We start from the raw sequence: 55,111 nt of genomic DNA, 5'->3' as shown, positions 1-55,111 counted from the left end.
CACAGCGGACTGCGCTCGGAGAAGCCCTCCTTCTGCTCCGTTGGACGCGGGTTCGATTCCCGCCATCTCCACGAAGGCACTCGTCAGCGGGTGCCCCTTCGACCCCGTTCCGGACCTCCGGGACGGGGTTGTCGTTTTTCGGGGCCTTTGAGGGGCAGCGCTCTGTCAGAGGCCGCGGGTAGGGTGCGGCCCATGAGCAAGAGGGTGGGACGTACAACGATCTTGGCGGGGGTCGCCGTCGTGGCGGCGCTGGCCGTCGTGGCCGTGCTGCTGCTGCGCGGGGGCGGCGCGGGGGACGACGGGGCGGCGCGGGCGCGGGAGGGCGCCGATCGGTTCCTCGACGCGTGGGCCGCGGGCGATGCCCCGGCCGCCGCCGCGCTGACGGACGACGCCGAGGCCGCGCGGTCGCTGCTGGAGTCCGTCGCGACGAACATGCGGCCGCAGAGCCTGGCGTTCGAGGTCACGGAGGAGGTGACCGAGGGGGAGGACGGCGCCTACACCGTGCCCTTCACGGCCACGTTCGTCCTCGAAGGGCTCGGGGAGTGGTCGTACGACTCCTCGGCGGTGCTGCTGCCGGACGGGGAGGGCGGCGAGGAGCTGACCGTGCGGTGGGAGCCGGCCCTGGTCCACCCCGCGCTCGCGGACGGGCAGACGCTGGTCCTCACCACCGGGGAGCCCGAGCGCGCCCCGATCCTGGCGGCGGGCGGCGAGGAGCTGGCCGGGCCGTCCGTGGTCTGGGACGTGAGCATATGGCCGGCCCGGCTCACCGACCCGGACGCGGCGTACGAGGTGCTCGACGGCCTCGGCGCGGATATCGACACCGAGGCGCTGGCCGACCGGGTGGAGGCGGCCGAGCCGGACCGGGCCGTGCCGGTGGTGACGCTCAGGGAGGCCGTGTTCGAGGAGCACGAGACGGCCCTGCGGGGGGTGGCGGGGCTCCAGTTCCAGGAGGACACCAGGCCGCTGGCGCACGCCGCGCGCTCGGTGGTCGGCGCGCTCGACCCGGACACCGGCGCGGGCGCGTCCGGGCTGCAGAGCCGCTACGACGACCAGCTCACCGGCACGGCGGCCGGGGCGGTGGTGACAGCCGACCGCGAGTCCGGGGAGGCCGTGGAGACGCTGTACGAGCGGGAGGGCGGCGAGCCGGGCACGCCGGTCCGGACGACGATCGACCTGGACGTGCAGCGGGCGGCCGAGGCGGCGCTCGCGGATCTCGGCCGGGAGGGGTCCATCGTCGCGGTGCAGCCCTCCACGGGGAACGTGCTGGCGGCGGCGGACTGGCCGGCAGACGGCTTCGCGCGGTCGCTGGAGGGGCAGTTGGCCCCGGGCTCCACGTTCAAGGTGGTCACGGCCGCCGCGCTGCTGGAGGCGGGCACCGGGCCGGACGACGTGCTGGGCTGTCCCCGGTACGCGACGGTGGAGGGCCAGCGCTTCGAGAACCAGGACGAGTTCGAGCTGGGTCCCGGCACCACGCTGCACGACGCGTTCACCGCGTCCTGCAACACCGCGTTCATCGACAACCTCGACCGCTTCGACGGCGACACGATCAACCGGACGGCACAGGCGTTCGGCATCGGTGCCGTGTGGGACGTCGGCGCCGTGACCTTCGACGGGAGCGTGCCCGCCGCCGACTCGCCCAACGCGCTCGCCGCCTCGCTCATAGGCCAGGGCCAGGTGCAGGCCAGCCCGCTGGTGATGGCGTCGGTCGCGGCCACCGTCGCGGACGGGACGTTCCGCCAGCCGTGGCTCGTGCCCGACGCCGTCGAGCAGCGGCACGAGGCCACCACCGCGCTGAGCCCGGAGACGGTCGAGGCGCTGCGGACGATGATGCGCGACACCGTGACCGAGGGCTCGGCCTCGGCGCTGCGCGACGTGCCGGGCGAGCCGCACGGCAAGACGGGGACCGCCGAGTTCCGCACCGAGGACGGGGACCTGTCCACCAACGCCTGGATCATCGGCTACCTGGGGGAGCGTGACCTCGCCTTCGCCGTGATGCTGGAGGACGGCGGCTCGGGCGGCCGGGACGCCGGTCCCGTGGCGGCCGACTTCCTGAACGGTCTGTAGCGCCTGGACGGTCCGCGGCGCCCGGACGGCCGGCGGTGACCGGCGGCGGCGAGGGCGGCGGTCAGGAGGGCGGCCAGGGCGGGCGCCCCGTAAGCGGCCGTGGCGCCGCCGGACAGGTGCTCCACGGCCCAGCCGCCGCCCGCCGAGCCCAGCGCGATGCCGCCGAGCAGGGCCGTCACGGCAAGGGTCATCCCCTCGTTGAGGCGGCCCGGGGGCACCACGCGCTGGACCAGGGACATGCCGGTGACCATGGTCGGTGCCGTGGCCATGCCCGCCAGCAGCAGCGCGGGGGCCAGCAGGAGCAGCGAGCCGGTCCGGGCGGCCAGCGCCGGCAGCGTCGTCAGCGCGGCCATCGCCGCCGCGCAGGCGGCGAACCGCCCGCGCGGCGAGCCCCCGAGCCGCAGCGCGCCGAACAGCAGCCCGGCCGCGGCGGAGCCGGCGGCCTGCCCGGCCAGCACCGGCCCCGCCCAGCCCTGCTGTCCGCGCGCGTCGGCGAAGGCGAGGGTGACGACCTCCAGCGAGCCGAAGATCGCCCCGGCGCAGAGGAACGCCGCCAGCAGCGGCGGCATCCCCGGTGCCCGCAGCGGCCCCGGGCCGTCGCCCGCGCGCGCCGGCGCGGGCGGGGGCTCGGTGTCGCGCCGCGCGGCGAACGCCAGCGTGCCGCCCAGCAGCAGGGCGGCGGCGGTGACCGTGCCCGCCTCGGGGAACAGCGCGGTGCACAGGAACGCGGCCAGCACCGGGCCGCACATGAAGCACAGCTCGTCCAGGGCCTGTTCGAAGGCGTTCGCGGTGTGCCGGGCGGCGGCGTGCTCCGGCGTCGGCTCCCGGAAGATGTGCGCCCACCGGGCCCGGGACATGCCGCCCGTGTTCGGGGTGGTGGCGGTCAGCAGCACGCAGCAGAACCAGCTCCACACCGGCGCCCCAAGCAGCACGCACAGCAGCAGCGCGACGTGCCCCGTCACGCAGACGGCGACGGCGGGCACCAGCACCCGGGCCTGGCCGCGCCGGTCCACCTGCCGGGCGAGCAGCGGCCCGGCGACCACCGAGGAGAGCAGCCCGGTGGCCTGCACCGCGCCGGCCAGCGCGTAGGAGCCGTGGTGCGCGGTGATCATGATGACCGCGGCCACGCTGAACATGCCCATCGGCAGCCGAGCGACCAGGTTCGGCAGGGTGAACGCCAGGGCGCCCGGCTGGGCGAGGAGCGTCCGGTAGCGGACGCGGGGAGCGGGGGAGTGCGGCATGCCCGTCACCCTTCCGGGGGCCGGTGCCCGCGTCCAACACCTGCTCGGTGGGCATTCACGCGTTCCTGTTGTCAATCGCCGCCGAGGGCGCAGAATGGGTCCGTGCCCCGCGACACCGATCCCCGCCTGCTGCGCGCCTTCGCCGCGGTCGCGGAGGAGCTGCACTTCACCCGGGCCGCCGCCCGGCTCCTCGTCGCCCAGCAGGCGCTCAGCCGCGACATCCGGCGGCTGGAGCGCGAGTGGGGCGCGCCCCTGTTCACGCGCAGCACCCGGCAGGTCGCGCTCACCGCCGAGGGCGAGCGGCTGCTGCCGTACGCCCGCCGGGCGCTGGCCGCCCACGACGAGCTGGCCGGGGCGCTCGGCGCGGGCCGCGACCGGCCGCTCGTGGTGGACGTCGCCGCGCCCGTCGCCACCGGGCACCGGGTACTGACCGAGGCCCGCCGGGCGGCTCCGGAGCTGGAGTTCGTCGCCCGCTTCCACAGCGGCCTGGCGCGGGGCGCGGCCGAGATCGCGGGCGGCCGGGTGGACGTCTCGTTCGGCCGGGTGGCCGGGCTGTCCCCCGCGGTCCGCGCGGGCCTCCGGCACCGGCTCGTGCGGTACGAGCGGGTGGCGGTCGTGCTGCCGGACGGCCATCCGCTGGCGGCGCTGCCCGAGGTGCCGCTGGCCGCCCTGGCGGGGGAGACGCTCTACGCGGCGGCGGGCAACGACGAGACGACCGAGTGGACGGACTACGCCCGCGCGCTGTTCGCCGGGCGCGGCATCGGCCTGGCCGCGCCGTTCCCGAAGATCGAGGGCGACGACGAGTTCGCCCGGGTGGTGCGCAAGCAGGGCTGGTCGGTGCTGGCCAGCGAGGAGTTCGTGCGGCTGCCCGGCATGGTGCTCCGCCCGCTGACCGACCCCGTGCCGCTGGCCCCCGTCTCCGTCGTGTGGCGGCGCGGCCTGCGGCATCCGGGGCTGGACGCCCTGCTCGCCGCGGCGGACACCCTGGCGGCGGCGGGCGGCTGGCTGCGCCGGCCCGCCGGGTCCTGGCTGCCCGACGCGGATTTCCGGCTGCTCGCCCCCGGCGCCGCCCGCCGTGCCGTGTAGCATTCGATACATGCGTATGTATCGAACGGCCACGCGCCGGTGAGCGCTTCCCACCCGCAGGGCGAGGCGCTGGCGGCCCAGTTGCTGTGGGTGCACGACATGGTGCGCCGCGACCTGGACACCGTCACGAAGCTGGCCGACGAGGTGGCGAAGGGCCTCTCCGCCGACGCGGTGACGGCCGCCCTCCGCGCGCTCCAGGTCAACGGGCCGCTGTGGCAGCTCAAGGTGAACTGCCTCCAGTACTGCAACGTCGTCCACGGCCACCACCGGATCGAGTCCGCCGCGATCTTCCCGGCGCTGCGCGCGACCAACCCGGACCTCGGCCCGGTCGTGGACCGGCTGGAGGCCGAACACGTCCGCGTGACCAGGCTGCTGGAGGAGACCGAGGCCGCCGCCCGCGGGCTCGGCGGGGGCGACGACTCCGCCGCCCGGGACCGCCTGGTCGCCGCCCTCCGCGCGCTCGCGGCCGACCTCCTGCCGCACCTGGACTACGAGGAGGAGCACATCCTCGACACCATCCGCACCTGGTCCGGGGTGCCACGCTAGCCGCCGTGGAACACGACGAGTACACCTGCGCCCGCGCCTTCGCCGCGCTGGCCGCCGCGCACGCCCGGGTCACCGAGGACCTCGGCGCCGCGCTCGCCACCTGCGGCCTGACCATCAACGACTACGAGGTCCTGGTCCGTCTCGACGGCGCCCCGCCGCCCGGTCTGCGCGTGCGGGACCTCGCCCCGGCCGTCCGGCTGACCCAGCCGTCGCTGAGCAGGCTGCTCGTGCGGTTGGCGCAGCAGGACCTGGTCACCCGCACGGGTGACCCGGACGACCGGCGCGGGGTGCTCGTCGCCCTCACACCGGCCGGCAAGGCCGCCCTCGACCGGGCCGTGCCACTGCAGGCGCGGATCGTCCGCGAGCTGCTGCTCGACCGGCTCACCGCCGAGGAGCAGGACCTGCTCGCCAGGGCACTGTCCCGCATCGGCGAGAAATGAAACCCGGGTGGCCGCACCCACCCCCAACCGAAGGAAACGACACATGGCGCTGCCCGTCAGGTTCGGTCTCAACGTCGATCCGCACGGTGCCGGTCTGCCGGCCGCGGCCCGGATCGCGGAGATCGCCGACACCGCCGGCCTGGAGTACGTCGGCGTCCAGGACCACCCGTACAACGCCGACTTCGTCGACACCCTCACGCTCATCACCTGGCTGGCGGCCGGGACCCGCTCGGTGCGCTTCTTCCCCAACGTGGCCAACCTGCCGCTGCGGCCCCCCGCGATGCTCGCCAAGCAGGCCGCCTCGATCGACGTGCTCAGCGGCGGCCGGTTCGAGCTGGGCCTGGGCGCGGGCGCGTTCCCCGACGGCGTGACCGGCATGGGCGGCCCCCGGCGGACCCGCGGCGAGGCGCGTGCCGCGCTGGGCGAGGCCATCGACATCATCAGGGCCTCGTGGGCGGGCCGGCCGTTCGCGGCCGGCGGCACCCACTACACGGTGCCGGGGGTGCGCCCCGGTCCCGTGCCCGCGCACGACATCGGCATCTGGCTCGGCGTGATCGGCCCGAAGGCGGTGCGGCTGGTGGGCGCCAAGGCGGACGGCTGGTCGGTGTCCAGCTCCTACGTGCCCCCGCGGCAGCTGCCCGGGCTGAACGCGATCATCACAGAATCCGCACAGGAGGCGGGCCGGGACCCCGGGGAGCTGACCCGGCTCTACAACGTTGCGGGAGCAATCGCGCAACAGGACGGAGACGCCCTCAACGGACCCGTGGCCCGCTGGGTGGAAACCCTCACCGTCCTGCACACGGACTACGGAATGAACACCTTCGTCTTCTGGCCCGTGCGGGACCGCGAACGCCAGTGCCGGGTGTTCGCGGAGGAGGTCGTGCCCGCCGTCCGGGAGCAGCTCAAGAACGGCTGATTCGCGCCGCTGACGCGGGCGGCGGCATGTGCGGGCCCGGGACGTGCCCTACGTCAGCCAGCCGTTCAGCGCCGCCCGCGTCCCGGCCTGGAAGCGGTTCGTGGCGCCCAGCCGCGTCATGAGCTGGGCCACGATCCGGCTCACCGAGCGCTGCGAGACGCCGAGCCGCCGGGCGATCTCCTCGTTCGTCCGGCCGCCCGCCATCAGCAGCAGCACCTCGCGGTCCAGACCGGACGGCGCCCCGTCCCGCCCGGCGGTCTCCGGCTGGGCGAACTCCTCGCCCTCCGACCAGCAGTGCTCGAACAGGCGGCTCAGGAAGCTGAGCACGGCCGGGTCGCGCACCAGCGCGGCCCCCGCCGACGTGTGCCGGGCATCCAGCGGCAGCAGCGCGCACGCCCCGTCGTAGATCAGGACCCGCGACGGCAGCACGCTCAGGCTCCTGACCTCGGCGCCCGCCGAGGTGATCGTCTCCACGTACTGCGCGATGACCCGGTGCCTCAGGGCCGCGTGCTGGAACAGCGACCTGATCCGCACCCCGCGCGAGAGCAGCTCCAGATCCAGCGGCCGGGCCGCGCCGACGGCCGCCTCGTTCTCCCCGCCGCCCGGTATCAGGGCGTCCAGCGACTCGGCGCAGGTGCGGGCGAGGTCGTCGATGACCGACCGCACGTTGTCCAGCCCCTCGACGATCTCGATGCTGCTCTTGGCCGAGCGCATCGAGCGCGCCTCCAGGTAGTCCCCGGACAGCGCCAGAAGCTGCTCCCTGGTGGCCGCCATGGCGATCCGCCGCTGGAGGATGTCCTGCTCCAGGGGCGCCAGAAGGCTCTCCGCGGCGCTCTCCGGGCTGACGGCGACCCAGCCGCCCCCGGGGGACGGCTGGAGCAGCCCGAGCCGCGAGAGCAGCCGTTCCGCCCCGGCGACGTCCTCGGCGGTGCAGCCGGCGCGGGCCGCGAGCTGGCTCACCAGAGCCGTCGGGTGCGTCACGCGGAGCTGGTAGACACGGACCGCCACCGCGTCCAGCTCGTCCTCCAGCAGCTCGAAAACGGCGGTCGAGCCGTCCGCCGCGCCGCCGCCGAACCCCTCCCGGTCCCGGTCGCGCGCCGTCAGGACAGCCACCCGTTCAACGCGGCCCGGGCACCCGCCTGGAACCGGCTGTCGGCGCCCAGGCGCTCCATCAGCCGCGCCACGATCCGGCTGACGGACCGGGGCGACATGCCGAGCTGGTGGGCGATGGCCTCGTCCTTCTTGCCCGCCGCCATCAGCAGCAGCACGTCCCGCTCCACGCCGGTCGGCTCGGGACCGGACTTCTGGTCCTCCTCGGAGAAGTCCAGCGCGCGGTCCCAGTAGTGCTCGAAGAGCTGCTGGAGGAAGCTGAGCACGGACGGGTCGCGCACCAGGGCGACGCCGGCGGCCGTGTGCATGGGGTCCAGCGGCAGCACCGCGCAACTGCGGTCGTAGATGAGCATCCGGGACGGCAGCACGCTGGTGGTGCGCACCTGCGCGCCCGCCGCGATCAGCGTCTCGGCGTACTGCACCGTCGCCCAGTACTTGCGCGTGGACTGCTGCCACAACTGCCGCGTCTTCACCCCGCGTTCAAGGGTCTCCAGATCCAGCGGCGTGGCCGCGCGGATGGCCTCCTCCGGGAACCGGCCCGGGACCAGGGCCTCCAGGGTCTTCACACAGGTACGGGCCAGGTCGTCCAGCACGGCGCGGATGTTGTCGATGCCCTCCACGACCTCGATGCTGCTCTTGGCCGAGCGCAGGCTGCGGGCCTCCAGGTAGTCGCCGGACAGCGAGTGCAGGCGCGCGCGCGTCGTCGCCATCGCGATGCGGCGCTGGAGGATGTCCTGCTCAAGGGGGGCCAGCAGGGCATCGGCGGCGCTCTCGGGGCTGATCGCCACCCGGCCGCCGCCCGGCGAGGGACGCAGCAGGCCGAGTGTGAAGAGCCGGGACTCGGCGTCCGTCACCTCTTCATGGGTGAGGCCAGATCTTGCCGCAATCTGCTCCACGGAGTCCGTGGGATGGATAACGCGGAGGCGGTAAACTCGGGTGACCGCTGCGTCTATTTCGCCGGATTCGTGCACGCTCTTCTTCCTTGAACGACATCAGCCAGCCCCTTGGCGTCAACCTGACAGGCGAGATGATGCCACAGCGACTCTATCGACTTCCTCGTGAATGCTCGTGAGCATGATTGGGCCAACATGCCACTCATGTTCGTCTATGTGGACACGGAAGAGGGAACCCGTGAAGAAGTTTGCTGTCAGCGTTCTCGCAGCTCTGCTGATCACGGCGGCGTCCGCCGGTGTCGCCTCCGCCCAGGGCGAGAGCGCGGCCAAGGACACGGGGGCGCAGGCCTCGGGCACGAGCAACATCTGGTTCTGAGCCGGAGCGTCCGCGAGACAGGGAGGCGGCACGATGACGCCCCACAAGCCTCTGGCGGTGCTGCTCAGTCCGCGTCCCACCGTCGTCGACGCGGCTCGCCGGGTCGGTGCGCGCAGTCTCGTGCTCGCCCCCGACCTGTCGGCACCGGGGATCAGTGAGGCCGCCGCGGCGGCCGACGACGCCCTCACCGTCGACTGGGCGGACCACCCCCGGTTGATGATGGTCATCGGGCATCTCGCCAACCTCCCGGCCCGCACCTCCGTCTTCGGCTTCGCCGAGGCCAGCGCGCTCGTCGCCGCCCGTGCGAACGAAGCCCTGCGCTTCCCCGGCAACCCCCATGCGGCCGTCGCGTACCTGACGGACAAGGCCGCCCTGCGCGGCAAGGTCAATCAGCTCACCGGTTCTCCCGTCCGGTTCGAGCGCTGCGACCGCCCCGCGCTGCTGGCCGCCGTGGCCGAGCGGGTCGGCTTCCCCTGCGTGGTCAAGCCGCGCACGGGGTACGGCGGCCAGGACGTCCGTCTGCTGCGTGACACGGCCGGGGCGACGGCGCTGGCCGCCGAGTTGGCCTTCGAGCCGGCCCTGATCGTCGAGGAGTACCTGGAGGGGCCCGAGCTCAGCGTCGAGGCCCACTCGCACGCCGGGGCGCACACGATCCTGGCCGTGACCAGGAAGTACACCTCGGGCGCCCCCGGCTGCCTGGAGACCGGCTACGACCTCCCGGCGGACCTCGACGCGGACACCGCCGACCGCGTCCACCAGCTGGTCACCGCCACGCTCAACGCCGCCGGCCAGCGCAGCGGCCCCTCGCAGACCGAGGTCATCCTCACCGCGCGCGGCCCCCGGCTGGTCGAATCCCACGCCCACCCGGGCGCGGACCACATCAGCGACCTGCTGCTGATGGCGGGCGGGACCGATCTCGCCGCCCTGACGATCGCCAGCGTGCTCGGGCTTCCCGTGCCGCAGGCCGCCCCGCCCGTCGCCCGGTACGCCGGGGTCCGCTTCCTGCGGCTGCCGCCCGGCCTGCTCACGGCCGTGGAGGGCGTCGAGGAGGCGCGGGCGCTGGCGGGCGTCACGGGGCTGGAGATCGCCGTTCCGCTCGGCAGCCATGTCCCGGAGACCACCAGCCGGGTCGCCGGGCATGGCTTCGTCACCGCGGTGGCCGACGGGCCGCAGGAGCTCGAAGCCCTGCTGCGCAAGGCCCAGGACACCCTCCGTCCGGTGGTGGTTCCCGTGCCGGCGAAGGAGGAGGAGCACACTGCCGCCTGACCTGTTCCCCGCGCTGGTCCCGCCGGGGACCCCGGCCCCACGGACAGATCTCTTCCTCCCCTTCCACGGCGTCCTCGCCCGGCCCCTGGGACGCGCCAGCTACTACGTGCTCGAACGCCGCGACGCCGACGGCGTGGTCGCCCAACGCGGCGTCATCGGGGCGCTCAGCCTGAACGGCGTCGAGACCGGCCACGTGCTGCGCCACCAGCGGGTCGGGGAGTCCGACGTGCGGTTCCAGGCCCGGCTGCTGAAGGAGCGCGGCGGCAGCATCGAGCCGCTGCTGCTGACCGCGCCCGACCTCAGCACGTTCCAGCGATGTATCGACCGCACCATCGAGGGCCCGGCCGACCAGGAGCTGCCCACCTCCGAGGGCGGCGTGCAGCGGCTGTGGGCGTGCGACGCGTCCTGGACCGCCGACCCGCCCGCGCTGCCGCCGGTGCTGCTCGCCGACGGCCACCACCGGCTCGAAGCCGCCCGGCGGCTGCACCGGGCCCATCCGGGCGCGGTCGCCGACCGGCTGCCGGCGCTGGTGGTCGACCACCGGCACTATCCGCTGACGCTGTCGGCCACCCACCGCGTGGTGCCCGGCCTCGACATCGAGGCGGCCGTGCGCACCGCCGCCCGCATCGCGCGGGTCAGCGAGCACCCGGCGGGGGACGGCCGCCCGCCGCTGCCGCGGCCCGGCACGTTCCTCCTCACCGGCGGCGGGCAGACGTGGGGACTGTCGGAGATCTCGCCGGCCGCGATGGCCGGGCGGCTGCGGTTCCTGCCGTCCGACTGGGTGGAGCTGCCGGCCGCGATCAGCGACCACGTGCTCATCCCCGCCCTGTGCGAGGAGCAGGGCATCGCCGCCGCGCCCCGCTTCACCAGCCAGTACCCTGGGCCGGGCGAGACCGGCCTGATCCTGCCGCCCCCGACCTGGGACCAGATCTGGGCGGGCGCCGCCAGCGGCGCGGGGATGCCGCCGAAGAGCACATGTCTGGGGCCGGTGCCCGTTCCCGGACAGATCGGCCGCCTCCCGGCCTGAGGACCGCGGCGGGCCGCTCACGGCGGGTGTGCGGGCCCGGTGAGAGCAAGGTTTCGTCGGTGTCACCTCCTGCCACAGCGGCGAAACGCGTCCTCCCTACCTTTCAGGAACCAGGAACCCCTGAACGAGCCTGATTGATGGAGGCGCCATGTCAGCCCCCAAGCCCGCAGCCGCCCGACGAGGGGGCCGCTGGATAGAAGAGTGGGACCCCGAGGACGAGACGTTCTGGCAGGAGAAGGGCGAGCGGATCGCCCGGCGCAACCTGTTCTTCTCCATCCTTTCCGAGCACATCGGCTTCTCGATCTGGACCCTGTGGGCGGTGCTCGTCCTGTTCATGGGGCCCGAGTACGGCATCGACCCGGCCGGGAAGTTCTTCCTCGTCTCGGTGGCCACGCTCGTCGGCGCCTGTGTCCGGGTGCCGTACACCTTCGCGGTGGCCCGCTTCGGCGGGCGCAACTGGACGGTGGTGTCGGCCTCGATGCTGCTCCTGCCGACCGCGGCGGCCTGGATCGTGATGGAGCCGGGCACCTCGTACACCACGTTCATGGTGGTGGCGATGCTCACCGGCGTCGGCGGCGGCAACTTCGCCTCGTCGATGACGAACATCAACGCCTTCTTCCCGCTCCGCAAGAAGGGCTGGGCGCTGGGCCTGAACGCGGGCGGCGGCAACATCGGCGTCCCCGTCGTCCAGCTGGTCGGTCTGCTGGTCATCGCCACCGCGGGCGACGGGCAGCCGCGCGTGCTGCTGGCCGTCTACACGCCGCTGATCGTGGTCGCCGCCTTCCTGGCCTGGCGCTACATGGACAACCTGGCCCCGATGAAGAACGACACCGGTGCCGCCAAGGAGTCCGTGCGGGAGGCCCACACCTGGATCATGTCGTTCCTGTACATCGGCACCTTCGGCTCGTTCATCGGCTACAGCTTCGCCTTCGGCCTGGTGCTCCAGAACCAGTTCGACCGCACCCCGCTCCAGGCGGCCTCGATCACCTTCATCGGCCCGCTGCTGGGCTCGCTGATCCGCCCGATCGGCGGGTACTGGGCGGACAAGTACGGCGGCGCGAAGATCACGCTCTTCACCTTCGCGGGCATGGCCGCGGCCACCGGCGTGGTCGTGGCGGCCTCCGTGCAGGAGTCGCTGCCGGTCTTCCTCGTCGGGTTCATCGGCCTCTTCGTGCTGAGCGGCCTGGGCAACGGCTCGACGTACAAGATGATCCCCGGCATCTACCAGGCCAAGGCGCGGGCGCTCGGTCTCACCGGTGAGGAGGCCGCCGCGTACGGGCGCCGCCTGTCCGGTGCCGCGATCGGCCTGATCGGCGCGGTCGGCGCGCTCGGCGGGCTCGGGATCAACCTGGCCTTCCGGCAGTCCTTCATGTCCACCGGGACCGGCACCAGCGCCTTCGCCTCGTTCCTCGGCCTGTACGCGGTGTGTTTCACGGTCACCTGGGCCGTATACCTGCGCCGGTCGACCCCGGCCGGCATCCCGGCGCCGGACGAAAAGGCCACCGATGGCAGCAGCGAGCAGCAGCCCGCCTACGCGGGAGTGTGACACCGCCCACGACGGGCCGTACGTAACTTGCGAGTAACAAACGGATACCGAGCCTGTCATGCTCCGTTGGCAGGCTCGGTACCCGTATCGGAACACTCTGGGCGGAGCGGATACGCCATGCGTCAGGAACAGCGCGACATCAGGCCACTCGACGGATTCACCGTGGGCGTCACCGCGGCCCGCCGCGCGGACGAGCTCGGGGCCCTGCTGCGGCGGCGCGGCGCCGAGGTGCAGCACGCGCCGGCGCTGCGCATCGTGCCCCTGTCCGACGACGACCAGCTCCTCGCGGCCACCAGGAACCTGATCGCCGCGGCCCCCGACATCGTCGTCGCCACCACCGCGATCGGCTTCCGCGGCTGGGTGGAGGCGGCCGACGGCTGGGGCCTGGGCGAGTCCCTGCTCGACACCCTGACCGGTGCCGAACTGCTGGCCCGCGGCCCCAAGGTGCGCGGCGCGGTGCGGGCGGCCGGGCTCACCGAGAAGTGGTCGCCGGCCTCGGAATCGATGGCCGAGGTGCTGCAGCGCCTGCTCGACCAGGGCGTCGACGGCCGGCGCGTCGCCCTCCAGCTGCACGGCGAGCCGCTGCCCGGCTTCATCGAGGCGCTGCGCGAGGCCGGCGCCGAGGTGGTCGAGGTGCCCGTCTACCGGTGGATGCCGCCGCAGGACATCGCGCCGGTCGACCGGCTCATCGACGCGGTCCTCGGCCGCGGTGTCGACGCCATCACGTTCACCAGCGCGCCCGCCGCCGCCTCCCTGCTGCGGCGCGCCGACGAGCGCGGCGTCTCCGACCAGCTGGTGACCGCCCTGCAGAAGCACGTGCTGCCCGCCTGCGTCGGCCCGGTCACCGCGCTGCCGCTCCAGGCCCGTGACGTGCCCACCTGCCAGCCCGAACGGTTCCGGCTCGGCCCGCTGGTGCAGTTGCTGTGTCACGCGCTCCCCGGCCGGTCCCGGCCGCTGCCCGTCGCCGGGCGGCGGCTGGAGATCCGCGGCCACGCGGTGATCGTGGACGGCGAGCTGCGGCCCGTGCCGCCGGCCGGCATGGCGCTGCTGCGGCTGCTGGCCCGGCGCCCCGGCTGGGTCGTGCCCCGCGCGGAGCTGCTGCGCGCCCTGCCGGGCGCCGGGCGCGACGAACACGCCGTGGAGACCGCCATGGCCCGGCTGCGCGGCGCCCTCGGCGCGCCCACGCTGATCCAGACCGTCGTCAAACGCGGCTACCGGCTGGCCCTCGACGCCGCCCTGGACAGTCACAAGTACAGCGATTGACGTCCTGACCCGCGCGAATCGTTCCGATCTCGCGTACGGTGGACCGCTGCCACGCCGAGCGCGGGCGGCTCACGCGACGACGGCCGCCCGCCCAGAAGAACGAGGGGGGCCGGAGCGGTGGACGCGCGGGAACGGGAGATCCAGGGCGAGCAGCGGCACCTGGACACCGTCTACGACCGCCTCGCGGAGAAGATCCACGAGGCGGAGTACCTCATGGCGGACGCGGCCCGCCGCGTCCAGGTGGGCACACCGGGCGCGCTGGCCGAGCGCGACGCCCAGGTCTTCCGCGCCGGCCTCCACCTGAATCGCCTGAACAGCGAGTTCGAGGACTTCCTCTTCGGCCGCATCGACCTGCTCGCCGGCAAGGACGGCGTCCGGGGCGCCGACGGCGCGTACACCTCGGTCGAGCCGGCCGACGACGCGGTGCGCGACGGCGTGGCCGACATCGCGGAGACCCTGCACATCGGCCGCATGGGCGTGCTCGACGCCGACTACGTTCCGCTGGTCATCGACTGGCGGGCGCCCGCCGCCGCGCCGTTCTACCGCGCCACCCCCGTCGCGCCCGGCCGCGTGGTGCGCCGGCGCGTGATCCGCAGCCGGGGGCGCCGGGTGCTGGGCGTCGAGGACGACCTGCTCCGCCCCGAGCTGCGGGCCCGGCTCGGCGGCGCCGAGCTGCCGGTCGTCGGCGACGGCGCGCTGATGGCCGCTCTCGGCCGGGCGCGCGGTCACCGGATGACCGACATCGTCGCCTCCATCCAGGCCGAGCAGGACGAGGTGATCCGCGCCCCCGCCGTCTCGGTCACCGAGGTCACCGGCGGACCCGGCACCGGCAAGACCGCCGTGGCGCTGCACCGGGCCGCCTACCTGCTCTACCAGGACCGGCGGCGGTACGCGGGCGGGATCCTCGTGGTCAGCCCGACCCCGCTGCTCGTCTCCTACACCGAGGGCGTGCTCCCGTCCCTGGGCGAGGAGGGACAGGTCGCCATCCGCGCGCTGGGCTCGCTGGTGGACGGCGTCACCGCCGACGCGTACGACGACCAGGCGGTCGCGCGGATCAAGGGCTCCGCCGTGATGGCCCGGGTGCTGCACCGGGCGGCGCGCGGCGCGGTGGACGCGCCGGGCGCGCCCGAGCGGCTGCGGGTGGTGGCGTTCGGCCGCCGCGTCGAGCTGGAGGGCGAGGCGCTGGCCCGGGTCAGGCAGCAGACCCTGGGCGGCACCGCGCCGGTCAACCTGCTGCGGCCTCGCGCGCGGCGGCTGCTTCTGGACGCGCTGTGGGAGGCGTCGGACGCGCGCGGCCGGTACCCGGACGCGGCGATCGCGGCCGAGGCGAGGGAGGCGTTCAACGAGGACATCGGCTCCGAGGACGTCTTCCGGGACTTCCTCGACGCCTGGTGGCCGGAGGTCAGCCCGCTCCAGGTGCTGGCCGCGATGGCCGACGAACAGCGCCTCGGCCGCTGGGCGCGGCGCCTGCTGCGCCCCCGCGAGGTGCGCCAACTCGCCCGCTCGCTGCGGCGGATCACCCCGGAGGGCCGGGGCCTGTCCGGCCACGACGTGGCGCTCCTGGACGAGTTGAGGGTGCTGCTCGGCACCCCGCCCCGGCCCGCGAAGCCGCGCGAGACGGACGTGCTGGACCAGCTCACCGGTCTCGACGAGGTGACCACCTACGCCGAACGTTTCTCCGCCCGGCGGGAGTCGAGGAACCTGGAGGAGGACCGCGCCGACTACGCGCACGTCATCGTGGACGAGGCGCAGGACCTGACACCCATGCAGTGGCGGATGGTGGGCCGGCGCGGGCGGCAGGCCACGTGGACCATCGTCGGTGACCCGGCGCAGAGTTCGTGGCCCGCGCCCGAGGAGGCGGCGGCCGAGAAGGACGCGGCGCTGGGCAGGCGTCCGCGCCGCCGGTTCGAGCTGACGGTCAACTACCGCAATCCGGCCGAGATCGCCCGCGTCGCGGACGGCGTGCTGGCGCGCGCGATGCCCGGGGCGCGTCCGCCGCGCGCCGTGCGCGAGACCGGCGTGGCCCCCCGTTTCGCCACCGCGCCCACGGCGCGCGCGCTGGCGGACGCGGTGCGCGCCGAGGCGGCGTGGCTGCTCCGGGAGGTCGAGGGCACGGTCGGCGTGGTGGTGGCGATGGCCCGCCGGGAGGAGGCCGCCGGGTGGCTGGCCGGGCTCGGGGACCGGCTGGTGGTGCTGGGCAGCCTGGAGGCCAAGGGGCTGGAATACGACGCCACGCTCGTGGCGGCGCCCGGCGAGATCGCGGACGAGTCACCGGCCGGGCTGCGCGTGCTGTACGTGGCCCTCACCCGGGCCACCCAGCGGCTCACCGTGCTGTCCTCGCCCGCCGACCAGCCCGACGGCGCGGGGGTGCCGGCCCTGCTCCGCTGAGCCCGCCGGGTCCGGGCGCCGGGCGGTGCGCCGTTCCGGCACCGTCCTGACCTGCGTCTTGGCGGCCGGCGATGCCCGGTTGACCCCGGGGCCTGGTGCTGTAGCCTGGAAAAGGCGCCGGCCCGTTTCATGCCCCCGGGCCCAACCATTGTCGCTTCGAGCGACCACTTGCCGCGAGGCGGCTGGCGGGTCGGTGCCCTTCTCTCCCCTTCGTTCACTCTTTCCGGGACTGCTGGTCCTGGCCTCTTCCTTCCCCTGTTACGGTCATATCGGTCGTCCGTCCCGCCTTTGGCCGTGTCCGGTTCCTCTCGTAGGGTGACAGACACTCGGGGGCGGAAGAGGAACAGCGAAGGAAGTCGCCCATGGCAACGGCACCCAGCGTCTCGTATTCGATGACTGTCCGGCTGGAGGTCCCGGCCAGCGGCACGGCGGTCAGCCAGCTCACCACCGTGGTGGAGTCCTCCGGCGGCTCGGTCACCGGCCTCGACGTCACCGCCTCCGGACACGAGAAGCTGCGTATCGACGTGACCATCGCGGCGAGTTCCACCGCGCACGCCGATGAAATCGTCCAGAAGCTCCGCGCGATCGAGGGCGTTGCGGTCGGCAAGGTTTCCGATCGCACCTTCCTGATGCACCTGGGCGGCAAGATCGAGATGACGTCCAAGCATCCGATTCGCAATCGCGATGACTTGTCCATGATCTACACGCCGGGTGTGGCCCGCGTGTGCACCCAGATCGCCGCCCACCCGGAGGACGCCCGGCGGCTGACGATCAAGCGCAACAGCGTCGCCGTCGTCACCGACGGCTCCGCCGTGCTGGGCCTGGGCAACATCGGCCCGCGGGCCGCGCTGCCGGTGATGGAGGGCAAGGCCGCGCTGTTCAAGCGCTTCGCCGGGATCGACGCCTGGCCGCTGTGCCTGGACACCCAGGACACCGACGCGATCGTGGAGATCGTCAAGGCCATCGCGCCCGGCTTCGCCGGGATCAACCTGGAGGACATCTCCGCCCCCCGCTGCTTCGAGATCGAGGCGCGGCTGCGCGAGGCGCTGGACATCCCCGTCTTCCACGACGACCAGCACGGCACGGCCATCGTGGTGCTCGCCGCCCTGCACAACGCGCTGCGCGTGGTGGGCAAGGAACTCGGCGCGGTCCGGGTCGTCATGTCGGGCGCGGGCGCGGCCGGCACGGCCATCCTCAAGCTGCTGATCGAGGCCGGCGTCAAGCACGCCGTCGTGGCCGACATCCACGGCGTGGTGCACGCCGGGCGGCACGATCTGGTGGACGCGGACGGCGATTCGCCGCTGCGCTGGATCGCCGACAACACCAACCCGGAGGGCATCACCGGGACTCTGCGCGAGGCCGTGGCCGGCGCGGACGTCTTCATCGGCGTCTCCGCCCCCGACGTGCTGGACGCGGCGGACGTGGCCGCGATGGCGGACGGCGCCATCGTCTTCGCGCTCGCGAATCCGGACCCCGAGATCGACCCGGCCGTGGCCCGGCAGACCGCCGCCGTGGTGGCCACCGGCCGCTCCGACTTCCCCAATCAGATCAACAACGTGCTGGTGTTCCCAGGGGTGTTCCGCGGTCTGCTGGACGCGCAGTCCGCCACCGTCAGCTCCGCGATGATGCTCGCCGCCGCCCGCGCGCTCGCGGACGTCGTCGGCGAAGGGGAGCTGAACGCCAACTACATCGTCCCCAGCGTCTTCAACGAGAAGGTCGCCGGGGCGGTCGCGGGCGCCGTCCGCGAAGCCGCGCAGGGCTTGTAGGGGCGGCGAGTCGGTTGCCGGGGCCGCGCGACTGCCCCTTAGGGTGACCGGGAGGCAAAGCCTCGGGAACGTCACCGGCGAGACGAAAAGGCGCTCTTCGTGTGACCCCGCTGGTGCCGGATTGGCCTTCCCGCCACTGGTGGGGGCAGGATGCGTACCCGGGCGAGGGGTTCGCGGAACGCAGACCCGGGTCCGGGGACTGTCAGTGGGCCCTGGCAGCATCGGCTTCGATCTCACGCCTCATTGGCAAGATGAACACGGGAGTACGAAATATGAACCGCAGTGAGCTGGTGGCCGCTCTGTCCGAGCGCGCCGAGGTGACTCGGAAGGACGCCGATGCTGTGCTGGCGGCCCTGGCCGAGACCATCGGGGAGGTCGTTGCCAAGGGGGACGAAAAGGTCACCATTCCCGGCTTCCTGACCTTCGAGCGGACCCACCGCGCCGCTCGCACCGCCCGCAACCCGCAGACCGGGGAGCCCATCCAGATCCCCGCCGGATACAGCGTCAAGGTGTCCGCGGGTTCCAAGCTGAAGGACGCCGCCAGGGGCAAGTGACGCCCGCGGAAGGCGACAAGGGGTGGCCCGCCGGGCCACCCCTTTCTCTGTGCCGCCGTTCGCGTCCGTCCCCGCCGCCGTTCTCTTCCGTGAACGTCACGCGGCGGGCCGGCGCCGTCAAGCTCCCTACGGGCGCTCGACCTTGGCGCCCAGGTCCTCCAGCTTCCGCACGAAGTTCTCGTAGCCGCGGTTGATCAGCCCGATGCCGTGCACCCGCGAGGTGCCCTCGGCCGCCAGCGCCGCGATCAGGTACGAGAAGCCGCCGCGCAGGTCCGGGATGACCAGGTCGGCGCCGTGCAGCCGGGTCGGGCCCGAGACCACCGCCGAGTGCAGGAAGTTGCGCTGGCCGAAGCGGCAGGGCGTGCCGCCCAGGCACTCGCGGTAGAGCTGGATGTGCGCCCCCATCTGGTTGAGCGCGCTGGTGAATCCGAGCCGCGACTCGTACACCGTCTCGTGCACGATCGACAGGCCCGACGCCTGCGTCAGCGCGACCACCAGCGGCTGCTGCCAGTCGGTCTGGAAGCCCGGGTGCACGTCGGTCTCCAGCGCGATCGCGTTCAGCGGGCCGCCCGGGTGCCAGAAGCGGATGCCCTCGTCGTCGATCTCGAACGCGCCGCCCACCTTCCGGTAGACGTTGAGGAACGTCATCATCTCCCGCTGACGGGCGCCGCGCACGTAGACGCTGCCCTCGGTGGCCAGCGCCGCGCTCGCCCAGGACGCCGTCTCCAGCCGGTCGGGCAGCGCCCGGTGCGTGTAGCCGCCGAGTCGCTCCACGCCGGTGATGCGGATGGTCCGGTCCGTGTCCATGGAGATCATCGCGCCCATCTTCTGGAGCACGCAGATCAGGTCCTCGATCTCCGGCTCCACGGCCGCGTTCGACAGCTCGGTCACGCCCTCCGCCAGCACGGCGGTCAGCAGCACCTGCTCGGTGGAGCCGACCGACGGGTACGGCAGCCGGATCTTGCAGCCGCGCAGGCCGCGCGGCGCCTCCAGGTACTGCCCGTCGGCCCGCTTCTCGATCACCGCGCCGAACTGCCGCAGCACGTCGAAGTGGAAGTCGACCGGCCGGCCGCCGATGTCGCAGCCGCCGAGCCCGGGAATGAACGCGTGGCCGAGCCGGTGCAGCAGCGGGCCGCAGAACAGGATCGGGATGCGCGAGGACCCGGCGTGCGCGTCGATGTCGGCCACGTTCGCGCTCTCCACGCGCGACGGGTCGAGCACCAGCTCGCCGTGCTCCTCCCCGCTGCGGACGGTCACGCCGTGCAACTGCAGCAGTCCGCGCACCACCCGCACGTCGCGGATGTCGGGCACGTTCCGCAGGCGGCTGGGGGCGCTGCCGAGCAGCGCCGCGACCATGGCCTTGGGAACCAGGTTCTTCGCCCCCCGGACCCGGATCTCCCCCTCGATCGGGGTGCCGCCGTGAACAAGAAGTACGTCGTCGGTCATGGGACTCACGATCTGCGCGGATGGATGCGGGCCAACCGCATCGATGGTAGTGCGCCCCGGGCGGACCGGCCCGGGGGGCGGGCGTGGCGGGCGCCGGACGGCATCCGGGACGGCACTCCCCAGCACCGGGAGGGATGCGGAATCATGGCCGCATGACCGAGGCGTCCTCGCTCACCGGGCGGCTGCTGGTGGCCACGCCCGCGCTGTCCGATCCGAACTTCGACCGCTCCGTCGTGCTCCTCCTCGACCACGACCGCGAGGGCGCCCTGGGCGTCGTGCTGAACCGCCCCACCCCTGTCGGCGTCTCCGAGGTCCTCGAACCGTGGGCCGCGCTGGCCGGTGAGCCCGGCGTCGTCTTCCAGGGCGGACCTGTCGCCCTGGACGCCGCGCTCGCGCTCGCCGTCGTCCCCGGCTCGGGGACTCCCCCGGACTCCGTCCGGGTGGGACCCCTGGGCTGGCGGCGCGTGCACGGCTCGATCGGCCTGGTCGACCTGGAGGCGCCGCCGGAGGTGCTGGCCGCCGAGCTGGGCTCGCTGCGGATCTTCGCCGGATACGCCGGCTGGGGTCCGGAACAGCTCGAACGGGAGCTGGAGGAGGGCGCCTGGTACGTCGTGGACTCCGAGCCGGGAGACGTCTCGGCGCCCGAGCCGGAGCGGCTGTGGCGGGCCGTGCTGCGCCGCCAGCGCGGCAGCCTGGCACTGCTCGCCACATACCCGGACGACCCGTCGCTCAATTAGGCTTGGTACTCATGAGCACTGTTGAGCCCGAGCGCGGAGCGGGTACCGGCACCCTCGTCGAGCCCACCCCGCAGACGACGCACGGCGACGGCGACCACGAGCGCTTCGCCCACTATGTCCAGAAGGACAAGATCATGGCGAGCGCGCTGGACGGCACCCCCGTCGTCGCGCTCTGCGGGAAGGTCTGGGTGCCCGGCAGGGATCCCAAGAAGTACCCGGTGTGCCCGCTGTGCAAGGAGATCTACGAGTCCATGGGCTCCTTCGGGGGCGGCGGCAAGGACGGCAAGGGCGGCAAGCAGTAACCGTTCCGCCGCCCCGCCGCCGGGCCGCGTCCGGCGGCGGGAGCCCTCGCCCTGTGCCCTGATCGTGTGAGATGCCGCCCACGCCCGGTCCGGCTCTCCCCACCCGCCCCACGGCCGGGCGACCCCCGCGTCGGCGGAGCCGGAATCTATGCCAGAGTTGCCACGTCCCGGCCCCGAGCACGTACCGTACGGCTCGGTAGCCGGGACGACCGGAAAGGGGCTGGATTGAGCACGCACGCACCGCATGCACCGCAGACGGACCGGCTCGTCGCGCTCCCGGGCACGCTGGACGACGCCGTGGCCGCGCTGGCCGAGGTGCCCGCGGCCGTGCCCGTCGCGGGCGGCACCGATCTGATGACCCAGGTCAACGCCGGGCTGCTGCGCCCGGCCGCCCTGGTCGGCCTCGGGCGCCTGGCGGAGCTGCGTGGCTGGGCGTACCAGGACGGCCACGCGCTGCTCGGCGCGTGCCTGACCCACGCGCGGATGGCCCGCCCCGACTTCGCCGCCCTCATCCCCGCGCTCGCCGCGGCGGCCCGTTCCGCGGGGCCGCCGCAGGTGCGCAACGCCGGGACGCTCGGCGGCAACATCATCTCCGCCGCCCCCACCGGCGACACCCTCCCCGTGCTGGCCGCGCTGGAGGCGACGCTGCTGGTCGCGGGCCCCGACGGCGACGGCAGACAGATCCCCGTCAGCCACCTGCTGGCCGGCCGCGACCGGCTGCGCCCCGGGGAACTGCTCGCCCATGTGCGGGTGCCGCTGCTGCACGCCGCGCAGACGTTCCTGAAGGCCACCAGCCGCACCGGGCCGTCCCGCGCGCTCGCCTCGGTCGCCGTGGTGCTGGACCCGGTGCACCGCGAGGTGCGCTGCGCGGTCGGCGCCGTCGCCCCGATGCCGCTGCGCCCGCTGGACGCCGAGCGCTGGGTGGCCTCGCTGGTGGACTGGGACGGCGAGCGCGGCCTGGCGCCGGAGGTGCTGGCGGCCTTCGGGGACTACGTCGGCATGGCCTGCATCCCGGACCCGGAGCCGCCGGAGGACGGCGGCGAGCCCGCGCAGCTCCCTGCCGCCGTGCTGCACATGAGGCGTACCGTGGCAACCCTCGCCCGCCGTGGACTCGGAAGGGCTCTCGCATGAGCAACGATCAGCAGCCGGAGCAGGACGTCCCTGGCCCGCAGCCGAGCTGGGGCGGGGAGTACGACGCCGAGGCCACCGCCTTCATAGAGCTTCCGCCCGGCTACGCCGAGGGGACCGGCGGCGAGCCGCTGGCCGCCCCGGGCCACGGGTACCGGCCGCCGGAGATCGGCCGGCCCACCGCGCCGCCCGCCACCGCCGAGGCCACCACCGACCCCGGCGCGACCGGGCAGTGGACGATGCCGTTCGGCTGGGGCACACCGCAGCCCGAGGGCGGGGGCGGCGTACCGCGCTCCCCGCAGCTGCCGACCGCCGCCGCCATGGGCCAGGGCGCCGCGCTGGCCGGCGGGCGCCGCCCGCTGGGCGACGGCCCCGCCGTCGCGGCCGGTCCCGAGGGGCACGGTGTTGAGGGACACGGTCCCGAGGGGCACCGGCAGCCGCCCGCGCAGGCCGGGCACGACGGCGCGCCCTGGTCGGGCGCGGCCGGGCAGTCCGTTCCGCCGTCGCCCTGGTCCGGGCCGCCCGCCGGGGAGCCGCACCCGCCCGAGCCCGAGCCGGAGATCCCCGCCGCCGTGGCCGGCGCGGCGGAGCCGGTGACCGCCGCCGAGGAGGCCGTGACCGGCGAGGGGGCCGCCCCGGGCGGCAGCCGCAGCGAGCACCCCGAGGTCAGCTACGTGCTGCGCGTCAACGGCGTGGACCGGCCCGTCTCCGGCGCCTGGATCGGCGAGTCGCTGCTGTACGTGCTGCGCGAGCGGCTCGGCCTGGCCGGTGCGAAGGACGGCTGCGCGCAGGGCGAGTGCGGGGCCTGCTCGGTGCAGGTGGACGGCCGCCTGGTGGCGGCCTGCCTGGTGCCGGCCGCGACCGCTTCCGGCAGCGAGATCCGCACCGTGGAGGGGCTGGGCGGCGACGGCACGCCCTCGGACGTGCAGCGGGCGCTGGCCGCGTCGGCCGTGCAGTGCGGCTTCTGCCTGCCGGGCATGGCCATGACCATCCACGACCTGCTGGAGGGCAATCCGGCGCCCACCGAGCTGGAGACCCGCCGGGCCCTGTGCGGCAACCTGTGCCGCTGCTCCGGCTACCGGGGCATCCTGGACGCGGTGCGCGCGGTGGTGGACGAGCGCGCCGCCACAAGCCCGCGCGCCGAGCGCGGCGAACGGTCCGCGCGCCCCGCCCCCGAGCCGCACGACCCGGCGTCCGCCACCGAGCCCCCGGCCGGACCGGTGGTCGCGCCACCGGCCGGGCCCCCGCCCCATGAGCACACCGCCCGCATTCCCCACCAGGCCGGGCCGCCCCCGGTCTCCGGCCGGGGCTATCCCCAGGCAGGAGGCATGTGATGACGGACCGACCCCAGGCCGCGGACGCGGCGGCCGTCACGATGGTGCCCGCCCAGGGCGGCGAGGCGCCGCCGCGCCGCGAGCCGCACGGCCTCGGCGCCTCCGTCGGGCCCGCCGAGGCGGACGCCAAGGTGCAGGGGACCTACCCGTACACCGCCGACCTGTGGGCCGAGGGCCTGCTGTGGGCCGCGGTGCTGCGCTCCCCGCACCCGCACGCGCGCATCAAGGGCATCGACACCGCCGACGCCGCCGCGCTGCCCGGCGTGCGGGCCGTCGTCACCCACGAGGACGTGGCGGGCGGGGCCGGTCTCGGCCGGGCCGTCACCGACCGGCCCCCGCTCGCCTCCGAGGTGGTGCGGTACCACGGCGAGCCCGTCGCCGCCGTCGCCGCCGACCACCCCGAGACCGCCCGGCTCGCCGCCGCCGCGATCGTCGTGGAGTACGAGGTCCTCGACCCGGTCACCGACCCGGAGAAGTCGTTCGAGGCCGAGCCCCTCCACCCCGACGGCAATCTGATCCGCCACATCCCGCTGCGCCACGGCGACCCGTCCGCCACCGGCGAGGTCGTGGTCGAGGGCCTGTACCGGGTGGGGCGGCAGGACCCGGCGCCCATCGGGGTGGAGTCCGGGCTCGCCGTGCCGCGCCCGGACGGCGGGGTCGAGGTCTACACCGGCACCACCGACCCCCACACCGACCGGGACCGGCTCGCCGCCTGCCTCGGCCTCGAACTCGATCAGGTGAAGATCTACGTCACCGGCGTGCCCGGCGCGCTGGGCGACCGCGAGGACCTGGGATTCCAGCTCCCGCTGGCGCTGCTGGCCATCCGCACCGGCAGCCCGGTGAAGCTGGCGGCGACCCGCGAGGAGTCGTTCCTCGGCCACGCCCACCGGCACCCGACCCTGCTGCGCTACTGGCACCACGCCGACCGCGAGGGGAAGCTGGTCAAGGTCGAGGCGCAGCTCCTGATGGACGCGGGCGCCTACGCCGACGACTCCGCGGAGGCGCTGGCCGCCGCCGTCTCGTTCGCCGCCGGGCCCTACGTCGTGCCGAACGCGGTGATCGACGGCTGGGCCGTCCGGACGAACAACCCGCCCTCGGGCTATCTGCGCGGCGAGGGCGCCATGCAGGTGTGCGCCGCGTACGAGGGCCAGATGGACAAGCTGGCCGCCCAGCTCGGCATCGACCCGGCGGAGCTGCGGGCGCGCAACGTGCTGGCCACCGGGGACCCGCTGCCCACCGGCCAGACCGTGACCTGCCCGGCGCCGGTCGCGGAGCTGCTGACGGCCGTGCGCGAGGCGCCGCTGCCCGCGCTGCCCAAGGACGGGCCGGTGGCGGACTGGCTGCTGCCCGGCGGCCCGGACGGCGCCGCCGAGCCGGGCGCGGTGCGGCGCGGCGTCGGGTACGCGCTGGGCATGGTGCACATGCTCGGCGCGGAGGGCGCGGACGAGGTGTCGACGGCCACGGTCAAGGTCGAGGGCACGGTGGCGACCGTGCTGTGCGCGGCGGTCGAGACGGGACAGGGCTTCGCGACGCTGGCCCGGCAGATCGTGCAGGACGTGCTGGGCGTGGACGAGGTGCACGTCGCCCCCGTGGACACCGACCAGCCGCCGGCCGGGCCCGGCGGCCGGGGCCGGCACACGTGGGTGTCGGGCGGCGCGGTGGAGCGGGCGGCGAAGATGGTCCGCACGCAGCTGCTGCAGCCGCTGGCGACGAAGTTCGGGATGTCCGCCGAGCTGCTGACCATCGCGGACGGCAAGATCACCTCCTACGACGGGGTGCTGAGCACCACCGTGGCCGAGGCCCTGGAGGGCAAGGAGCTGTGGGCGACGGCCCAGTGCCGGCCGCACCCGACCGAGCCGCTGAACGAGGCGGGCCGGGGCGACGCGTTCGTCGGGCTGGCCTTCGCCGCCGTGCGGGCCGTGGTCGACGTGGACGTCGAGCTGGGCTCGGTGCGGGTGGTGGAGATGGCGATCGCCCAGGACGTCGGGCGGGTGCTGAACCCGCGGCAGGTGGCGGCGCGGATCGAGGCCGGGGTCACCCAGGGCGTCGGCGCGGCGCTCACCGAGCATCTGCGGGTGGTGCGCGGGATGGTGCGGCGGCCGGACCTGGCCGGGTACGCGCTGCCGACGCCGCTGGACGCGCCCGAGGTGCGGATCGTGAAGCTGGTCGAGGAGCGGGACGTGGTGGCGCCGTTCGGGGCGAAGGCGGTCAGCGCCGTGCCGCTGGTGGTGTCGCCCGCGGCGGTGGCGGCGGCGGTCCGCGCGGCCACCGGCCGCCCGGTGAACCGGCTGCCGATCCGCCCGCAGGCGGCGGTCGGGGTGGCATAGCCGGGGAAGACGGGCCCTGGGGCGATCGGCCGACCACCTCACGTCTCGGGGCCATAGGCGACGGCGGGCTACGGTCCTTACCGTGTGACGTATGACCGACGTCGGTGCCGCTCCCGGATCCTCCCTGACCCCTTCTCCCGTTCCCGCCGCTGGTCCGTCGCCGGTCTCCGGGGCCGGCGGTGGCGTGCTGAGCCGTCCGTACCGCGCGCTGACGCTGGGCTGCGTCAGCACGATCCTGCTGATCGCGTTCGAGGCGATGGCCGTCGGCACGGTGATGCCCGCGGCGGCCGAGGCGCTGGACGGGCTCGGGCTGTACGCGTTCGCCTTCTCCGGCTTCTTCACCACGAGCCTGCTGGGCATGGTCGCCGCGGGCCAGTGGGCCGACCGGCGCGGGCCGGCCGGTCCGGTGGTGGCGGGCATCGCGTCGTTCGCGGCGGGGCTGCTGCTGTCGGGCACGGCCGGGACGATGTGGGTCTTCGTGCTGGGCCGGGCGGCGCAGGGCGTGGGCGGCGGGCTGGTGATCGTGGCGCTGTACGTGCTCGTGCGGCGGGCGTTCCCCGAGCCGCTCCAGGCGGCGGCGCTGGCGTCGTTCTCGGCGGCCTGGGTGGTGCCCTCGATGGTGGGCCCGGTCGTCGCGGGCACGGTGACGGAACGGTTCGGCTGGCGGTGGGTCTTCCTCGGCATCACCGCGCTGGTGGTGCTGCCGCTGGTGATCATGCTGCCGGCGCTGCGCGCCCAGGCCGCCGCGGCGCCCGGGAACGCGGCGGCCGACCGGTTCGACGGGCGGCGGCTGCGGCTGGCCGCGGCCGTGGCGGTGGGCGCGGGGCTGCTGCAGTACGGCGGCCAGGACCCGCGCTGGCTGTCCCTGGTCCCGGTGGCCGCCGGTCTGGCGCTGCTGGCCCCCTCGGCGCGGCGGCTGCTGCCGCGCGGCACGTTCCGCGCGGCGCGCGGGCTGCCGTCGGTGATCATGCTGCGCGGCCTGCTGTCGGCGGCGTGGCTGGCGTCGCAGGCGTTCCTGCCGCTGCTGCTGGTGACCCAGCGCGGCCTGTCGTACACCGAGGCCGGTCTGGCGCTGGCCGCCTCCGGTGGCCTGTGGGCGCTGGGCTCGTACACCCAGTCGGCCTCGTGGGCCGAGCCGCGCCGCTACCGGCTCACGACCCTGGGCACGGTGCTGCTGGCCCTGGCCGTGGGGACGACGCCGCTGGTGCTGCTCGACGCGGTCCCGGTGTGGCTCCCGGCGGTCACCCTGTCGGTGGGCGCCTTCGGCATGGGCCTGGCCGTGGCCTCGGTCGGCGTCCTGGTGCTGCGGCTGTCCACGCCGGGGGAGGCGGGCGGCAACGTGGCGTCCCTCCAGGTCTTCGACAGCCTGGGCAACGTGGCGATGCTGACGGCGGTCGGCACCCTCTTCGCCGCCCTCGGTGGCGACACGGCGTCCACGGGCCACGGGACGGCGGCGACGGCCGGACCGGCGGTGGGCGCGGGCGCGTTCGTCGCGGTGTACGCGTGCACGACGGCGGCGGCGCTGCTGAGCATCGTGGTGTCCGGGCGGCTGCGGACCCCGGCGGCGACCGCGGTGTGACCTGAGCCGCATCTGTCCGGCGCGCGGCGGGGATACGCTGGCGCGGTCGTTCCTCCGTCCGCCGTCGTCCACCCCGTCCCGGAGACCGTGAGTACCACCGCCGCCTCGTCCGCCTCTCCGTCCCCGTCGTCGCACCACCTGTCTCCCGCCTTTCCCGGCCGCGCCCCCTGGGGCACGGCGGGGAAGCTGCGGGCCTGGCAGCAGGGCGCGATGGACACGTATCTCGCCGCGCAGCCGCGGGACTTCCTCGCGGTCGCCACCCCGGGCGCCGGCAAGACCACCTTCGCGCTCACCCTCGCCTCCTGGCTGCTGCACCACCACGTCGTGCGGCAGGTGACCGTCGTCGCGCCGACCGAGCACCTCAAGGCGCAGTGGGCCGACGCCGCCGCCCGGATAGGGATCCGGCTCGATCCCGGGTACAGCGCCGGGCCCCTCGGCCGCGAGTACCACGGGGTCGCGGTCACCTACGCGGGCGTCGGCGTCCGGCCGATGCTGCACCGGAACCGCTGCGAGCAGCGCAAGACGCTGGTGATCCTCGACGAGATCCACCACGCCGGTGACTCCCGCTCGTGGGGCGAGGCGTGCCTGGAGGCCTTCGAACCGGCCACGCGGCGGCTGGCGTTGACGGGCACGCCGTTCCGGTCCGACACCAACCCCATCCCGTTCGTCACCTATGCCGAGGGCGGCGACGGCATCCGGCGCTCCGTCGCGGACTACACCTACGGATACGGCAACGCGCTGGCCGACGGCGTCGTGCGGCCGGTCATCTTCCTCTCCTACAGCGGCAGCATGCGCTGGCGCACCAAGGCCGGTGACGAGGTGGCCGCGCGGCTCGGGGAGCCGATGACCAAGGACGCCACCTCGCAGGCGTGGCGGACCGCCCTGGATCCCAAGGGCGAGTGGATGCCCGCCGTCCTCCGCGCCGCCGACCGGCGGCTGACCGAGGTCCGCCGCTCCGTGCCCGACGCCGGCGGCCTGGTCATCGCCAGCGACCAGGACTCCGCCCGCGCCTACGCCAAGCTGATCCGCGAGATCACCGGGGAGGCCGCCACCGTGGTGCTCTCCGACGACAGCGGCGCCTCGCAGCGCATCGAGGACTTCAGGACGTCGCTCGGCCGCTGGCTGGTCGCGGTGCGGATGGTGTCCGAGGGCGTCGACGTGCCCCGGCTCGCGGTCGGGGTCTACGCCACCACGATCGCCACCCCGCTGTTCTTCGCGCAGGCCGTGGGCCGTTTCGTGCGGTCCCGGCGGCGCGGCGAGACCGCGTCCGTCTTCCTGCCCACCATCCCCACGCTGCTCGGCTTCGCCCACGAGCTGGAGCTGGAGCGGGACCACGTGCTGGACAAGCCGAAGAAGGCCGGTGAGGAGGACGACCCGTACGGGCCGGAGGCGGACCTGCTGAAGGAGGCCGAGCGGCAGCGGGACGAGCCGGACGGCGAGCAGGACCAGCTCCCGTTCGAGGCGCTGGAGTCCGAGGCCGTCTTCGACCGGGTGATGTACGACGGCGCCGAGTTCGGCATGCAGGCCCACCCGGGCAGCGAGGAGGAGCAGGACTACCTCGGCATCCCCGGGCTGCTCGAACCCGACCAGGTGCGGCTGCTGCTGCGGAAGCGGCAGGAGCGGCAGATCGCGCACAGCCGCCGGAAGCCGGACGAGGAGGCCGACCTGCTGGAGCTGCCCGCCGAGCGGCGGCCGGTGCTCAGCCACAAGGAGATGATGGAGCTGCGCCGCGAGCTGAACTCGCTGGTCGGCGCCTACTCCCACCAGTCCGGCAAGCCGCACGGCGTGATCCACACCGAGCTGCGCCGCGCCTGCGGCGGCCCGCCCACGGCCGAGGCCACGGCGGGACAGCTCCGGCAGCGTCTCGCGAAGGTCCGTGAATGGGCCACAAGGATGCGGTGACCGAAGCGGTGATTCGCCCCATAACGATCGAAATCCACCCTCACTTGCTCGGATTCTGGACAGCCCCTTCCGCTGACCGGTGACGATGGATAAGTTTCCGGTCACCGCGCGCCCGGTGACCGGGGATGACCAGGAAGCCGCACCTCGGGCCGGCGGGCGGTAAGGGAACAAGGAGGCGGCGTGACCGCGGAGACCTCCCAGACGCTCGACCGGGGACTGCGCGTCCTCAAACTGCTCGCCGAGACCGACCACGGGCTGACCGTGACCGAGCTGTCGAAACAGCTCGGCGTCAACCGGACCGTCGTCTACCGCCTGCTCGCCACCCTGGAGCAGCACTCCCTGGTGCGCCGCGACGCCGGCGGCCGGGCCCGGGTCGGGGTGGGCGTCCTCGGCCTGGGCCGGCAGGTCCATCCCCTGGTGCGGGAGGCGGCTCTGCCCGCGCTGCGCTCCCTCGCCGAGGACGTGGGCGCCACCGCCCACCTCACCGTCGTGGACGGCACGGACGCGCTGGCCGTGGCCGTCGTGGAGCCGAGCTGGACCGACTACCACGTCGCCTACCGCACCGGGTTCCGGCACCCGCTGGACCGGGGCGCGGCGGGCCGGGCGATCCTCACCGGGCGCAGCAAGGACATCATCGACGAGGACGGATACGTGCTCACCCACGGGGAGCTGGAGGCGGGCGCGAGCGGCGCCGCGGCCCCGCTGCCGCGCGAGTGCGGCATCGAGGGCAGCGTCGGCGTCGTCATGCTCAGCGAGGCCGTGCCGCCCGAGGTCGGCCCCCGCGTGGTCCGGGCCGCCCAGGAGGTGGCGGCGGTCCTGCGGTAACCGGACCTGCGTTAGATTCGCTGCCATGTCCGCCGCCCCGACCGAAGCGAAGGCGCCCGCGGCCCCGCCGTCGCCGGCCGCCCGCCGCAGGCCGCTGATGCTCGCCATGTGCGCCGCGCCCGTCGCCGCCCTGCTCGCGGCGGCGTCCCTCGCGCCGCTGCCGTTCTCGGTGACCCACCCCGGCCTGACCGCCGACGTGCTCGGCGAGCACGACGGGGAACCGGTGATCACCATCTCCGGGGCGCCGGTCCGTGACCCCTCCGGTGAACTGCTGGTCACCACGATCACCGCGACCTCGCCGGACGCCACCGTGCGGCTGGCGGACGTGATCGGCGGGTTCGTGTCCGCGGACGAGGCCGTCATGCCGCGCGAGGCGGTCTACCCGGTGGGCGACAGCACCGAGGAGATCAGGGAGCACAACAACGCGCAGATGCGCGAGTCGCAGGACGCGGCGGTGGCCGCCGCCCTGTCCTACCTCGGTCTGGACGCCGACGACGTGACGGTGGAGCTGGACCTCGGCGAGGTGGGCGGGCCCAGCGCCGGGCTGCTGCTGTCGCTGGGCATCGTGGAGCTGCTGGCGGGCGACGGCGCGGGCGGTGACCTCACCGGTGGCCGGATCGTGGCCGGCAGCGGGACCATCGACGCGGACGGGACGGTCGGGGCCGTGGGCGGCGTGCCGCTGAAGACCCAGGGGGCCGGGCGGGACGGCGCCACCGTCTTCCTGGTGCCGCGCGACGAGTGCGCGGACGCGAGCGCCAACCTGCCGGAGGGGCTGCGGCTGATCCCGGTCGCCACGCTGCGGGACGCGGTCGCCAGTCTGCGGGCGCTCGACGCCGGGGAGTCCGTGCCCTCCTGCTGACCCCGCCGCTCACGCGAACCGCCCCCGCGAGTGCAGGTCGCGGGGGCGGCTGTGGGGGGTGGTGCTCTAAAGATTCCCTCGCCGGGCCTGTTCACGCTCGATCGCTTCGAAGAGAGCCTTGAAGTTCCCTTTGCCGAATCCCAGCGAGCCGTGCCGTTCGATCAACTCGAAGAAGACCGTCGGGCGGTCCTGTACCGGCTTGGTGAAGATCTGCAAGAGGTAGCCGTCCTCGTCCCGGTCGGCGAGGATCGACAGCTCGCGCAGCGTGCCGACCGGCACCCGGGTCTCGCCCACCCACGCGCCGAGGGTGTCGTAGTACGTGCCCGGGACGTCCAGGAATTCCACACCGGACGCGCGCATGGCCCGCACGGCGTGCACGATGTCCTCGGTCTCCAGCGCGATGTGCTGCACGCCGGGCCCGCCGTAGAACTCCAGGTACTCGTCGATCTGCGACTTCTTCCGGCCCGGCGCGGGCTCGTTGATGGGGAACTTGACCTTGCGGGTGCCGTCCGCGACGACCTTGGACATCAGCGCCGAGTACTCGGTGGCGATGTCGTCGCCGACGAACTCCTTCATGTTGGTGAAGCCCATGACGCGGCGGTAGAAGTCCACCCACTCGTCCATGCGCCCGAGTTCGACGTTGCCCACACAGTGGTCCACCGCCTGGAACGTCCGGGGACGGCCGGGAGCGCCCGCCGGGAGCGGCGGCTCGGCGGGCACGAAGCCCGGGAGGTAGGGGCCCTTGTAGTCGGCGCGTTCGACCAGGGTGTGCCGCGTCTGGCCGTAGGTGGCGATGGCGGCGACCACCACCGTGCCGTTGTCGTCGGAGAGTTCGCGCGGCCCGGACAGCGGGCGCGCGCCGTGCTCGACGGCGTGCGCGAACGCGGCCCGCGCGTCGGGGACTTCGATGGCGAGGTCCACCACGCCGTCACCGTGCTCGGCGACATGGCGGGCCAGCGCGTGCCCCTCCGGCGTCGAGGGCCGGATGACCGAGGTCAGGACGAACCGCGCGGTGCCGGACTCCAGCACGTAACTGGCGGTCTCGCGGTGGCCGTTCTCCGGTCCCCGGTAGGCGACGGGGGTCATCCCGAACGCCGTTGTGTAGTAGTGCGCGGCCTGTTTGGCGTTGCCGACGGCGAAGACGACCGCGTCCATCCCGAGGACGGGGAACGGGTCTGCCGTTGTGGACTGGGTCATACGGGCAGGGTGCGCCAGCTCCGCAGGCTGTGCAATAGTTCACGTGATCGCTGAGCAGGCTGCATAGTGAGACGCGCGTAGCGTCGATCGTTCTGCACAGGTTGTCCAGGGAGGGCGACGATGGCCATCGACGAGTTGGACGCACGGCTGATCGAGCTGTTCGCACGCGAGCCCCGCATCGGCGTGCTGGAGGCGTCGCGGCGGCTCGGCGTGGCGCGCGGCACGGCCCAGGCCCGGCTGGAGAAGCTCCGCTCGGGCGGGGTGATCCGCGGGTTCGGCCCCGATGTCGACCCGGCCGCGATCGGCTTCCCGGTCACCGCGTTCGCCACGCTGGAGATCAAGCAGGGGCAGGGCGAGGAAGTGCGCCGCCACCTGGCGGCCGTGCCCGAGGTGCTCGAACTGCACACCATCACCGGCCAGGGCGACATGCTCTGCCGGCTGGTCGCCCGCTCGAACGAGGACCTGCAGCGGGTCATCGACACGGTGGTGGGCTTCGGGGGCATCGTGCGTTCCTCGACGGCGATCGTCATGGAGAACCCGGTCCCGCTGCGGGTCCTCCCGTTGGTGCGGCACGCGGCGCGGATGTCATCCGGCGGCGTCTCCTGACCCCTCGGCGGGGGAGGGGGTGAGCAGGGCGCGCAGCGCCTCGTCCACGTCGACCTGCTCGGTCTCCGCGCCCGGCGGCACCAGCCGCATGGTCCGCTCCAGCCAGGCCGAGAGCGCGGCGGCCGGGGCCCGCAGCAGGGCGTCGCCCTCCGGGGACCGCAGCGAGAGCCAGACGACATTCCTGCCCTCGTCCCGGGCGGGCCACAGGACGACGTCGCCCTGCCCCGAGGGGCGGAAGACGCCCTCCACGAGCAGGTCGCGGGCGAAGGTCCAGTGCACGGGGGCCTCCGAGCCCAGGTGGAAGGTGATGTGCACGGCGAAGGGGTCGTCCGAGCGGTAGCGCAGCAGGGCGGGGACGGGGATGCTGCGCTCGGGCGAGAGCACCAGGTGGAGGGCGAGCTCGGACTCGATGATCGTGTACATGGCGTTTCTCTTTCTCTCCCGTGGGGGTGAGCGTTCCGTTCGGGGGGAGAGAGGTGGCGGGCGGCCGGCGATTACGCCACTTCCCGGATTCTTCACAGCCTTCCCGCCTCGTCCCGCCGGCCGGCCCCGCCCCGGCCGGGCCCGTCACTGTCAGTGGCGGGCGGTACGGTCGGGGTCATGAGACGGGAACCACTGGTGAGCCTGGTGCCGTGGAGCGAGGAGGACCTCGCGCTGCTCCGGCGGCAGAACGCGCCGGAGTTGATGACGCACCTCGGCGGCCCCGAGCCGGAGCAGAAGCTGCTGGACCGGCACCAGCGGTATCTGGCGCTGCCCGGCACGGGCCGGGGGCGGATGTTCCGGGTGCTGCTGCTGCCGGAGCGGGTGCCCGCGGGCTCCATCGGCTTCTGGGAGACGGAGCGGGCGGACGGGACCCCGGTCTACGAGACGGGGTGGCACGTGCTGCCCGAGTTCCAGGGGCGGGGCGTCGCCACGGCCGCCGCCGTGGCGACGGCGCGGGCGGCGGCCTCCGCGCGCGGGCACCGGTATCTGCACGCGTTCCCCGCCGTGGCGAACCCGGCGTCGAACGCGGTCTGCCGCAAGGCGGGCTTCGCGCTGCTGGGCCCGATCGACGTCGAGTACCCCAGGGGCCACTGGATGCGGTGCAACGATTGGCGCCTCGATCTCGCCGAGTTCACCGAAGGCGGCTCTCACGCCGGGCCGGGAGTTGGCTAAGGTCCCTCTCGACGCATGACTGGGGCAGCGGGTGTCGCCCGGCGACTACCATGCATACCCCGGAGACAGACCAGCACTGCACGGACGAGGAGATTCGGATCCGCATGAGCTCCCCACCCGCAGGCTCCCCGCCCACAGGTAGCGCAGGCGGCGGCCCGGGGCCCAACTGGTATCCGGACCCGTCCATCCCCGGCTACATCCGGTACTGGAACGGCACTGCCTGGGTGCCCGGCAGCAGCCGGCCCGAGCCGGGGGCGGGCGAGCCGGTGCCCGCGCCGCCGGCCGGCGCGGCGGCCCCGCAGGCCGCGCCCGCCCCGGCCGTCCCGGCCGCCCGGGAGGAGACGCAGCCCTTCTTCTTCGACGAGGACCCCGCCCCGCCCGCCGCCGGGCCGTCCGCGCCCGCGGCCGAGCCGTCCGCGCCCGCCGCGGGCGGCGGCGACGCGCTGCCGGAGCTCCGCAGGCGCGGCGAAGTGGCGCCCGCGCGGCAGGACGAGCCGGGCAGCGCCTGGCGGGCGGACGCCGGCCAGCAGTCCGGGTTCGGCGCGGACCAGCGGGTCACCTGGGGGGCGGACGAGGACGTCAGCGCGTCGCCCGTCCCGGCGGGGGGCCGGGTGGATCCGCGCGGCCAGTTCCTCCGCGCGCCCGCCGAGGGCTCGCAGCAGCCGCCGGCGAAGCCCGAGCCGCGGGCGACGCCCGAGCCGGACGCCACGGAGCACACGGCGGCCCTGCGGCTGCCCGCCGACGGCTCGTGGGAGCGCCAGGTCCGCGAGCTGGCCCAGCCGCCCCAGGCCCAGCAGCCGCCGCGGCAGAGCGCGCCCCCGCAGGGCGTGCCGGTCCAGGCGCCGCCGCAGCCGCAGCCGTCGGCTCCCGCCCCGGTCCAGGCGCCGCCGTCCGTTCCCCCGCAGGCCGCCGCGCCGCAGGCGCCGCCGCGGCAGCCCGGCCCCGCACAGCCGCCGCAGGCCCGGCCGCAGCCGCCGCAGGTCCAGCCGCAGCCTCCGGTCCAGCCCCAGCCCCAGCCCGCGCCGCCCGTGCCGCAGCCCGCGCCCGGGTACGGCTATCCGCAGCAGCAGACCCCGGCGCCGCAGGCCGGGCCCGCTCCCGGCGGGTACGGGTATCCGCGGCAGCAGGCCCCGCAGGTGCCGCAGTCGCCCTTCCTCCAGTCGCACCAGGGCGCCCCGCTCACCGTGATCGGCGCGTTCACCGACCCCGGGCAGGCGTATCCGGGCGGGCTCGGGCGGCGGCTCGTGGCGCGCGTCGTGGACTCCCTGCTGCCGCTCGGCGCCGCCGTCGCGGTCGCGCTGCCGCTGGTCGGGCAGGCGCGGGATCACATCGACGAGAAGATCGAGGCGGCCGAGCGGGCCGGGGTCAACGACACGATCCCGCTCATCGACGGCACCACGGGCGGCTACCTGGCCCTGGTCATCGGGGTGTTCCTGCTCGTCGGGTTCCTCGTGGAGGCGCTGCCGACCGCGTTCTGGGGCCGCACGCCGGGCAAGGCCCTGGTCAAGCTGCGGGTGCTGGACGTGGAGCAGCAGGAGAAGCCGTCGTTCGGCGCGGCGACGCTGCGCTGGCTGGTGTACCACCTGCTCTCGCTGGTCGCCGTGGGCCTCGTCAGCGTGCTGCTGGCCGTGCGCGACCGGCCCTGGCGGCAGGGCTGGCACGACAAGGCGGCGCGCACCTTCGTCGCGGGCGCCAAGCGGCCGGACTGACCCGCTCGGCCGCACCCGCTCCCCGGATCGTCCCGCTCCGGGATGCGGGGCGGCCCGATCCGGGGTGGACTGGCTGCCATGAGCACCGAGCAGCCGCAGCCCGGCCCCGGCGAGGAGCCGGGGCTCCCCAAGGCGCCCCCGCCCGCCGACCCGTTCGGCGCCGGTCCGTACGGCGAGAATCCGTACGGAGGCGCGGGCGGCGCCGTCGATCCGCTGGCCGGGATGCCGCCGCTGGCCTCGCTGGGGCGGCGCCTGCTGGCCCGGATCATCGACGCGCTCATCGTCGGGATCCCGGTGACGCTTCTCCTCTGGCCGGCCACGGGTGACTACAAGTTCAACGACGGGGACGGGAGTTCCTACCTCCAGCAGACGATCGTGCTGCTGGTGTACTTCGTCTACGAGGGCCTGATGCTCAGCGCCCGGGGCCAGACGGTCGGCAAGATACTCATGCGTGTGCGGGTCGCGATGCTCGCGAACGGCGCCGTGCCGCGCGGCGCGCCGGGCTGGACCCGTGCCGGGGTGTACGCGCTGCCGCAGCTGGTGCCGTGCTTCGGCTTCCTCTTCTGGCTGGTGAACGTCCTGTTCTGCACCTGGGACCGGCCCTACCGGCAGTGTCTGCACGACAAGGCCGCGAAGACCGTGGTGGTCTCGGTCCCCTAGCCCTAGCCCTAGCCCGTCCGCCGGCTGCTGTCCGCCGTCCGCCGCCGTCCGGTCGTCAGACGCGGACGCCGGGTTGCTCGGGCGCGGTGGGGGAGGACGGCTGCCGCGCCGGGGCGGCGGCGCGCCGCCGGGTCCGGACCGCCACCGCGGCCACGACGCCGAGCACGAGGGCGGCCACCGCGATCAGCGCCACCGCGGCCCCCGACGCCTGTGGAGCGAGGATCAGCGCGACGAACGTCACGGAGATGACCGTGACCGAACCGCGGGCGATCTGCGCGGGCGTCGCGTGCCTCATGTCCTGTCCGTCCTTCGGTGCCGTCCCGGCGGGGTGTCGTCCACGGGCTTCGATGCCCCGGCGCGCCGCCCGGTAAGCGTGACCTTACGCGCACTCCCGGAGCACGGGGGGCGCACGGGGTCATGTCCTCCACAGAGGGTTTGCAGCCCGTGGTTGCCCCTGAGGGTGAATCAGGGTCTGTCTTTTTCTGCCGCACTCATGTCAAATGCGTCCCGTCACATCACTGCGTGCGCAGGGGAGGACCGACGAACACGTGATCACGGGAAAGCGATCCAAGAGATCCGCCGCTGCCGCTGCCGCGGCGGCCATCGCCGCCATCGGCGCGACGGTGCTCGTCCCGACCGGTCCGGCCACCGCCCGGACACCCGAGGCCTCGAGCGAAGGGCCCGGCGCGGAGCGGCTGTTCGGCGCGGAACCGCACCTGGAGAACCCTCTGGCGGAAAAGAGCGAGGTCCAGCGGCAGGAGGCGCAACAGCAGCTCATCTCCGGTGAGGCGACCGCCCGTTCGAGCGGCGGCTCCGAGGTGGTGGAGCTCAGCGACGGCGAGTTCGTGGAGGTGGCCACCACCGGCACCGACAAGATCTTCACGATCCTGGTCGAGTTCGGTGACCGGATCCACCCGGACTACGGCGGTGACCCCGGCCCGCGGGTCAACGAGATCCCGGAGCCGGACCGTTCGGCGGACAATTCCACTATCTGGCAGGAAGACTTCGACCGGCGGTACTACGAGGACCTCTACTACTCCGAGGACCCCGATGTCCCGTCGATGAAGCAGTATTTCGAGCGGCAGTCCTCGGGCCGCTACACCATCGACGGCGAGGTCAGCGACTGGGTCACGGTCGACTACAACGAGGCCAGGTACGGCAACAACGCCTGCGGCTCCAACGTCTGCCGCTCGGTGTGGAACGTGGTGAGCGACGGCGTCAACGCCTGGTACGAGGACCAGCTCGCCGCGGGCGCGACCCCGGAGGAACTGGCCGCCAGGCTCGCCGACTACGACCACCAGGACCGCTACGACTACGACGGCGACGGCGACTTCGACGAGCCTGACGGCTACCTCGATCACTTCCAGATCGTGCACGCCGGCGAGGACGAGTCGGCCGGCGGCGGCGCGGAGGGCGAGGACGCCATCTGGGCCCACCGCTGGTACGCGTTCGCGGACCAGATGGGCACCACCGGTCCGGCGTACAACCCGGTGGGCGGCACCGAGATCGCGGACACCGGGATCTGGGTGGGCGACTACACGATCCAGCCGGAGAACGGCGGACTCGGCGTCTTCGCCCACGAGTTCACGCACGACCTGGGCCTGCCCGACCTGTACGACACCCAGGGCGGCGAGAACGGCACCGGCTTCTGGACCCTGATGTCGTCCGGCTCCTGGCTCGGCGAGGGCGACGGCACCATCGGCGCGCTGCCCAACGACATGGGCCCCTGGGAAAAGCTGCAACTCGGCTGGCTGGACTACGAGGTGGCGCGGGCCGCGACCCGGTCGACGCACCAGCTCGGCGCGTCCTCCCTCGCCTACCCCGAGGGGAACCACCATCCCGCGACCCAGGCCGTGATCGTGGAGCTGCCGGAGAAGACCGTCACCACGGACATACACGAGCCCGCCCAGGGCGCCGCGCAGTGGTGGAGCGGTTCGGGCGACGACCTGAGCAACACCCTGTCCCGCCCGGTGGACCTGACCGGTGCCTCCGACGCCTCCCTCGACCTGACCGGGTGGTGGAGCATCGAGGAGGGCTACGACTACCTGTACGTGGAGGCGTCCGCCGACGGCGGCGCGACCTGGACTCCGCTGGACGGCACGGCGGACGGCGAGCCGCTGCCGCGCGACAGCGCCGACCGGGCCGTGCTGACGGGCGAGTCGGGCGGCGACCGGGCCCTGTCGTTCCCGCTGGACGCCTACGCGGGCGCTCCGGTGGAGCTGCGCTTCCGCTACCAGACGGACGGCTCGGTGGCCGGGACCGGGTTCACCGCCGACGCCATCACGGTCACCGCCGACGGTGAGACCGTCTTCTCCGACGACGCGGAGAGCGGCGAAGGGGACTGGTCGGCCGACGGATTCGCCGTCGTGGGCGCGTCCGTCACCGACTCGTACCCGCAGTTCTACATCGTGCAGAACCGCCAGTACGTGGGCTACGACCGGACGTTGCGCACCGGGCCGTACAACTTCGGCTTCCAGGACACCGAGCCGCGCTGGGTGGAGCACTTTGCCTACCAGAGCGGCATGCTGGTGTGGCTGTGGGACACCTCGCAGCTCGACAACGACGTCAGCCGGCACCCCGGCGTGGGGCTGATCCTGCCGGTGGACGCCCACGCGACGCCGGAGCACTGGCCGGACGGCACGCTGATCCGCAACCGGGTCCAGACGCGGGACGCGACGTTCGGCCTCCTGCCGGTGAAGCCGGTGACGCTGCACCAGGACGGCGAGCCGACGACGCTGCCCGCCGCTCTCGGGAACCCGGTCTTCGACGACCGCCGGGGGACCTACTGGCACGAGGAGAGCCCGGCGAACAGCGTCATGGTCCCGGATACGAACACCAGGATCACCGTCCTCTCCCAGCCGGCGAGTGGCACCCAGCCGATGACCGTCCGGATCGAGCCCAGCGACAGGTGAGGAGCTGATCACCTTCCGTCATGATCTGATGGAAAGTGATCTTATCTGACAGAAAAGTGCAGGTCAGTGCACGTCTCGGCCGCCGCCCTCGACGGGCGGCGGCCGAGCGCGTAAGGATGTGGGGTCCACGCGTTCCGCCGCACGAGAGGTTCCCCATGGCCGATGGAGGCTTCGTCCAGCTCCCCGACGGCAGTGTCGTCGTCGCGCTCGCCCTGCCCCGCCCCGACGCGCCCGCCCGGGCCGTGCGGGTGCTGGTCCACGCGGCGAACCGGGCGCGGGCCCTGACCCGGCTGCGGAACCTCGGCCTGCGCTCGGTCTACCTCCGCGGCAACGGCGCGCCCCCCACCCCCGACGAGATCTCGGCCGTGCTGCACCACCCCGAGGGCATCGTCTGGCGCTCCACGCCGGCCGTCGTCACCGAGGGCTGGCACCCCATGGCACGCCTGCTGGGCCGCCCCGGGCGCGCCCCGCGCCCCGCGCCCCGCCCGTCCCGCGTGGCCTAGGGCCGCCCGGGACGGGCCGGGGACCGGTCCGGAGCCCGTTCAGGCCGCGCGGACCACCGGCTCGCCGGAGAGCTCCACGCCCGCCGCCGCCATCTCGCGCAGCGCCACGTCCACCGTCTCCCGCGCCACCCCGGCGGTCAGGCCCAGCAGCACCCGGGTGGTCAGCCCGGCCGCCACCGCGTCCAGGGCCGTGGCCCGCACGCAGTGGTCCGTGGCGATGCCCACGACGTCCACCGCCGACACGTCCCTGGCCCGGAGCCAGTCCGCCAGGCCCGTGCCCGATTCGTCGGTGCCCTCGAAGCCGCTGTACGCCGCCGCGTACGCGCCCTTGTCGAAGCAGGCCTCCACGGCGCCCGAGGTGACGGCCGGCGCGAAGTTCGGGTGGAAGCCGACGCCCTCGGTCCCGGCCACGCAGTGGCGCGGCCAGGAGTGCGTGAAGTCGGGCTGGTCGGAGAAGTGGTCACCGGGTGAGATGTGGTGGTCACGGGTCGCCACGACGTGCCGGTACGCCGGGGTCGCCGCGCCGATCAGGTCCGTGATGGCGGCGGCGACGTCCGATCCGCCGGGGACCGCCAGACTGCCCCCCTCACAGAAGTCGTTCTGCACATCGACGACGATCAGTGCGCGATGCATGGGGACACCTCTTCGGATATCGATGACGGGTTCTGGTGGTGGCTGATTCCGAGCTTAGATCCCGGCTCCGACATAGCGCGTCGGGAGCACGGGCTCGCCCCGGGAGAGCTGGGTGGCCGACAGCGGCAGCCCCGCGCGGGCCTCCCGGTGGCGGTCGCGGGCCGTGTCCAGGCGCTCGCGGGCGAGGACCCGGCCGCCGCGGATCAGCTCCACGCCGACCCGCCGGTCCGCCAGCTCCTCCGGCACCGGGCCGGTGCCGACCACCTCGGCCTCCGCGACCCCGTGCGCGTCCAGGGGCCGGGCCGCCCACTTGACGCCGCCGATCGACAGCTTGCCGCCCGACGACTTCTTGGCGACCGGCACCAGCGGCGCGTCCGGGCCGTCGCCCGCCGCGCGCGCCACCAGCTTGTAGACCATCGAGCACGTCGGGTGCCCGCTGCCGGTGACGAGCTGGGTGCCGACCCCGTACGCGTCCACCGGGGCCGCCGCGAGCGAGGCGATGGCGTACTCGTCCAGGTCGCTGGTCACGACGATCCTGGTCCTGGTGGCCCCCAGCTCGTCGAGCTGGCGCCGCACCCGGTGCGCGACCACCAGCAGGTCCCCGGAGTCGATCCGCACCGCCCCCAGGTCCGGCCCGGCCACCTCCACGGCCGTGCGGACGGCCTCGGCGACGTCGTACGTGTCCACCAGCAGCGTCGTCCCGCCGCCCAGCGACTCCACCTGGGCGGTGAACGCGTCCCGCTCCGAGTCGTGCAGCAGGGTGAACGCGTGCGCGCTGGTGCCCACCGTGGGGATCCCGTAGCGGAACCCGGCGGCCAGGTCCGAGGTGGACGAGAAGCCGCCGACGTACGCGGCACGGGCGGCGGCGACGGCGGACAGCTCGTGGGTGCGCCGGGCGCCCATCTCGATCAGCGGCCGGCCGGCGGCGGCCACGTCCATCCGGGAGGCCGCGGCGGCGATGGCGCTGTCGTGGTTGAGGATCGACAGGATCACCGTCTCCAGCAGCACGCACTCCGCGAACGTCCCCGTCACCCGCAGGACCGGGGACCCCGGGAAGTACACCTCGCCCTCCGGGTAGCCGTGGACGTCGCCGCCGAAGCGGTAGCCGGCCAGCCAGTCCAGGGTCCGGCCGTCGACGATCCCGCGCTCGCGCAGGAAGTCGAGGATGGGCGCCTCGAAACGGAAGTTCTCCACGGCGTCCAGGACCCGCCCGGTGCCCGCCACCACCCCGTAGCGGCGGCCCTCGGGCAGGCGGCGGGTGAAGACCTCGAAGACCGAGCGGCGGTGGGCCGTGCCCGCCCGCAGCGCGGCCTGGAGCATCGTGAGCTCGTACTGGTCGGTGAAGAGCGCGGTCGAGGGCACCGGCACCGGCAGACCGAGCCCCGCGTCGTCCATGGCATCCATGGGACCAAGCCTACCTCTGATCTCGTCAGTTTGACGATATCTGGGGGTGTGGCGTCGGCCCGGCCGTTTGGGCGCCGGGTGGGGGATGGTGGCAGCATGGAGGCGTGAGTGCCATCCCCATGGAGATCGAACGGACCGAGTACGGGACGAAGTCGGCCGAGGAGCCGGCGCCGGATGTGCCATGGGTCACGATCGTCCACAACGATCCGGTCAATCTCATGAGTTACGTGACCTATGTCTTCCAGACCTATTTCGGCTATCCGAAGGACAAGGCGAAGAAGCTCATGCTGGACGTCCACCACAAGGGCCGCGCGGTCGTCTCCCAAGGCAGCCGGGAGGAGATGGAACGGGACGTGCAGGCGATGCACGGCTACGGGCTCTGGGCGACGCTGCAGCAGGACCGCTGATGGCCGGGTACTTCGAACCGGCGGCGCCCGCCGGCGGTGAGCGGGGCGGCGCGGCGATCGCGCTGGACGAGATGGAGATCTCCATCCTCCGCAGCCTCGCCGTCCAGCTCCTGGAGCTGATCGGCCCGGACCGCACCCCCGGCAACGGCAACGGCAACGGCGGCGGCGCGGGCGACGGCGACCCGCTGGAGGCCCTCGACGCCCTCTTCGACGCGGGCGGCCCCAGCGAGCCCCCGCGCGACCCGGCCCTCGCCCGGCTCTTCCCCGACGCGTACGGCGAGCCGGGCGCGGAGCAGGACGAGGAGACCCGCCGGCTGTCCGCCGAGTTCCGCCGCTTCACGGAGACCGACCTGCGCGGGCGCAAGCGGGAGGACCTGCTGGCCATGGTCCGCGGCCTGGACGCGGTCGCCAGCGAGGCGAGCGCCTCCGGCGCGGCCGGCGCCGTCCTGACGCTCAAGCCCGACGAGTCCCGCCAGTGGCTCGGCGCGCTCAACGACCTGCGGCTGACCATCGCCACCCGCCTCGGCATCACGGACGACGCCGGTACGGACAGCCTGTTCGACCTCCCCGACAGCGACCCGGACAAGCCGATGGTGATGGCGTACTTCTGGCTCGGCGGCCTCCAGGAGTCACTGGTCGAGACGCTGCTCCCGTAGCGGCCGAAGACCCCGCCCCGGTCCCCGCCGGCGCCGGGTCGCTCACCCTCACGGAGCAGTCGCCGAGGGCCGATCTAGGCTGGCGGCATGCTGACCATCACCCAGGAACTGCGCGACAGGATCGTGGCCCACGCCCGCGCCGATCACCCGGACGAGGCGTGCGGGGTGATCGCCGGACCGGCCGGGAGCGACCGGCCGGAGCGGTTCATCCCGATGCTCAACGCGGCCCGCTCGCCCACGTTCTACGAGTTCGACTCCGGCGACCTGCTCCGGCTCTACCGCGAGATGGACGACCGCGACGAGGAGCCCGTGGTGATCTACCACTCGCACACCGCCACCGAGGCGTACCCCTCCCGCACCGACATCTCGTACGCCAACGAGCCCGGCGCGCACTACGTCCTGGTCTCCACCGCCGAGTGCGGCAACGGCGAGGGCCCGGTCTCCTTCCGGTCCTTCCGTATCGTGGACGGTCAGGTCACCGAGGAGGAGGTCACCGTCGTCTGAGACGGTCCGTCCGGATGGCGATACGCGCCCCCGGAGGGCGGGCCGGGAATCGATACGATGAGGCCATGGTTCTCCACGACGTGAGCGACGAACGACCGGCCGGTGCGCTGCTCGTGGCACGTCTGCACGTCGACCTGTGCCGCCTGGCCAGCGCCATGTGTACCGCGCCTCGCTGATCTGCCGCCCGCCCTCCCGTCCGCACGCACGCCCGCACGTCTGCACGCCTCACACCAGGAGTTCCCATGGCCATCGAGGTCCGCATCCCGACCATCCTCCGCACCTACACCGCAGGGCAGAAGGCCGTGCAGGGCAGCGGGGACACCCTCGCCGAGCTGTTCGCGGACCTCGACGCCCAGCACCCGGGCATCAAGGACCGGCTGGTCGAGGAGAGCGGCGACCTGCGCCGCTTCGTGAACGTCTACCTCAACGACGAGGACGTCCGCTTCCTGGAGGGCATCGCCACCAAGCTGAGCGACGGCGACAGCGTCACCATCCTGCCCGCCGTCGCCGGAGGCATGCGCTGATGCGCTTCGACTCCCCGCTCGCCGCGGTCGGCAACACCCCGCTGGTCCGCCTGCCGCGGCTGTCGCCCGCCGACTCCGTGCGGATCTGGGCGAAGCTGGAGGACCGCAACCCCACCGGCTCGATCAAGGACCGCCCCGCGCTGTTCATGATCGAGCAGGCCGAGAAGGACGGCCGCCTCACGCCCGGCTGCACGATCCTGGAGCCCACCTCGGGCAACACCGGGATCTCGCTGGCCATGGCCGCCCGGCTCAAGGGGTACCGGATCGTCTGCGTGATGCCGGAGAACACCTCCTCCGAGCGGCGGGAGCTGCTCGCGATGTGGGGCGCGGAGATCATCTCCTCGCCCGCCGCGGGCGGCTCCAACACCGCCGTCCGCGTCGCCAAGGAGCTGGCCGCCGAGCACCCCGACTGGGTGATGCTCTACCAGTACGGCAACCCGGACAACGCGGGCGCCCACTACGCCACCACCGGCCCCGAGATCCTCGCCGACCTGCCCTCGATCACCCACTTCGTGGCCGGCCTCGGTACCACCGGCACCCTCATGGGCGTCGGCCGGTACCTGCGGGAGCACCGCCCCGGCATCCAGATCGTCGCCGCCGAGCCGCGTTACGACGACCTGGTGTACGGCCTGCGGAACCTGGACGAGGGCTTCGTCCCCGAGCTGTACGACGCGTCCGTGCTCACCTCCCGCTTCTCGGTCGGCTCCGTCGACGCCGTCACCCGCACCAGGGAGCTGCTGGCGCAGGAGGGCATCTTCGCGGGCGTCTCGACCGGCGCCGCCCTGCACGCGGCGATCGGCGTGGGCCGCAAGGCCGTCCGCGCCGGCGAGGAGGCCGACATCGTCTTCGTCGTCGCCGACGGCGGCTGGAAGTACCTCTCCACCGGCATCTACACCGCCGCGTCCACCGAGGAGGCCGTCGCCCGCCTGCACGGGCAGCTCTGGGCCTGACCCGGGGACGCGGCCCCGGGCGCAGATCACGCACCGTCGCGGCACGGACACGTATGGTCGTGCCGTGACCGTGCGCAGCTACACCCGTCCGAAGGTGGCCGGCGAACAGACCGTCTGGACCAGGATCACCGCCAGGGACTCCCTCGCACGGCGGCTGGACTGGCCGCTGCTCGGTGCCGCCGTGACGCTCTCCCTCCTCGGCACCCTCCTGGTCTACTCGGCCACCCGTGGCCGCACCGACCTCAACAACGGCGACCCCGAGTACTTCCTGCTGCGCCACTTCTTCAACGTCTGCGTCGGCCTCGGGCTCGCCGCCGGGATGATCTGGCTGGGCCACATCCGGCTGCGCACCGCCGTGCCCGTCCTGTACGGCCTGTCCGTGATCCTCTCGGCCGCCGTCCTCACCCCGCTCGGCTCCTCCGTCAACGGCTCCCGGAGCTGGATCAAGCTGGGCGGCGGCTTCGCGTTCCAGCCCTCGGAGCTGGTCAAGGTCGGCGTCGTGCTCGCCATGGCGACCCTGCTCGCCGCCCCGCTGGAGAACGACCACCGGCCGCGCCCCGACAGCCGCGCCGTACTCCAGGCGCTCGGCCTGGCCGCCGTGCCCGCCGCCCTCGTGCTGCTCTGCCCCGACGTCGGCCAGACCATGGTGATCGCCGCCATCGCGCTGGGCGTCCTGCTCGCCTCCGGCACCGGCCGCGGCTGGATCATCGGACTGCTCGGCCTCGGCGTGGCGGGCGCGCTCGCCGTGTGGCAGCTCGGGCTCCTCGACGAGTACCAGATCAACCGGTTCGCCGCCTTCGCCAACCCCGCCCTCGACCCGGCCGGCGTCGGCTACAACACCAACCAGGCCCGGATCGCGATCGGTTCGGGCGGGCTCACCGGCCAGGGCCTCTTCCACGGCAGCCAGACGCTGGGCCAGTTCGTGCCCGAGCAGCACACCGACTTCATCTTCACCGTCGTCGGCGAGGAACTGGGCTTCGCCGGGGCCGGGCTGGTGATCGTGCTGCTGGGCGTGGTCCTGCTGCGCGGCTGCCGGATCGCGGTCCACGCGCCCGACCGCTACGGCACGATCGTCGCCGTCGGCATCGTGACGTGGATCGCGTTCCAGAGCTTCCAGAACATGGGCATGGCGCTGGGCATCATGCCCGTCACCGGTCTGCCGCTGCCGTTCCTGTCCTACGGCGGCTCCTCGATGTTCGCCGTCTGGATCGCCGTCGGGCTCCTCCAGGCCATCCGCGTGAGGTCGCGCAGCCGCCTGTGACCGGCCGGTGTGAGCCTCGCCATACACCACATACCCCGGCCTGGTGATTCCGCCCACAGAGTGGCCCACGCGTGGGGCGGCGGGGCCTGTCGCGACTTACAGTCGTTCGAACCCCACTACGGAGGTTCCCCCTTCAATGAAGCTCACCGTCGTCGGCTGCTCGGGGTCTTTCCCGTCCGCGGACTCGGCCTGCTCCAGTTATCTCATCGAGGCCGAGGGCTACCGGCTGCTCCTGGATATGGGCAATGGCGCCCTCGGCGAGCTACAGAAGTACTGCGGGCTGTACGACATCGACGCGATCGCGATCAGCCATCTGCATCCCGACCACTGCATCGACATGTGCGGGTACTTCGTCGCCCGCTACTACCGCCACGAGGGCGGCCGTTGCGACGCCCTCCCGGTCTACGGTCCGCGGGGCACCGAACGACGGCTCACCACGGCCTACGCCGACACGCCCTCGGACCAGTCCATGAGCGAGGTGTTCGACTTCCGCACCCTCACCTCGGGTGCCACGTACCGGCTCGGGCCGCTCACGGTCACGGCCCGGCAGGTGACGCACCCCGTCGAGACCTTCGGCTTCCGCGTCGAGTACGGCGGCCGGTCGTTCGCCTACTCCGGGGACAGCGGCCACTCCGACGCGTTGTCAGAACTCGCCCACGGCGTCGATTTGTTCCTGTGTGAGGCCTCCTTCACGCACGGCAAGGAGGACCTGCCCGAGGTCCACATCAACGGCCGGGAGGCCGGCGAGTACGCGCGGGACGCCGGAGCCGAGCGCCTCGTGCTCACCCACATCCCGCCGTGGACCGACGCCCAGGTCAACCTCTGCGACGCCAAGGCCGTCTTCGGCGGCCCGGTCGAGCTGGCCCGTCCGGGCGCCGTCTACGAGGTCTGAGCGCCGACGTCCGGTCCCGGCCCCTGCGGAGGGCGGGCCGGGACGGACTAGGCTCGCTCCCATGTCTCGCATCGACGGCCGCGCGGCCGACCAGCTCCGACCCGTCTCGATCGAACGCGGCTGGAGCAAGCACGCCGAGGGGTCGGTCCTCGTCTCCTTCGGGGACACCCGGGTGCTGTGCACCGCCAGCGTCACCGAGGGCGTCCCGCGCTGGCGGCGCGGCGGCGGCGAGGGCTGGGTCACCAGTGAGTACGCGATGCTGCCCCGGGCCACCAACACGCGTGGCGACCGCGAGTCCGTGCGCGGCAAGATCGGCGGCCGGACGCACGAGATCTCCCGCCTCATCGGCCGCTCGCTGCGCGCCGTGATCGACTTCAAGGCGCTGGGCGAGAACACGGTCGTCCTCGACTGCGACGTGCTCCAGGCCGACGGCGGCACCCGGACCGCCGCCATCACCGGGGCGTACGTGGCGCTCGCCGACGCCGTCGCCTGGGGCCAGCGGCACAAGTTGATCAAGAGCAAGGCGCAGCCGCTGACGGGCGCGGTCTCCGCCGTCAGCGTCGGCATCGTCGGCGGCGTGCCGATGCTCGACCTCGCCTACGAGGAGGACGTGCGCGCCGAGACCGACATGAACGTGGTCTGCACGGGCGACGGCCGCTTCGTGGAGGTGCAGGGCACCGCCGAGGGCGCGCCGTTCCACCGGACCGAGCTCGACGCCCTGCTGGACCTCGCGCTCATCGGCTGTGCCCAGCTCGACGGCGCGCAGCGCGCGGCACTGGCCGTAGGGTAGAAACGCAACGAATGAGTACGACCGGGGAGGGAACGATGAAGTCCGTGAAGCTGGCTCTGCCCACAGGGGTGTTGACGGCGACGGCACTGACCGCCGGGTTCACCGTCGGCTGCGACCTGCAGCAGGCCGTGGACTGCGCCCGGCTCGCGGTGGAGGTCACCAGCGCGGCCGAGGCGCTGGGCCAGGCCGTCGAGGCGGGCGACCCGGAGGCGTTCGCGGACGCCGCGGACACCCTGACGGGGAACGTCGAGGACGTGCAGAACGACGTGGACGACGCGGACGTCAGCGCGGCGGCGGACTCGATCCAGCAGGCCCTGGACAGCATCGAGTCCGGCTTCGAGAGCGGCGCGGCCGTCGACATCTCGCCCCTGTTCGACGCCACCGGCGAACTCACCGACGCCTGCTCGGAGTAGGGCCTCGCCACCGGACCTCCGCCGGGCCACGACGCCCCTCCGGCCCGGGCGCGTCGCCGCGTCGCGCCTCCCGGACGCCAGTTCCGGAGGAGGCCGGGAGGAGCCCCCGCCGCACGAGCCATGATCCGCGCCGTCCGGCCGGGCGCCCGTCGGGAGCCCTCGGCCGGCCCGCCCGTACCGAGTCCGGGAGCCGCCCGCCACGACCCGGAGGCCCCGCCCCGCCGTCGTCACCGCCCCGGCGCGGCGCTTGCCATAATCGGGCGCATGACCGGCACCGCACAGCAGCGTCTCGTCCTCGCCACCCGCAACGCCCACAAGGTCTCCGAACTGCGCGCCATCCTGGCCGAGTCGGGGCCGGCGGTGGAGCTGGTGGGGGCCGACGCGTTTCCCGAGGTCCCCGATGTCCGGGAGACCGGCGTCACGTTCGCGGAGAACGCGCTGCTCAAGGCGCACGCGCTGGCCCGCGCCACCGGGCTGCCCGCCGTCGCGGACGACTCCGGGCTGTGCGTCGACGTGCTGGGCGGGGCGCCCGGCATCTTCTCGGCCCGCTGGGCCGGGAAGCACGGCGACGACCGGGCCAACCTGGAACTGCTGCTGGCCCAGCTGGCGGACGTGCCCGCGCCGCACCGGGGCGCCCACTTCGCCTGCGCCGCCGCGCTCGCCCTGCCCGACGGCACCGAGCGCGTCGCGGAGGGGCGGCTGCGCGGCACCCTGCGGTACGAGCCCGCCGGGGAGGGCGGCTTCGGCTACGACCCGATCCTCCAGCCCGACGGCGACACCCGCACCTGCGCCGAGCTGACCCCGGCCGAGAAGAACGCGATCAGCCACCGGGGCCGGGCGTTCCGCGCGCTGGCGCCGCTGGTCGCGGAGCTGCTCACGCCGCCGCGGAGCGCGTGAGGTAGGCGGAGACGACCACGTTCGCCGAGTAGCTCCGGCGTTCGTGGTCGAACGTGCCGCCGCAGGTGATCAGCCGCAGCTCGGCGGCGCCCGCGCGGTGCGGCCCGTAGACGTACTCCGCGTCGAAGTCGCCGCGCTCCACCACCTCGACGTCGCTCACGGTGAACTCCGCGACGCTGCCGTCCGCCCGCGTCACCCGCACCTCGCTGCCGGGCCGCACGTCGCTCAGGGCGTAGAAGACGGCCGGCTCCTTCTCGGTGTCCACGTGGCCCACCAGCACCGCCGCGCCCTCGGCGCCGGGCGTCGGCCCGCCCGCGTACCACCCGACCAGCCCGGGGGTCTCGAACGGCGGCGGCTCCACCCCGCCGGAGGCGTCCACGTCCCGCGCCACGATGTCGGCGCGGACGCCGATGGAATCGATCTCGACCGTGCGCGGCGCCGGGTGCCCGGTCAGCGGCTCGGCGGGCGCGGGCAGCGCGCCGCCGTCCCCGGCGCGGCCGGTGGCCGGGGCGTCGCCGGGGCCCGGCAGCCCGCCGGGCAGGCCGCCGTCGGTCAGCTCCCGGCCCCACAGCCACAGGGCGAGCAGCAGCACCGTCCAGGCGACGGCGGAGAGCAGGCGGCCGGTGCCGGAGGCGCGCGGCACGCCCGTCATCACTTACTTCTCCCGGGCGTGCAGCCGCCAGACGGCCAGCATCGCGCCGCCGGCCAGCGCCCCGGAGAACAGCGCCAGCCCGGCCGAGCCGCCGCTCATCCGCGTCGCCGCGTCCTCGGGCTCGGGCGCCGTGCCGCCGCCGCCCGCCCGCACCGGGGCGGTCGGCCCCGCGTCGTGCGGCTGCGCCCCGTGGTGCGTCTCCGCTCCGGTGGGCGTGGGGTCCGTGCCGGTGATGACGAGGCGACCGCTGATCTTCGCCTCCTCACCGTCGCAGGCCACCTCGATGGCGTGCACGCCGGGCTCCACCGCGGCGCTGACCCGGGCCTCGCCGAACAGGCCGCCGCCGTCGGGGGCGGGCGTCAGCCGCGCCTCGGCGGCGAACACCGCCGACCGGGCCGTGCCCGACTCGCCCGAACAGCCGGGCACCCGCAGCTCCACGTCGTCCCCGGGGCGCGGGCTGACCGGCTCGACGCGCACCTGGGCGGTCTCCGTCGCGCCGGGCGTCCCCGGCGTCTCCGCGACGCCGTCCTCGGCGAAGGCCGGTCCCGACCCCGCGGCGGCGGCCAGGGTCACGGCGCCCGCGCACAGGACGAGCTTCAGGGAGAGGGCGATGGCCATGGGGGAACACCTCCGGGTCTTTGTTCCGAAGATCTCCCGGTTCGCCGCCCGCCGCATCCGCTGCGGCCCCCGATTGGCCCGTACGGGGACGTTCCGCCGCGCGGCGCAACGGCCAGCCGTCGTCCACGACACACCGGGCCAGACGCAGCCTGCCGGTCGGAGTCAGCGGGGCGTTACGGTGGGACACGAGGGCCTCCTGGACGTCGGTGCAGACTTCGCAATCCACACCGAAACCAGAAGGCCCTCACCTGTTCAAGCACCCAGCACGCGTGTCACCAACGTCCCGGAACAACACACCTAGACCTTGTCGACCAGATCCGCGATCGAGTCGACCACGGCCGAGGGCCGGAACGGATAGCGCTCCACGTCCTCCGGGCCCGTCAGGCCCGTCAGCACCAGGAACGTCTCCATGCCCGCCTCCAGACCGGCCAGCACGTCGGTGTCCATCCGGTCCCCGACCATGGCGCTGGTCTCCGAGTGCGCGCCGATCATGTTGAGCCCGGTCCGCATCATCAGCGGGTTCGGCTTGCCCACGAAGTACGGATCGCGGCCGGTCGCCTTGGTGATCAGCGCCGCCACCGACCCGGTCGCGGGCAGCGCGCCCTCCGCCGAGGGGCCGGTGTGGTCGGGGTTGGTCGCGATGAACCGGGCCCCGTCGTTGATCAGCCGGATCGCCTTCGTCAGCGCCTCGAAGCTGTACGTCCTGGTCTCGCCGAGCACCACGTAGTCCGGCGACACGTCGCTGAGCACATACCCCACGTCGTGCAGGGCCGTGGTCAGCCCGGCCTCGCCGATGACGTAGGCCGTGCCGCCCGGCCGCTGTATGTCCAGGAACTGCGCGGTGGCCAGCGCGGACGTCCAGATGTTCTCGGCGGGGACCTCCAGACCCATCCGCACCAGCCTGGCCCGGAGATCGCGGCGGGTGTAGATCGAGTTGTTGGTGAGGACCAGGAACGGCTTGCCCGACTCCCGGAGCTTCTTCAGGAAACGGTCCGCCCCCGCGATCGGCACCCCCTCGTGGATGAGGACACCGTCCATGTCGGTCAGCCAGGACTCGATCGGCTTGCGCTCTGCCACGTCCACGTTCTCCTTCGTTCGGTCCGGGTGGGCGGTCCGGCGGGCCTACAGGCCCAGGTCTCTGATCAGCTTCGCGACGTGGCCGGTGGCCTTGACGTTGTACAGCGCCCGCGCCACCTTCCCCTCCTCGTCCACGATGACCGTCGAGCGGATCACTCCCGTGACCGTCTTCCCGTACAGCGTCTTCTCCCCGAACGCCCCGTACGCCTTCAGGACCTCCTTGTCCGGGTCGCTGACCAGGGTGACCTTCAGGTCCTCCTTGGCGCGGAACTTCCCCAGCTTCTCCGGGGAGTCGGGGGAGACCCCGATGACCTCGTACCCGGCGCCGGCCAGCAGCGCCAGGTTGTCCGTGAAGTCGCACGCCTGCTTGGTGCAGCCAGGGGTCAGCGCCGCCGGGTAGAAGTACACGATGACCTTGCGCCCCGCGTGATCGGCCAGCGACACCGGCTTGCCGTCGGCGTCGGGCAGGGTGAACGCGGGGGCCGGGTCGCCCGGCTGCAGGCGCACGCTCATGGCTTGCTCCTCGCTCCTCGTGATCGGTGTGCAGTGCGCCACCCAGCCTAATCGGGGGATCCCGCGCGCAGGCCGCGAAGGGACCTGACAGACTGTGCGGCAACCCCGATGACAACCGTGGTGTGCGGCAGGGACGAGGGAGGCGTGAGCGTGGCCGGGACAGGCAGGACACGAGCGGATATCGAGGCGCGGATCGCCCAGCGGCGCAAGGACCTCGCGGCCACGCTCGACGAGATCGGCGTCAGGGTCCACCCCAGCACCGTCGTGGGCGACGCCAGGGCGCGCGCCGCGGCGGCCGTCGACCGGGCCGCGGGGAACGCGGTCGTCCGGGTCAACCGCGCGGTGACCGGCGTGCGGGCCCAGTTCGTGTCCGACGAGGGCGAGCCCCGGCTCGACCGCGTCGTCCCGGCGGCCGTGCTGATCGCGGTGCTGGCCGGGACGCTCGTGCTGTCGTCCCGGCGCCGCCGCCGGTAGTTGCCCACCGCCCCGCTGAGATACGGTCATCCCGTGAGTTCGCACCCCACCCACGACAAGCTGCCCATCCGGATGCTGCACGACCGGGTGCTCGTCCGGGCCGACATCGCCGAGGGCGAGCGCCGCTCGTCCGGCGGCATCGTCATCCCGGCGACGGCCCGCGTCGGCCGCCGGCTCGACTGGGCCGAGGTGGTCGCCGTCGGGCAGAACGTCCGCACGGTCGAGCCGGGTGACCGGGTGCTCTACGACCCCGAGGACCGCGCCGAGGTGGAGGTGCGGGGCGTGTCGTACGTGCTGATGCGGGAGCGGGACCTGCACGCGGTCGCCGCCGAGCGCCTCCAGGGCACCGACGACTCCACCGGTCTGTACCTCTAGACACCTCCGGACACCTCCCGGCCTCCGGCCGTACGCGCCCCCGCCGTCAGGCGGGCTCGCCGGTCCCGGGGGAGGCGGTCGGCCCCGCCGTGCCGGGGCCCGGGGCCGGGGTCGGCCGGGGGACGAACGGCGCGATCGCCTGCGGCACCCCGGGGAACGACTCGATCGGGGAGCGCCCGCCCCGCGGTTCCTCCGGGGGACCGGGCGACTGGCCGGGCGGCGGCACCGGCGCGCCGCTCGGTGTGGGTTCCGGCGTGCCGGACGGCGCCTCGCGCCGCTCGTCCTCCTCCTCGCCGTCCGGTCCGCGCTCCCGGGCGCGCTCCTCCTCCGGGGCCCGCGACGCGTCGTCCGACGGGCCGTCGCCGGGGTTGATGTCGGGCTCCGGCTCGGCCACGGCGAGGTCGAACTCCCGCACCGGCTCCCCGGCCAGCGCCGCCGCCGTGTACTGCCCCCAGATCCGGGCCGGGAAGCCGCCGCCGCTGATGCGCTCCTGCCCGGCCGCGCCGTACAGCTCCCGCTGCTCGCCGGTCTCCGGGTCCTGCCCGAAGATCGCGACCACCGTGGCCAGTTCGGGGGTGTACCCGGCGAACCAGGCCGCCCGGTCCTGCTCCGCCGTGCCGGTCTTCCCGGCCGCCGGGCGGCCGGCCGACTGGGCCGCCGTGCCGGTGCCCTCCCGGACGACGCCGCGCAGGATCGCCGTCGTGCCGTCCGCCGCCTCGCGGGAGATGGCGCGTGCGCTCTCCGGCTCGGGCAGGTCGATCTCCTCGCCGTTCCGGGTGATCTTCTCCACCAGCACCGCGGGCCGGTGCTCGCCGTGCGCGGCGAGTGTGGCGTACGCCTCGGCCAGGTCCAGGGTGCTGGGGGTGGCGGTGCCCAGCGCGATGGAGTCCTCGGCGGAGTCCAGGCCCGGCGTGGACTCCGGGATGCCGAGCGCGACCGCCGTCTCCTTCACCCGGGCCGGGCCGACGTCGGCGCCCATCTGCGCGAAGACCGCGTTGACGGACTTGTCCATCGCCTCGCCGACGGTGAGCGTGCCGTGGTCCTGGTCGCCCTCGTTCTCCGGCGACCAGCCGGTGCCCTCGCCGTCCCGGCCGACGACCTCCCGGCCGCTGCCGCCGTCGTACTCGGTGTCCGGGCCGATGCGTTCGCCGTCGTGGGTCTCCGACCCGTGCTCCAGCGCGGCGGCGTAGACGAACGGCTTGAAGGTCGAGGCGGCCTGATAGTCGCGCCGCGTCGCGTTGTTGACGTACTGGAGCGTGTAGTCCCGGCCGCCGTACATCGCCACCACCCGGCCGGTGTCCGTCTCCACCGAGGTCGCCCCGGCGCGCACCCACGCGTCGGGCTCCCGGTCCTCGCGCAGCGCGCTCTCCAACTGCTCGTCCACCGCCTCGGTCAGCGCCTGCTGCCGGTCCGGCTCGATGGTGGTCGTGATGCGGAACCCGCCCGCGGCCAGGCGCTGTTCGTCGATGCCCTGCTCCCCGAGGTACTGCTGGACCGCCTCCACCAGGTAGCCGCGCTCGCCGGAGAGGGAGGAGGACGGCGTGATCTCCCGCGGCTGGGGGAACGTCATCTCCGCCCGCCGCTCCTCGCTCAGCCAGCCCTCGGAGACCATGCCGTCCAGCACGTACTCCCAGCGGGCGGTGGCGAGTCCGGTGTTCTGCGGGTTGGCGCGGACGTCGAAGGCGTTGGGGGAGTTGAGCAGCGCGGCCAGGTACGCGCCCTCGGCGGTGGTGAGGTCGGCGGCGTCCTTGCCGTAGTACGCCTGGGCGGCGGACTGGATGCCGTAGGCGTTGCGGCCGAAGTAGCTGGTGTTGAGGTAGCCCTCCAGGATCTCGTCCTTGCCCACCTCGCGGCCGAGCTTGACGGCGATGAACAGTTCCTTCGCCTTGCGGGTGAGGGTCTGGCGCTGGTCGAGGTAGTAGTTCTTGACGTACTGCTGGGTGATGGTGGAGCCGGACTGCCGTTCGCCGCCGCGCAGCATGTTCCAGCCGGCGCGGATCATGGCCGGGATGTCCACGGCCGGGTCGTGGTAGAAGCCGCGGTCCTCGGCGGCGAGGACGGCGTGGCGCACGGCGGCGGGGACCTCGGACAGCGGGACGTTCTCGCGGTTGACCTCGCCGACGCGGGCCAGCTGGGAGCCGTCGGCGTAGAGGTAGACGTTGTTCTGCGCCGCCGCGGCCGACTTGGGCTCGGGGATCTCGACCAGCAGGTAGCCGGTGATCAGCGCGGCGCACAGGAACAGCAGGCCCACCAGCGTGCCGCCCAGCACCGTCCGCCAGGTGGGCACCAGCCGCCGCGGCCGGGTGCGGCGGCGCCGGGCGGGGCGGCCCGGCCGCTGCCCGGCGGTCTTCGGTGGCCACCCGGGCCACGGGCCGCCGCCCCCGTGTCCGCCGCCCCCCCCGCCGCCC

55 protein-coding genes, 1 other RNA gene and 1 pseudogene (1 of these 57 cut by a window edge) are annotated in these 55,111 nt (G+C 73.9%); 42 read left to right on the top strand and 15 right to left on the bottom strand.

The window, feature by feature from the left end; all coding sequences use genetic code 11:
- Both ssrA and ACSNOC_RS02440 read left to right on the top strand, forming a co-directional pair.
- Window positions 1-74: a transfer-messenger RNA gene (ssrA, locus tag ACSNOC_RS02445) on the top strand (it extends 297 nt beyond the left edge of the window).
- Between the two features lie 118 nt (window positions 75-192).
- The gene (locus ACSNOC_RS02440) at window positions 193-2,064 is read left to right on the top strand and encodes a penicillin-binding transpeptidase domain-containing protein (RefSeq protein WP_436745514.1); all 1,872 of its coding nucleotides are present in this window, start codon (window positions 193-195) and stop codon (window positions 2,062-2,064) included.
- On the opposite strand, the gene ACSNOC_RS02435 is transcribed toward ACSNOC_RS02440, so the two are convergent.
- Window positions 1,959-3,305 (bottom strand): MFS transporter, encoded by a 1,347-nt coding sequence (locus tag ACSNOC_RS02435; protein WP_436745513.1) that lies wholly within the window; start codon window positions 3,303-3,305, stop codon window positions 1,959-1,961. The two genes, ACSNOC_RS02440 and ACSNOC_RS02435, sit on opposite strands and share 106 nt — an antisense overlap.
- Before the next feature lie 102 nt (window positions 3,306-3,407).
- On the opposite strand from ACSNOC_RS02435, the gene ACSNOC_RS02430 reads away from it, so the two are divergent.
- Genes ACSNOC_RS02430 through ACSNOC_RS02415 form a run of 4 tightly spaced genes read left to right on the top strand, consistent with a single transcriptional unit; the run spans window position 3,408 to window position 6,293 of the window.
- Window positions 3,408-4,391 (top strand): LysR family transcriptional regulator, encoded by a 984-nt coding sequence (locus ACSNOC_RS02430; protein WP_436745512.1) that lies wholly within the window; start codon window positions 3,408-3,410, stop codon window positions 4,389-4,391.
- 39 nt (window positions 4,392-4,430) lie between these two features.
- A complete protein-coding gene (locus tag ACSNOC_RS02425; RefSeq protein ID WP_436745511.1) occupies window positions 4,431-4,937 on the top strand; it encodes a hemerythrin domain-containing protein in 507 nt (168 codons plus the stop codon).
- 5 nt (window positions 4,938-4,942) lie between these two features.
- Window positions 4,943-5,377 carry a MarR family winged helix-turn-helix transcriptional regulator gene (locus tag ACSNOC_RS02420; protein ID WP_436745510.1) on the top strand — a complete coding sequence of 145 codons (435 nt, stop codon included), beginning with the start codon at window positions 4,943-4,945 and terminating at the stop codon, window positions 5,375-5,377.
- Between the two features lie 43 nt (window positions 5,378-5,420).
- Window positions 5,421-6,293 (top strand): LLM class flavin-dependent oxidoreductase, encoded by an 873-nt coding sequence (locus tag ACSNOC_RS02415; RefSeq protein WP_436745509.1) that lies wholly within the window; start codon window positions 5,421-5,423, stop codon window positions 6,291-6,293.
- A gap of 48 nt (window positions 6,294-6,341) precedes the next feature.
- Here ACSNOC_RS02415 and ACSNOC_RS02410 read toward each other — a convergent pair whose 3' ends face one another.
- Window positions 6,342-7,406 (bottom strand): LuxR C-terminal-related transcriptional regulator, encoded by a 1,065-nt coding sequence (locus ACSNOC_RS02410; protein ID WP_436745508.1) that lies wholly within the window; start codon window positions 7,404-7,406, stop codon window positions 6,342-6,344.
- Complete coding sequence (locus tag ACSNOC_RS02405; protein WP_436745507.1) at window positions 7,394-8,257, bottom strand: helix-turn-helix transcriptional regulator; 864 nt, start codon at window positions 8,255-8,257, stop codon at window positions 7,394-7,396. The genes ACSNOC_RS02410 and ACSNOC_RS02405 overlap by 13 nt, the downstream gene beginning before the upstream one ends.
- 277 nt (window positions 8,258-8,534) lie before the next feature.
- Here ACSNOC_RS02405 and ACSNOC_RS02400 point away from each other — a divergent pair, with 277 nt between their 5' ends.
- From ACSNOC_RS02400 to ACSNOC_RS02365, 8 genes are all read left to right on the top strand, one after another.
- Entirely contained in the window at window positions 8,535-8,672 is a 138-nt protein-coding gene (locus ACSNOC_RS02400; RefSeq protein ID WP_436745506.1) for a hypothetical protein, read from the top strand.
- Between the two features lie 33 nt (window positions 8,673-8,705).
- Window positions 8,706-9,938 carry an ATP-grasp domain-containing protein gene (locus tag ACSNOC_RS02395; RefSeq protein WP_436745505.1) on the top strand — a complete coding sequence of 411 codons (1,233 nt, stop codon included), beginning with the start codon at window positions 8,706-8,708 and terminating at the stop codon, window positions 9,936-9,938.
- Entirely contained in the window at window positions 9,928-10,965 is a 1,038-nt protein-coding gene (locus ACSNOC_RS02390; RefSeq protein ID WP_436745533.1) for a DUF1015 family protein, read from the top strand. The genes ACSNOC_RS02395 and ACSNOC_RS02390 overlap by 11 nt, the downstream gene beginning before the upstream one ends.
- A gap of 148 nt (window positions 10,966-11,113) precedes the next feature.
- Window positions 11,114-12,511 carry a nitrate/nitrite transporter gene (locus ACSNOC_RS02385; protein WP_436745504.1) on the top strand — a complete coding sequence of 466 codons (1,398 nt, stop codon included), beginning with the start codon at window positions 11,114-11,116 and terminating at the stop codon, window positions 12,509-12,511.
- Window positions 12,512-12,628: 117 nt separating this feature from the next.
- The gene (locus ACSNOC_RS02380) at window positions 12,629-13,774 is read left to right on the top strand and encodes a uroporphyrinogen-III synthase (protein WP_436745503.1); all 1,146 of its coding nucleotides are present in this window, start codon (window positions 12,629-12,631) and stop codon (window positions 13,772-13,774) included.
- A 117-nt stretch (window positions 13,775-13,891) separates the two neighbouring features.
- A complete protein-coding gene (locus ACSNOC_RS02375; RefSeq protein WP_436745502.1) occupies window positions 13,892-16,162 on the top strand; it encodes a HelD family protein in 2,271 nt (756 codons plus the stop codon).
- 362 nt (window positions 16,163-16,524) lie between these two features.
- The gene (locus ACSNOC_RS02370) at window positions 16,525-17,928 is read left to right on the top strand and encodes an NAD-dependent malic enzyme (RefSeq protein WP_436745501.1); all 1,404 of its coding nucleotides are present in this window, start codon (window positions 16,525-16,527) and stop codon (window positions 17,926-17,928) included.
- A 272-nt stretch (window positions 17,929-18,200) separates the two neighbouring features.
- A complete protein-coding gene (locus tag ACSNOC_RS02365; protein WP_436745500.1) occupies window positions 18,201-18,482 on the top strand; it encodes an HU family DNA-binding protein in 282 nt (93 codons plus the stop codon).
- A 126-nt stretch (window positions 18,483-18,608) separates the two neighbouring features.
- On the opposite strand, the gene murA is transcribed toward ACSNOC_RS02365, so the two are convergent.
- Window positions 18,609-19,928, bottom strand: a complete 1,320-nt coding sequence (gene murA, locus ACSNOC_RS02360; protein ID WP_436745499.1) for a UDP-N-acetylglucosamine 1-carboxyvinyltransferase — start codon at window positions 19,926-19,928, stop codon at window positions 18,609-18,611.
- Window positions 19,929-20,080: 152 nt separating this feature from the next.
- On the opposite strand from murA, the gene ACSNOC_RS02355 reads away from it, so the two are divergent.
- From ACSNOC_RS02355 to ACSNOC_RS02315, 9 genes are all read left to right on the top strand, one after another.
- Window positions 20,081-20,665 carry a YqgE/AlgH family protein gene (locus tag ACSNOC_RS02355; RefSeq protein ID WP_436745498.1) on the top strand — a complete coding sequence of 195 codons (585 nt, stop codon included), beginning with the start codon at window positions 20,081-20,083 and terminating at the stop codon, window positions 20,663-20,665.
- 11 nt (window positions 20,666-20,676) lie between these two features.
- Entirely contained in the window at window positions 20,677-20,967 is a 291-nt protein-coding gene (locus ACSNOC_RS02350; protein WP_436745497.1) for a DUF3039 domain-containing protein, read from the top strand.
- Window positions 20,968-21,192: 225 nt separating this feature from the next.
- Window positions 21,193-22,098: an FAD binding domain-containing protein gene (locus ACSNOC_RS02345; protein WP_436745496.1), complete on the top strand. Its 906-nt coding sequence runs from the start codon at window positions 21,193-21,195 to the stop codon at window positions 22,096-22,098.
- Window positions 22,095-23,429, top strand: coding sequence for a 2Fe-2S iron-sulfur cluster-binding protein (locus tag ACSNOC_RS02340; RefSeq protein WP_436745495.1), 1,335 nt, complete (start codon window positions 22,095-22,097; stop codon window positions 23,427-23,429). The genes ACSNOC_RS02345 and ACSNOC_RS02340 overlap by 4 nt, the downstream gene beginning before the upstream one ends.
- A gap of 41 nt (window positions 23,430-23,470) precedes the next feature.
- Window positions 23,471-25,756: a xanthine dehydrogenase family protein molybdopterin-binding subunit gene (locus tag ACSNOC_RS02335; protein ID WP_436745532.1), complete on the top strand. Its 2,286-nt coding sequence runs from the start codon at window positions 23,471-23,473 to the stop codon at window positions 25,754-25,756.
- A 91-nt stretch (window positions 25,757-25,847) separates the two neighbouring features.
- The gene (locus tag ACSNOC_RS02330; protein WP_436745494.1) at window positions 25,848-27,335 is read left to right on the top strand and encodes an MFS transporter; all 1,488 of its coding nucleotides are present in this window, start codon (window positions 25,848-25,850) and stop codon (window positions 27,333-27,335) included.
- 87 nt (window positions 27,336-27,422) lie between these two features.
- The gene (locus ACSNOC_RS02325) at window positions 27,423-29,237 is read left to right on the top strand and encodes a DEAD/DEAH box helicase (protein ID WP_436745493.1); all 1,815 of its coding nucleotides are present in this window, start codon (window positions 27,423-27,425) and stop codon (window positions 29,235-29,237) included.
- A gap of 180 nt (window positions 29,238-29,417) precedes the next feature.
- On the top strand, window positions 29,418-30,062 hold the full coding sequence (locus ACSNOC_RS02320; RefSeq protein ID WP_436745492.1) for an IclR family transcriptional regulator: 645 nt from the start codon (window positions 29,418-29,420) through the stop codon (window positions 30,060-30,062).
- A 97-nt stretch (window positions 30,063-30,159) separates the two neighbouring features.
- Entirely contained in the window at window positions 30,160-30,921 is a 762-nt protein-coding gene (locus ACSNOC_RS02315; protein WP_436745531.1) for a hypothetical protein, read from the top strand.
- A 66-nt stretch (window positions 30,922-30,987) separates the two neighbouring features.
- Here the strand turns inward: ACSNOC_RS02315 and hppD are convergent, their stop codons facing one another.
- Complete coding sequence (hppD, locus tag ACSNOC_RS02310; RefSeq protein ID WP_436745491.1) at window positions 30,988-32,118, bottom strand: 4-hydroxyphenylpyruvate dioxygenase; 1,131 nt, start codon at window positions 32,116-32,118, stop codon at window positions 30,988-30,990.
- 120 nt (window positions 32,119-32,238) lie between these two features.
- Here hppD and ACSNOC_RS02305 point away from each other — a divergent pair, with 120 nt between their 5' ends.
- Window positions 32,239-32,724, top strand: a complete 486-nt coding sequence (locus tag ACSNOC_RS02305) for an Lrp/AsnC family transcriptional regulator (RefSeq protein ID WP_436745490.1) — start codon at window positions 32,239-32,241, stop codon at window positions 32,722-32,724.
- On the opposite strand, the gene ACSNOC_RS02300 is transcribed toward ACSNOC_RS02305, so the two are convergent.
- On the bottom strand, window positions 32,704-33,147 hold the full coding sequence (locus ACSNOC_RS02300) for an SsgA family sporulation/cell division regulator (RefSeq protein WP_436745489.1): 444 nt from the start codon (window positions 33,145-33,147) through the stop codon (window positions 32,704-32,706). The genes ACSNOC_RS02305 and ACSNOC_RS02300 overlap by 21 nt on opposite strands.
- Before the next feature lie 177 nt (window positions 33,148-33,324).
- On the opposite strand from ACSNOC_RS02300, the gene ACSNOC_RS02295 reads away from it, so the two are divergent.
- The 3 genes from ACSNOC_RS02295 (at window position 33,325) to ACSNOC_RS02285 (ending at window position 36,248) form a co-directional block, all read left to right on the top strand.
- Complete coding sequence (locus ACSNOC_RS02295; RefSeq protein WP_436745488.1) at window positions 33,325-33,879, top strand: GNAT family N-acetyltransferase; 555 nt, start codon at window positions 33,325-33,327, stop codon at window positions 33,877-33,879.
- A 104-nt stretch (window positions 33,880-33,983) separates the two neighbouring features.
- Complete coding sequence (locus tag ACSNOC_RS02290; protein ID WP_436745487.1) at window positions 33,984-35,588, top strand: RDD family protein; 1,605 nt, start codon at window positions 33,984-33,986, stop codon at window positions 35,586-35,588.
- 78 nt (window positions 35,589-35,666) lie between these two features.
- On the top strand, window positions 35,667-36,248 hold the full coding sequence (locus ACSNOC_RS02285) for an RDD family protein (RefSeq protein ID WP_436745486.1): 582 nt from the start codon (window positions 35,667-35,669) through the stop codon (window positions 36,246-36,248).
- Window positions 36,249-36,303: 55 nt separating this feature from the next.
- Here the strand turns inward: ACSNOC_RS02285 and ACSNOC_RS02280 are convergent, their stop codons facing one another.
- Window positions 36,304-36,543 carry a hypothetical protein gene (locus ACSNOC_RS02280; RefSeq protein WP_436745485.1) on the bottom strand — a complete coding sequence of 80 codons (240 nt, stop codon included), beginning with the start codon at window positions 36,541-36,543 and terminating at the stop codon, window positions 36,304-36,306.
- Between the two features lie 253 nt (window positions 36,544-36,796).
- Between ACSNOC_RS02280 and ACSNOC_RS02275 the strand changes: the two genes are divergently transcribed.
- Window positions 36,797-39,160, top strand: a complete 2,364-nt coding sequence (locus tag ACSNOC_RS02275; RefSeq protein ID WP_436745484.1) for an immune inhibitor A domain-containing protein — start codon at window positions 36,797-36,799, stop codon at window positions 39,158-39,160.
- A 155-nt stretch (window positions 39,161-39,315) separates the two neighbouring features.
- Window positions 39,316-39,663 (top strand): hypothetical protein, encoded by a 348-nt coding sequence (locus tag ACSNOC_RS02270; RefSeq protein WP_436745483.1) that lies wholly within the window; start codon window positions 39,316-39,318, stop codon window positions 39,661-39,663.
- A gap of 39 nt (window positions 39,664-39,702) precedes the next feature.
- Here the strand turns inward: ACSNOC_RS02270 and ACSNOC_RS02265 are convergent, their stop codons facing one another.
- Window positions 39,703-40,296, bottom strand: a complete 594-nt coding sequence (locus ACSNOC_RS02265; RefSeq protein WP_436745482.1) for an isochorismatase family protein — start codon at window positions 40,294-40,296, stop codon at window positions 39,703-39,705.
- 54 nt (window positions 40,297-40,350) lie between these two features.
- Window positions 40,351-41,691, bottom strand: coding sequence for a nicotinate phosphoribosyltransferase (locus tag ACSNOC_RS02260; protein ID WP_436745530.1), 1,341 nt, complete (start codon window positions 41,689-41,691; stop codon window positions 40,351-40,353).
- A gap of 128 nt (window positions 41,692-41,819) precedes the next feature.
- On the opposite strand from ACSNOC_RS02260, the gene clpS reads away from it, so the two are divergent.
- The 11 genes from clpS to rdgB all read left to right on the top strand — a co-directional run bounded on the left by clpS (window position 41,820) and on the right by rdgB (window position 48,994).
- Entirely contained in the window at window positions 41,820-42,107 is a 288-nt protein-coding gene (clpS, locus tag ACSNOC_RS02255) for an ATP-dependent Clp protease adapter ClpS (protein WP_436745529.1), read from the top strand.
- Window positions 42,107-42,763 (top strand): DUF2017 domain-containing protein, encoded by a 657-nt coding sequence (locus ACSNOC_RS02250; RefSeq protein WP_436745481.1) that lies wholly within the window; start codon window positions 42,107-42,109, stop codon window positions 42,761-42,763. The genes clpS and ACSNOC_RS02250 overlap by 1 nt, the downstream gene beginning before the upstream one ends.
- Before the next feature lie 87 nt (window positions 42,764-42,850).
- The gene (locus ACSNOC_RS02245) at window positions 42,851-43,267 is read left to right on the top strand and encodes a Mov34/MPN/PAD-1 family protein (RefSeq protein WP_436745480.1); all 417 of its coding nucleotides are present in this window, start codon (window positions 42,851-42,853) and stop codon (window positions 43,265-43,267) included.
- 65 nt (window positions 43,268-43,332) lie between these two features.
- Window positions 43,333-43,443 carry a putative leader peptide gene (locus tag ACSNOC_RS02240; protein WP_324612859.1) on the top strand — a complete coding sequence of 37 codons (111 nt, stop codon included), beginning with the start codon at window positions 43,333-43,335 and terminating at the stop codon, window positions 43,441-43,443.
- A gap of 66 nt (window positions 43,444-43,509) precedes the next feature.
- Complete coding sequence (locus ACSNOC_RS02235; protein ID WP_436745479.1) at window positions 43,510-43,791, top strand: MoaD/ThiS family protein; 282 nt, start codon at window positions 43,510-43,512, stop codon at window positions 43,789-43,791.
- Window positions 43,791-44,741, top strand: coding sequence for a PLP-dependent cysteine synthase family protein (locus tag ACSNOC_RS02230; protein ID WP_436745478.1), 951 nt, complete (start codon window positions 43,791-43,793; stop codon window positions 44,739-44,741). Before ACSNOC_RS02235 ends, ACSNOC_RS02230 begins: the two co-directional genes overlap by 1 nt.
- Before the next feature lie 64 nt (window positions 44,742-44,805).
- Window positions 44,806-46,002 carry a rod shape-determining protein RodA gene (rodA, locus tag ACSNOC_RS02225; protein ID WP_436745477.1) on the top strand — a complete coding sequence of 399 codons (1,197 nt, stop codon included), beginning with the start codon at window positions 44,806-44,808 and terminating at the stop codon, window positions 46,000-46,002.
- A gap of 136 nt (window positions 46,003-46,138) precedes the next feature.
- A complete protein-coding gene (locus ACSNOC_RS02220) occupies window positions 46,139-46,894 on the top strand; it encodes an MBL fold metallo-hydrolase (protein WP_436745476.1) in 756 nt (251 codons plus the stop codon).
- Window positions 46,895-46,955: 61 nt separating this feature from the next.
- Window positions 46,956-47,684, top strand: a complete 729-nt coding sequence (rph, locus tag ACSNOC_RS02215; protein ID WP_436745475.1) for a ribonuclease PH — start codon at window positions 46,956-46,958, stop codon at window positions 47,682-47,684.
- 35 nt (window positions 47,685-47,719) lie between these two features.
- Entirely contained in the window at window positions 47,720-48,097 is a 378-nt protein-coding gene (locus ACSNOC_RS02210; RefSeq protein WP_436745474.1) for a hypothetical protein, read from the top strand.
- 264 nt (window positions 48,098-48,361) lie between these two features.
- The gene (rdgB, locus tag ACSNOC_RS02205) at window positions 48,362-48,994 is read left to right on the top strand and encodes an RdgB/HAM1 family non-canonical purine NTP pyrophosphatase (protein WP_436745473.1); all 633 of its coding nucleotides are present in this window, start codon (window positions 48,362-48,364) and stop codon (window positions 48,992-48,994) included.
- Here rdgB and ACSNOC_RS02200 read toward each other — a convergent pair.
- From ACSNOC_RS02200 to bcp, 5 genes and pseudogenes are all read right to left on the bottom strand, one after another.
- Complete coding sequence (locus tag ACSNOC_RS02200) at window positions 48,972-49,646, bottom strand: class F sortase (RefSeq protein ID WP_436745472.1); 675 nt, start codon at window positions 49,644-49,646, stop codon at window positions 48,972-48,974. The genes rdgB and ACSNOC_RS02200 overlap by 23 nt on opposite strands.
- 3 nt (window positions 49,647-49,649) lie before the next feature.
- Entirely contained in the window at window positions 49,650-50,264 is a 615-nt protein-coding gene (locus ACSNOC_RS02195) for a hypothetical protein (RefSeq protein WP_436745471.1), read from the bottom strand.
- 88 nt (window positions 50,265-50,352) lie between these two features.
- Window positions 50,353-50,451: pseudogene (locus ACSNOC_RS02190) on the bottom strand (leucine zipper domain-containing protein); the annotation flags it as partial.
- A 110-nt stretch (window positions 50,452-50,561) separates the two neighbouring features.
- Window positions 50,562-51,341, bottom strand: a complete 780-nt coding sequence (locus ACSNOC_RS02185; protein ID WP_436745470.1) for an HAD-IIA family hydrolase — start codon at window positions 51,339-51,341, stop codon at window positions 50,562-50,564.
- Window positions 51,342-51,386: 45 nt separating this feature from the next.
- Window positions 51,387-51,854, bottom strand: a complete 468-nt coding sequence (gene bcp / locus ACSNOC_RS02180; RefSeq protein WP_436745469.1) for a thioredoxin-dependent thiol peroxidase — start codon at window positions 51,852-51,854, stop codon at window positions 51,387-51,389.
- Between the two features lie 108 nt (window positions 51,855-51,962).
- On the opposite strand from bcp, the gene ACSNOC_RS02175 reads away from it, so the two are divergent.
- Entirely contained in the window at window positions 51,963-52,328 is a 366-nt protein-coding gene (locus ACSNOC_RS02175) for a DUF3618 domain-containing protein (RefSeq protein WP_436745468.1), read from the top strand.
- A gap of 72 nt (window positions 52,329-52,400) precedes the next feature.
- A complete protein-coding gene (locus tag ACSNOC_RS02170; RefSeq protein WP_436745528.1) occupies window positions 52,401-52,703 on the top strand; it encodes a GroES family chaperonin in 303 nt (100 codons plus the stop codon).
- Between the two features lie 46 nt (window positions 52,704-52,749).
- On the opposite strand, the gene ACSNOC_RS02165 is transcribed toward ACSNOC_RS02170, so the two are convergent.
- Window positions 52,750-55,111, bottom strand: a 2,362-nt coding sequence (locus ACSNOC_RS02165) for a transglycosylase domain-containing protein (protein ID WP_436745467.1), incomplete at its 5' end; no start/stop codon positions are given.

This window comes from Streptomyces sp. URMC 129 (assembly GCF_051386415.1).
Taxonomy (GTDB): domain Bacteria; phylum Actinomycetota; class Actinomycetes; order Streptomycetales; family Streptomycetaceae; genus Streptomyces.
This window is presented reverse-complemented; position numbering and strand designations above follow the sequence as displayed.

What these genes read in the sequence shown, in the direction of transcription:
- ACSNOC_RS02440 (WP_436745514.1), top strand. Translation starts at nt 193, where the DNA reads ATGAGCAAGAGGGTGGGACGTACAACGATCTTGGCGGGGGTCGCCGTC.
- ACSNOC_RS02435 (WP_436745513.1), bottom strand. Translation starts at nt 3,305, where the DNA reads ATGCCGCACTCCCCCGCTCCCCGCGTCCGCTACCGGACGCTCCTCGCC.
- ACSNOC_RS02415 (WP_436745509.1), top strand. Translation starts at nt 5,421, where the DNA reads ATGGCGCTGCCCGTCAGGTTCGGTCTCAACGTCGATCCGCACGGTGCC.
- ACSNOC_RS02395 (WP_436745505.1), top strand. Translation starts at nt 8,706, where the DNA reads ATGACGCCCCACAAGCCTCTGGCGGTGCTGCTCAGTCCGCGTCCCACC.
- ACSNOC_RS02385 (WP_436745504.1), top strand. Translation starts at nt 11,114, where the DNA reads ATGTCAGCCCCCAAGCCCGCAGCCGCCCGACGAGGGGGCCGCTGGATA.
- ACSNOC_RS02380 (WP_436745503.1), top strand. Translation starts at nt 12,629, where the DNA reads ATGCGTCAGGAACAGCGCGACATCAGGCCACTCGACGGATTCACCGTG.
- ACSNOC_RS02370 (WP_436745501.1), top strand. Translation starts at nt 16,525, where the DNA reads ATGGCAACGGCACCCAGCGTCTCGTATTCGATGACTGTCCGGCTGGAG.
- ACSNOC_RS02365 (WP_436745500.1), top strand. Translation starts at nt 18,201, where the DNA reads ATGAACCGCAGTGAGCTGGTGGCCGCTCTGTCCGAGCGCGCCGAGGTG.
- murA (WP_436745499.1), bottom strand. Translation starts at nt 19,928, where the DNA reads ATGACCGACGACGTACTTCTTGTTCACGGCGGCACCCCGATCGAGGGG.
- ACSNOC_RS02355 (WP_436745498.1), top strand. Translation starts at nt 20,081, where the DNA reads ATGACCGAGGCGTCCTCGCTCACCGGGCGGCTGCTGGTGGCCACGCCC.
- ACSNOC_RS02350 (WP_436745497.1), top strand. Translation starts at nt 20,677, where the DNA reads ATGAGCACTGTTGAGCCCGAGCGCGGAGCGGGTACCGGCACCCTCGTC.
- ACSNOC_RS02340 (WP_436745495.1), top strand. Translation starts at nt 22,095, where the DNA reads ATGAGCAACGATCAGCAGCCGGAGCAGGACGTCCCTGGCCCGCAGCCG.
- ACSNOC_RS02335 (WP_436745532.1), top strand. Translation starts at nt 23,471, where the DNA reads ATGGTGCCCGCCCAGGGCGGCGAGGCGCCGCCGCGCCGCGAGCCGCAC.
- ACSNOC_RS02330 (WP_436745494.1), top strand. Translation starts at nt 25,848, where the DNA reads ATGACCGACGTCGGTGCCGCTCCCGGATCCTCCCTGACCCCTTCTCCC.
- ACSNOC_RS02315 (WP_436745531.1), top strand. Translation starts at nt 30,160, where the DNA reads ATGCTCGCCATGTGCGCCGCGCCCGTCGCCGCCCTGCTCGCGGCGGCG.
- hppD (WP_436745491.1), bottom strand. Translation starts at nt 32,118, where the DNA reads ATGACCCAGTCCACAACGGCAGACCCGTTCCCCGTCCTCGGGATGGAC.
- ACSNOC_RS02305 (WP_436745490.1), top strand. Translation starts at nt 32,239, where the DNA reads ATGGCCATCGACGAGTTGGACGCACGGCTGATCGAGCTGTTCGCACGC.
- ACSNOC_RS02300 (WP_436745489.1), bottom strand. Translation starts at nt 33,147, where the DNA reads ATGTACACGATCATCGAGTCCGAGCTCGCCCTCCACCTGGTGCTCTCG.
- ACSNOC_RS02295 (WP_436745488.1), top strand. Translation starts at nt 33,325, where the DNA reads ATGAGACGGGAACCACTGGTGAGCCTGGTGCCGTGGAGCGAGGAGGAC.
- ACSNOC_RS02290 (WP_436745487.1), top strand. Translation starts at nt 33,984, where the DNA reads ATGAGCTCCCCACCCGCAGGCTCCCCGCCCACAGGTAGCGCAGGCGGC.
- ACSNOC_RS02285 (WP_436745486.1), top strand. Translation starts at nt 35,667, where the DNA reads ATGAGCACCGAGCAGCCGCAGCCCGGCCCCGGCGAGGAGCCGGGGCTC.
- ACSNOC_RS02280 (WP_436745485.1), bottom strand. Translation starts at nt 36,543, where the DNA reads ATGAGGCACGCGACGCCCGCGCAGATCGCCCGCGGTTCGGTCACGGTC.
- ACSNOC_RS02270 (WP_436745483.1), top strand. Translation starts at nt 39,316, where the DNA reads ATGGCCGATGGAGGCTTCGTCCAGCTCCCCGACGGCAGTGTCGTCGTC.
- ACSNOC_RS02265 (WP_436745482.1), bottom strand. Translation starts at nt 40,296, where the DNA reads ATGCATCGCGCACTGATCGTCGTCGATGTGCAGAACGACTTCTGTGAG.
- ACSNOC_RS02260 (WP_436745530.1), bottom strand. Translation starts at nt 41,691, where the DNA reads ATGGACGACGCGGGGCTCGGTCTGCCGGTGCCGGTGCCCTCGACCGCG.
- clpS (WP_436745529.1), top strand. Translation starts at nt 41,820, where the DNA reads ATGGAGATCGAACGGACCGAGTACGGGACGAAGTCGGCCGAGGAGCCG.
- ACSNOC_RS02250 (WP_436745481.1), top strand. Translation starts at nt 42,107, where the DNA reads ATGGCCGGGTACTTCGAACCGGCGGCGCCCGCCGGCGGTGAGCGGGGC.
- ACSNOC_RS02245 (WP_436745480.1), top strand. Translation starts at nt 42,851, where the DNA reads ATGCTGACCATCACCCAGGAACTGCGCGACAGGATCGTGGCCCACGCC.
- ACSNOC_RS02240 (WP_324612859.1), top strand. Translation starts at nt 43,333, where the DNA reads ATGGTTCTCCACGACGTGAGCGACGAACGACCGGCCGGTGCGCTGCTC.
- ACSNOC_RS02235 (WP_436745479.1), top strand. Translation starts at nt 43,510, where the DNA reads ATGGCCATCGAGGTCCGCATCCCGACCATCCTCCGCACCTACACCGCA.
- ACSNOC_RS02230 (WP_436745478.1), top strand. Translation starts at nt 43,791, where the DNA reads ATGCGCTTCGACTCCCCGCTCGCCGCGGTCGGCAACACCCCGCTGGTC.
- ACSNOC_RS02220 (WP_436745476.1), top strand. Translation starts at nt 46,139, where the DNA reads ATGAAGCTCACCGTCGTCGGCTGCTCGGGGTCTTTCCCGTCCGCGGAC.
- rph (WP_436745475.1), top strand. Translation starts at nt 46,956, where the DNA reads ATGTCTCGCATCGACGGCCGCGCGGCCGACCAGCTCCGACCCGTCTCG.
- ACSNOC_RS02210 (WP_436745474.1), top strand. Translation starts at nt 47,720, where the DNA reads ATGAAGTCCGTGAAGCTGGCTCTGCCCACAGGGGTGTTGACGGCGACG.
- rdgB (WP_436745473.1), top strand. Translation starts at nt 48,362, where the DNA reads ATGACCGGCACCGCACAGCAGCGTCTCGTCCTCGCCACCCGCAACGCC.
- ACSNOC_RS02200 (WP_436745472.1), bottom strand. Translation starts at nt 49,646, where the DNA reads ATGACGGGCGTGCCGCGCGCCTCCGGCACCGGCCGCCTGCTCTCCGCC.
- ACSNOC_RS02195 (WP_436745471.1), bottom strand. Translation starts at nt 50,264, where the DNA reads ATGGCCATCGCCCTCTCCCTGAAGCTCGTCCTGTGCGCGGGCGCCGTG.
- bcp (WP_436745469.1), bottom strand. Translation starts at nt 51,854, where the DNA reads ATGAGCGTGCGCCTGCAGCCGGGCGACCCGGCCCCCGCGTTCACCCTG.
- ACSNOC_RS02175 (WP_436745468.1), top strand. Translation starts at nt 51,963, where the DNA reads ATGACAACCGTGGTGTGCGGCAGGGACGAGGGAGGCGTGAGCGTGGCC.
- ACSNOC_RS02170 (WP_436745528.1), top strand. Translation starts at nt 52,401, where the DNA reads ATGCTGCACGACCGGGTGCTCGTCCGGGCCGACATCGCCGAGGGCGAG.